The sequence below is a fragment of the Phytopseudomonas flavescens genome, from assembly GCF_900100535.1.
In the GTDB taxonomy this organism is placed as follows: domain Bacteria; phylum Pseudomonadota; class Gammaproteobacteria; order Pseudomonadales; family Pseudomonadaceae; genus Aquipseudomonas; species Aquipseudomonas flavescens.
On sequence record NZ_FNDG01000008.1, the window covers coordinates 173,015 to 230,685 of the forward strand.

A 57,671-nucleotide genomic window follows, 5' to 3' on the forward strand; every position below is an offset into this window, starting at 1 on the left:
GCGCCAGCGGCGAAAAAGGTTTTCAGCGATGAAGTCTTGCTTGGCAGGTAACGCGAGTAGTCCGCCACGTAAGGGCCGAAAGCGATCTGCCAGGAGGCCGCGAGCGACACCGCCAGCAGGAAGCTGCTCCAGCTGAAGTGGCGGATTTGCAGGAGTGCGCCGACGTCGGTCTGACTGATCAGGCGGCTGAACAGGTAGACAAAGGCAATCACGCCAAGGACGCTGGCAACGCGGCCGATGAAGTGGATCACCCGGTAACCCAGCACCGTGAGCAGCACGATGACACTGGCGAAGATCAGGATCCCGACGCTGTCGCTGACCCCGAACAACTGGCCCAGCGCCTGCCCGGACAGCACGGTGCCGGTTGCGGTGAAACCGAGGTACATCAAACAGACCAGTACGATAGGAATCGCCGCGCCATACACGCCGAACTGCACCCGGCTGGAGATCATCTGCGGCAGGCCCAGCTTGGGCCCTTGCGCCGCGTGCAACGCCATGACGCCGCCGCCGATGAGTTGACCGATAAACAGCCCGATCAACGACCAGAACACATCACCGCCCAGCACCACGGCCAAGGCCCCGGTGACAATCGCGGTGATCTGCAGGTTGGCGCCCATCCACAGGGTGAACTGGCTAAACAGACGACCGTGTCTTTCCGCTTCCGGGATGTAGTCGATCGAACGCCTTTCGATCAACGGGATGGTGTCGTTTGCAGCCATGTGTATTCAACCTCTGGTGGATTGTTTTCTGAGTAGTGCTGGCTTACTTGATCATCGGGAGATTGAGGCCCTGCTCTTTGGCGCAGTCGATCGCGATCTGGTAACCGGCATCGGCGTGACGCATCACACCGGTGGCCGGGTCGTTGTGCAGCACGCGGGCAATGCGCTCGGCTGCTTCGTCGGTGCCGTCGCAGACGATCACCATGCCGGAGTGCTGGGAGAAGCCCATGCCCACGCCGCCACCGTGGTGCAGCGACACCCAGGTCGCGCCGCTCGCGGTATTCAGCAAGGCGTTGAGCAGTGGCCAGTCGGACACGGCGTCGGAACCGTCCTGCATGGCTTCGGTTTCGCGGTTGGGGCTGGCCACCGAGCCGGAGTCCAGGTGGTCACGGCCGATCACCACCGGCGCCGACAGCTCGCCGCTGCGCACCATTTCGTTGAACGCCAGGCCGAGCTTGGCGCGCTGGCCCAGCCCGACCCAGCAGATGCGTGCTGGCAGGCCCTGGAAGCTGATGCGCTCGCGGGCCATGTCCAGCCAGTTGTGCAGGTGCGCGTCGTCCGGGATCAGCTCTTTGACTTTGGCGTCGGTCTTGTAGATGTCTTGCGGCTCGCCGGACAGCGCCGCCCAGCGGAACGGGCCGATGCCACGGCAGAACAGCGGACGGATGTAGGCCGGGACGAAACCTGGGAAGGCGAAGGCGTTTTCCACGCCTTCTTCCTGGGCCATCTGGCGGATGTTGTTGCCGTAGTCGAAGGTTGGAATGCCTTCTTTCTGGAACTCGAGCATGGCTTTGACATGCACGGCCATCGACTGCTTGGCGGCCTTGATCACGGCAGCCGGTTCGGTCTTGGCGCGGGCGCGGTATTCGTCCCAGGTCCAGCCGGCCGGCAGGTAACCGTTGAGGGGGTCGTGGGCGCTGGTCTGGTCGGTGACCATGTCCGGGCGCACGCCGCGTTTGACCAGTTCCGGCAGGATTTCCGCCGCGTTGCCCAGCAGGGCGATGGAGATGGCCTTGCCTTCCTGGGTGTATTTGGCGATGCGCGCCAGGGCGTCGTCGAGGTCGGTGGCTTGCTCGTCGACGTAACGGCTGTTCAGGCGGAAGTCGATGCTGACCTGCTGGCACTCGATGTTCAGCGAGCAGGCACCGGCCAGGGTTGCGGCCAGTGGCTGTGCGCCGCCCATGCCACCGAGGCCGGCGGTGAGGACCCAGCGGCCTTTGAGGTCGCTGTTGTAATGCTGGCGCCCGGCCTCGACGAAGGTTTCGTAGGTGCCCTGGACGATGCCCTGGCTGCCGATATAGATCCAGCTGCCGGCGGTCATCTGGCCGTACATGGCCAGGCCCTTGGCATCCAGTTCGTTGAAGTGTTCCCAGCTGGCCCAGTGCGGTACCAGGTTGGAGTTGGCGATCAGCACGCGCGGGGCGTTGCTGTGGGTCTTGAACACGCCGACCGGCTTGCCGGACTGCACCAGCAGGGTTTCGTCGTCATTCAGGTGGGTGAGGCTCTCGACGATCTGGTCGTAGCACTCCCAGTTGCGCGCCGCACGGCCGATGCCGCCGTACACCACCAGCTCTTTCGGGTTTTCGGCCACTTGCGGGTCGAGGTTGTTCATCAGCATGCGCAGGGGCGCTTCGGTCAGCCAGCTCTTTGCGGTCAGCTGGTTACCGCGCGAGGCGCGGATTTCGGTGTCACGGGCTTTTGTAAAACAGGCCGTAACAGGTTTCTGGGTATTGTCAGTCACGCAAAATACTCCTCAGCGATCAATTCAAGCCAACCCCTGGCAGCGGGCACGCCGGCCTGTGCGCATGGTTACGCGACAAGCGAATCAGTGAACGTTGCAGAGAGATCGGAGCGATCTCACACGCACACATATGTACTTGTACATACAAGCATATGCAATCAAAAGACCAACTTGCTGGAAAGCGCTATCAGAAAAATCAAGAAGAGAGCTTCAGCCTCCAGTATCAGAAGGCTTAGCAGGGCGGCAGGGTTGCAGAGGCGTTTCGAGAGAACGCAGGAATCGGCTAGACCAGTGTGATTTCGCCCCACACTGGGGCACTTGGTAACAAGTTGGTGCACACTAAAGAGCAGACGGGAAGTAACAGGCGTCGCGAGCGATGCCGAAGTGACGGCGTTTCGTATCAGCGCGCCGTCAGTTCGATCACGCAGCAGGCAGCACTGACGACAACTTCCACCAGGGCGGAACTACCGTCCAATCGCAGGCAATCGTGCAGGCCGAGTTGGGCGTTACTACCGTCGATGCTCACGCCCAGCGATTCGCTGACGCTGAACACCAGCACCGTTGCGGCGCAAGTGAAAAAACGCTGTTCGACGGCCAGCCACTGCAACCGGGCACCATAACGTTCAGGCGCATAGATCAGATTGAAGTCGCGGATCGCCCCGCCCAGCAAGGTGCAGGACACCTGGCTATCACCGCCGAAAGTGAATGGGTCAAGGGGTAACAGGCATCGGGTGCTGTCACCGTCGACGCACAAGGTCATGCCATCACCCTGCAACACGGTAATCACACGCTGGTAGCCGGCAAATATCGAGAAACCGCCCGACTCGCCAATCTCGGCAATCGACAGGCGCCAACCAAAACCATCGAGTCCAACCCCTGCATCGCGGGTGATTTCTGCGGTGCTGCCGCTGCCGTTCTTCCATGGCATGCGTGAGTAATCGCGCGCGCGAAAAACCTTCAATTGACTCATCGCCAGCCTACTTTTGAAAGCGCCCTTCGAGACGGTGACGCGAGCCTGGGTGGATCAGACGCGCTGCCGTCACCGGCAGGCGACCTGACCAGGTACGCCGGCGGATCAGCAGACAGGGCTCGCCTTTTTCGATCTGCAACAACTTGCATTCGGCCGGCTCGGCCAGAATCGCTTCGACCACGTGCTCGCCTTCGGTCAGCGGTGCGATCTGGTTCAGGTAGGCGTATGGCGTCTGCAGCGTGAAATCCTGCTTTAGGTAGTCCGGCGCCACCAGCGCGTTGACGAAGCGGTCTTCAATCTGCACTGGAATACCGTTTTCGTAATGCACGATCAGTGAGTGAAAAACCTTCTGCCCCTCGCGCATGTCCAGCGCCAGTGCGCGCTCTGAACCCGCCGCCTGTTCGTCGAGCGTGATGACCTGGCAAGAGTGGCGATGGCCCCGCGCAGCAATCTCGTCAGCGATATTGTGCACTTCGAACAGCGCGGACTGGCTCTTCGGCTCGGCAACGAATGTACCCACACCCTGCATCCGCACCAGCAAGCCATCGGCCGTCATTTCGCGCAGCGCACGGTTGATGGTCATGCGGCTGAAACCGAGCTGACTGACCAGTTCGCTCTCGGACGGCACGCGGTAATGTGGCGGCCAATTACCGCTATCGATCTGCTGTGTGATCATCTGTTTGACGCGGGCGTACAAAGGCGCCGGACTGTCGTCCATCTTCGCGGCCAACGGGGAGACGGGAGGCGGAGTCGGCACGGCTGATCCCTGTTCATCTGATTAAGGTGGCTAGCTTGCCGGAGTTTACCGAGCCCGCAAACACCTGTATATGTATATACAACTAAAAACGCAGCAGGGTATTCGAATCATGCCTGCCTTCTTTGCCGAACGCGCGCTACTGCCTAGCGGATGGGCCAACGATGTACGCCTTGAGGTCGCTGCCGATGGCCAGCTGACCCACGTCCAGGCCGACTCCAGCGCAGATGGCGCCGAGCGCCTGGCTGGCCCGTTGCTACCAGGCATGCCGAATCTGCACTCGCATGCATTCCAGCGTGCCATGGCCGGGCTGGCGGAAGTGGCCGGCAATCCGAATGACAGTTTCTGGACCTGGCGGGAGCTGATGTATCGGCTTGTCGGCAAAATCAATCCCGACCAGCTTGGTGTCATCGCTCGTCAGCTGTATATCGAGATGCTCAAGGCTGGCTACACCTCGGTGACCGAATTCCATTACGTGCACCACGACGTCAGCGGCCAGCCGTACAACGACCCGACGGAACTGTCTCGACAAATCAGCCAGGCTGCCGTCAGCAGCGGCATTGGCCTGACTCTGGCACCCGTGCTCTACAGCCACTCCGGTTTCGGTGGCCAGGCACCCAATGATGGCCAGCGACGGTTTATCAATGGCACCGAAAACTACCTGAACCTGCAAACGCGCCTGCAACCGATCCTTGCAGCACAACCGGCGCAGCACCTGGCCCTGTGCTTTCACTCCCTGCGCGCGGTCACACCACCACAGATCACGGAAGTACTGGCCGCCAGCGACAAGACCTCCCCCGTGCACATCCACATTGCCGAGCAGCAGAAAGAAGTCGACGACTGCCTGGCATGGAGCGGCAAGCGTCCGTTGCAATGGCTGTACGACAACATCGAAGTCGATGAACGCTGGTGCCTGGTGCACGCCACTCACGCCAATCAGCAAGAGGTGACCCTCATGGCAAGGAGCCGAGCGGTTGCCGGCTTATGCCTGACCACCGAAGCCAACCTGGGAGACGGGATTTTCCCCGCGGTGGACTTCCTCGCCCAGGGCGGGCGCATGGGCATTGGCTCCGACAGCCATGTGTCTCTGAGCGTGGTCGAGGAGTTACGCTGGCTGGAGTACGGGCAGCGACTCAGGGATCAGCGGCGTAATCGCTTGTACCACAGCGATCAACCGATGATCGGGCGCACGCTGTTCGACGCGGCACTTCAGGGCGGAGCACAGGCGCTGGGGCAACCGATCGGTGAGCTGGCGGTTGGCAAACGTGCAGACTGGCTGGTACTCGATGGCGCCGATCCCTACCTGGCAACGGCCCATGCTGATGCCATTCTCAACCGCTGGCTGTTTGCTGGCGGCAGTCGCCAAGTGCGCGACGTGATGGTCAACGGCAACTGGGTCGTGCGCCAGGGGCGGCATGCCGATGAGGAAGAGAGCGCCAGCAGTTTCACTAAGACCCTGCGAAGCCTGCTGGGCTGAGCAGCACACCAGCCCTGCTGGCAGCATTTTTTCATACCCGACGCACGGCCACATCGAGACGCCCCAATCGCCTCTACGCCACGCATTTTCAGGGCTTGTCTTGCCCGGAACGCCAGATCAGTTCGTCGGTATCGTATCCTTGGGCGCGGGCCACCGAGAGGAGTTCATCGCGAACTTCATTGGAGATCTTCGGGGTGCGCGCGAGCAGCCACAGGTACTTGTGATTCGGGTGGCCGACCAACGCGCTCTGGTAGTCATCATCCAGGTCGAGCACCCAGTACTCGCCCTTGCTCACACCCGGCAGCAGGCGGCTGAACCAGTTGTCGAAGGTCACCCAGAGCTTGTCGGTCTTGCCCTCGACCTGGGGTACGGCGCGGCCTTCGACCTGCTGCCACTCGCCGCTGGCCGTGCGACAACGGTTGGTCACCGACACACTGCCATCGTCCTGCAGGCCGTATCGCGCTTCGGACTCCACGCAGTTGCGCTGGAAGAACATCGGCAGGCGCGCCACCTCGTACCAGGTGCCTTGATAACGCTGGAGATCGACCGACTCGACGGTCTTCGGTGGCGCCACGCCGGTGCCAGAATTGGCACAACCGGCCAATAACACCGCACCCAGCGCCAGGCACCCCATCGCACGCTTGTTCATCACTTCAACCCTTTGGCAGAGAACATCATCACCTTGTCACCGGCGTACTGGACGCTGATGAAGCTCACCTGGTCACCCCAGGTACAGCTGGACATGCCCAGCGCGCCGGAACACTCCGTGGCGCTACCGAGCAGGTCTTCGACCTCGGCCTTGGTCATGCCCGAATAGAGTTTGGCGTAGTTGTCCTGATTGACCTTGCCGCAGGCGGCCAGAACGACGCAGGTCGCCAGCAGCACGAGAGAACGCAAGCGCATGAGGGGTAACTCCAGTAGTCCAGTTGTCACATGCCGGTTCGACGTCAGAAGCCCGAGCCCGGTTCCAGCAGAAAGCGCAACTCCTCGTCGGTACTGCTGCGCCCGAGGATTTCGTTGCGATGAGGGAAGCGCCCGAAGCGCTCGATGATGCGCAGATGCCGGTCGGCGTAGTCGAGAAAGCCGGCGAACAACTCACGCTCGGCGTCTGCCGCAGACTCGCTCAGTTCGCCGAACAGTTGCATGGCGCGCAGCTGTTGCGGGACGCTCTCGGCGTGTTCGAACACCAGGTAGATGAATACCCGATGGATCGCTGGCAACTGCCGGTCCCAGCCGAGGGTGACGCCCTCTTCGACCAGCGGCTGCGCCAGCGAGTCGCCGGCAAAGGCCAGAGGCGTGTCGCGATAGATCATGCGTGGCAACTGGTCGAGCAGCAGCACCTTGGCCAGCCAGCCGTGCGGATGCTCTGACCAATCCTGCAAACCGCCAGCGAGCGCCTGTTCGACCAGCGAGCCAAAGCGCTCACGCGCCTCGGCATCCTGCTCGTCACGCTTGCCGAACCACAGCCCGTTGCGTGCGGCAGCAGCTTCCACAGCCGAGGTGGAAGAGCCGAACCACCAGTCCAGCAAAGACGCCCAGGGCTGCATCTGCATCGATCAGCCCTGGTGGTAGCCGGTAACGCGCTCGACTTCTTCCTTGGAACCCAGGAACACCGGCACACGCTGGTGCAGGGAGGTCGGCTGGATGTCGAGGATGCGCTGCACGCCGTCGGTGGAAGCACCACCGGCCTGCTCGATGATGAAGGACATCGGGTTGGCTTCGTACATCAGACGCAGCTTGCCGGCCTTGCCAGGCTCGCGGTCGTCGCGTGGGTACATGAACAGGCCGCCACGGGTCAGGATGCGGTGCACGTCGGCAACCATCGAGGCGATCCAGCGCATGTTGTAGTTCTTGTTCAGCGGGCCTTCCTTGCCGGCCAGCAGCTCGTCCACATAACGCTGTACCGGGGCTTCCCAGTGACGCTGGTTGGACATGTTGATGGCGAATTCGGCGGTGCTTTCCGGGACGCTGATGTTGTCGTGGGTCAGCACGAAGCTGCCCAGCTCGCGATCCAGGGTGAAGCCCATGACACCGTTGCCCAGGGTCAGGATCAGCATGGTCTGCGGGCCGTAGATGGCGTAACCGGCAGCGACCTGCTGGGTGCCCGGCTGGTGGAAGGCCTTCTCGTCGAGGCTCTCGTTCTGGCTCAGGTATTCGTTCGGGCAGCGCAGCACCGAGAAGATGGTGCCGACCGACACGTTGACGTCGATGTTCGACGAGCCATCGAGCGGATCGAACACCAACAGGTAGGCACCTTTGGGGTACTTGCCGGGGATCTGGTAGGCGTTGTCCATTTCCTCGGAGGCCATGCCGGCCAGGTGGCCGCCCCACTCGTTGGCTTCGAGCAGGATGTCGTTGGAGATCACGTCGAGCTTCTTCTGCACTTCGCCCTGCACGTTCTCGGTGCCCATGCTGCCGAGCACGCCGCCGAGGGCGCCCTTGGACACCGCATGGCTGATTTCCTTGCATGCGCGGGCCACTACTTCGATCAGGAAGCGCAGATCGGCCGGGGTATTTTGACTACGGGTCTGCTCGATGAGGTAGCGACTCAGGGTAACGCGGGACATGAAGGACTCCGGAAGGAAGGTAATCGGAAGGAGTTTAACCCTTTCCAGGAACGGGCGCCTCAGCAGCAGGCGGCGCGACGCGAGGCAACAGGCTGCATACACGGTTGCGCCCACCACGTTTGGCTTGGTACAGGGCGGTATCGGCGACCCGCAGCAACTCGTCGAGCACCAGGCCCTGCTCCGGCCACAACGCGAGGCCTGCCGACAGGGTCACATGACGCACACCACTACGGGTTTCGATCGGTTTTCGCGCCAGCCCCCGGCAGATGGCTTCGAGGCGTTTGCTCGCCTCCAGCGAATCGGCACCGGGCAAAATCAGCAGGAACTCTTCGCCGCCGATACGAAAGACCGTATCGGAACTGCGCAAGTTCACCAGCAGATGCTGCGCCACGCTCTTGAGCACATCGTCGCCGTCGAGATGACCGTGCTCATCGTTGAGCTGCTTGAAGTGGTCCAGGTCGATCAGCGCCAGTGACACCGGGGAATTTTCACGCCTGGCCCGGGCCAGTTCGCGTGCGAACAGGTCATCCAGATGACGCCGGTTGTACAAGCCGGTCAGCGGGTCGCAGAGCGCCTGCTCGCGCAGTTGCTCGTGCAGGGTGGTGATGGTGCGCAGGCGTTCCTCGCTGAGCGCCAGCGCCTCGGCCAGCTTCAGCTTGGTGAGCTGACGCTGGGTGACGTCACGCAAGTAGAGCATCTGCCCGAGAATCAGGGTGCCCTGGCGGGTGACCCGTTCGATGGCGCGCACGCGCACCTCGAAGTAGCGCTCGGAGCTGGTCAGCATCAGCAGTTGATCCTGCTGGCCGTCCTGCTCCAGCAGCAGCGCCTGCAGATCATTGCCGAAGCCCGGCCACTCCTGGAGCGTGCGCCCCTGCCAGCCAGGATCCAGCCCGCACAGCCGAAGGGCTGCCTGGTTGGCCTCGATCACCCGCCACTGGGTGTCGACCACCAGCACTGGGTCGGGCAACGCCTCCAGCAACAGATGCCGAGCCACGGGGAGCAGGTCGAACAGCCGTACGCCAAGAATCAGCCAGGAGAAGGCAACCAGGGTGAAGACGAAGCTGAAGGGGGTCGGGTCGACACCGAACACCACCCGGCCGAACACCACGTAGGCGATATTGGCCGACCAGGGCACCGCGGTGATCAGCACGAACGCCAGGTAGTGGCGCCTGTGCACGCCGTGGCTGGTGAGCGCGGCGCGCAGCACCACCCCGAGGCTGAAGCTCATGAACAGGTAGACGTACACCGCCGTGGCGTAGAACAGCGGGCCATGTTGATAACGGATCGGCGCGCCCGGCTCAGCGGATAGCGGCCCGGTCCCGGCCCCATAGAACAGGCCGTGCCACGGATTGCTCAGCACCACCAGCCAGATCAGCACCGGCGCGACGATCAGGCCGAGCACCGAATGCCGGGCCAGGGGTTTGCGCACGCTGTTGACGTACTGCCAGAGAAACACCGCCCAGAAGGTCGGCACGGAAACGATACCCGGCCAGGACAACGTGGCCCAGAACAGCTTGCAGCCGGGCGATACCGATGCGACTTCGAGGCCGGCCATGGCCATCCACCACATGCTCGCCAGTTGCATCAGAATGAAGGTGTCACGACCAGGGAAATCACGTTGATGGATGACCCAGCGTGCCAGCAGCACCCCGCCGATGCAGACCAGGGCCGTCAGCAGCACGGCAGCGTCGAATTGCCAGGCAGAGCCGATGCAGGCGTTCATGCCTCCCCCTCGCCAGCCACACGGCAGCGAACGGCGATTCGATACGCAAGGCCTGGCCCTGTGCGGCACGACAGGGCAAGCAAGGAAGAAGTATCCATTCCAACACAGCTCGGGGTAGAAGCCAGGGCACGCGGCCTGTCGCCGTATGCTCAGCCGGGCTGACGACCTGTCGGGGCGGCAGCTGGGTACGGCGCAACGTGGGGCGATAAGATACTGCAAATCACCTGCTTTTCAGGAGGTTTTTATCGCCTCGCCAGCCTGGATGTGCAACCAACCGGCGGATGCCTGTTCACAAATTCGCCAACATCGTTATGATCGCGCGCCGCCAACCACGCGAAGCCCCCCTGAGATGAAAAGCAATCTTATCGCCGCCGCGGAAATAGACCGTCTCGATACCTGGGCGAGGTACCACAGCGACATGTGCCACAGCTGCATTTCCAGCTGCTGCCAGTTGCCGGTCGAGGTGCGCCTCGCCGACCTGATCCGCATTGGCGTGGTCGACGAGTTCGAGCGAGGTGATCCGCCGAAGAACATCGCCAGGCGCCTGCAGAAAGACGGCCTGGTCGAGCGTTTCAACCAGAAGTCCGGGATCTTCACCCTGACGCGCATGAGCAACAACGACTGCTATTACCTGGATCGCAAGAGCCGGCTGTGCAGCATCTATGAACGCCGTCCGGACACCTGTCGCAACCACCCGAAGGTCGGCCCGCGCCCGGGCTACTGCGCCTGGCGACCGAAGTGATCGGCCACGGGCGCCTGGTCAGGAACGCCCCCTGGAGGCACGCAACAGGCTGAGCGCCATCAGCGCCAGCACACCGACCCCGGCCAGCAACACGGCCCACAGGCCGATGCGCGTCCAGTCTGTCCCCGGCTTATGGGTAACCACCACCGGCGACACCTCGACCTCAGGGATCCCGCCACTGATGGTGGCCTGGCCCATGCGCTGCAACCGCGACGCGGTAAAACCCGGCACCAGGGTCGTCACTGGCAGGCTGCCGGCAGACGCACCTGCGCGGCCGAGGGCCAGCCGATAGGGCGGGTCGCCGCGGACCAGAAACAGCAGCTCGGTCGCGCGCAGGGCCACGCTCAGGCGCGGCTCCCCCTGCCCCAGGCCGCCACCGCGGCTATCGACCTGCAGACGCAACTGAGCGACGGGCGATTGCGCCAGCTCGATCTGATCCTGCACCACCTCTTGCCCATCGACCGGCAGGCGATAAAGCACCGAACTGGCCAGGGGCGTCCAGGGCGCAGTACCGTCCCGGCGCCCCTGCAGCAACACCGGAGCCAGGCTGTTGGCCTGCTCGACCTCGATGCGCAGCCGCTCGAGGGGCAAGGCCAGCGGCAATGTCCAGGTAATGCCCTGCTCGCTCGCCTGGCCTTTCAGCGCCGCCGACCAGATCAGCGCCGCAGGCTCGGCGCTGCTGCGCGTGCCGCTGACGCTGGCAGCACTCAGGCTGACCGCCTGCTCGGGCGCCAGCCACAGCAGGCGCAGGTAACGCGCCCGGGTGGACGGCAATTCCACGTCGCTCTTGTCGATGCGCTGGCCATTGAAACTCAACCGAGCGATCTGCCCCTCGCCCAGTGGCCGCCAATGGTCCAGGTCATCGCTGGCCTCGATGCTGAAGCGCTGGAAGCCTTCGCTCTCGGCACGCCACTGCAGATGCAGGCGCTGCAGGGGGAAATCAGTGGCACTGACGTCCAGCAGCCAGCCTCGCAGTACATCGGCAGCGGCGGTGGGCTCGGCGGCGGCACTCAGCTCGATGATCGAGCCGTCGTTACCGCGCTGTATCCGCACGCTCGGCGAGGCGTCGCGGCGGCCCGTCGGGCCACGCAGCGGAAACAGACGCAGATCGGCCCGTTGCTGGCTCTCGGCGAAGCGCTCTGCACCGGGAATCAGGCTGTAGGCCAGGCGTTCGCCTGCGCCGTTGAATACACGCAGATCGCGAAAGTCGGCATACCTGGCGGCGAGATGAGCCGCCATCGGCAATTGCACTCGGTACCAGGGCCCCTCGCCACGCAGCGTCAGTGGCACGCTCAGCGCATAGTCGCCCGGGCTTTCACCGACCTCGGCTGCCGCTGCAGAAACGGCCACACCCAACATGAGCAGCGCCGCCGCCACACGCAGGCTCATGCCGGCACCTGCGTTTCACGCCCTTGTCGGGGGGGCAGCGGGGCGAAATAGCCCACCACCAGCAACAGCACGCCGACACCGATGAAGGAAATGATCCGTTCCAGGCTGCCGCTGTTGCCCAGGTCGACGAAGAACAGCTTCACGACCACCACCGCGATCAGCGCCGCGCCCGTCATCCACAGATCACGACGAGCGCGCAGGTGCCCGACGATGGTCAGGCTCAGGGCGATCAGTGTCCAGACGATGGACAGGCCGGCCTGCACCAGGCGCGAATCGATCAAGGCATCCAGCTGGAACGGCACCTGCCCCCAATGGAATGCGCTACGACAGACCATCATGGTCAACAGGGCGAACAACGAGGCGCCGATCACCGCCTGGGCTGCCAGTTGCCTCTGCCTCGGCTCGACAGGCAACGCGGACAACCCGTCCCGGGCCCAACGCTGCACGGCGAAGAGCACGAACAGCATGCCCAGTTCCAGGGGGTTGACCAGCGGCACGTAGGGCAGCGGTTCCGCAGAACCGTCACTGAGCAGATTGACCAGCCAGAACCAGCCCAGCAGAAGGACTGCCACCGGTATGGCCGCATAGCTGCGGTACTCCTGTGGATAAGACGCTACGGGCCAGGGCAGTGGGCGGCGCAGGCTCATCAGCATCAGGAAGGCACACGGCACCAGTACCCAGCCCAGCCAGCGCCAGGCGTTGTAGTGTTCGGCCAGGGCGAGGAACAGGAAGCGCAGCTGCAGCGCCGGTACGCCCAGCAGCAGCCAGCAACCGAGCACGTGGCCGATGCGGATCAACGCCTCCGGCACCAGCCCCTGAAGGCGGCGCAGCATCAGGACATGCAGGGCGAACAACGCTGGCCAGGCGAGCCAGCCGAGCGCTGCCAATGGCTGATAGCTCAGGTGCCAGGTGAGCAGCACGACGCCGAACCCCAACGGCACCAGCGCGAGGCTGAACACCGCCAGTGCCGGCCAGCGCTGACGCAGGGCGAACAAGGTGGTAGCGGCCAGGCTGAGTACGGCAACCAGCAGGAATGCATGCCCCTCCAGGTGGTCCGGCACGAAGCGGGAAATTTCGCTCAGCGCCGCCATTAACCACCAGGCCGCGCACCAGAACAGCGCCACGTGCGACAGCTCCTGCACATCCAGCGGCAGCAGGTCGGAGCGGGTCACGCGCCCCGCGAGGTACAGGCGCCAGGCGCAGAACAGGCCCGCCATGGCCAGCAGCGCCGGCGCCCAGAACGTCATATGGGCCAGCGGCCGCAGGGCCTCGGCGACCACGCTCTGATCGAGGCCGTCGCTGAAGGTCAGGTAGATCATCCCACCAAGCACCTGCACGACGAAGGCGCTGATCAGCATACTGCGCGCGCCTAGATGCAAGCCGGCCAGCAGCGTCACCACGCCCGCCACGGCCCAGGCGGCGGCAGTGCCATAGGGGCCGAAGCACAGAGGAGCCATCAGGTAGAGAAATGCCAGACCAACACAGGCCAGCACGGGTTGCAGCTGGCGCTCGCGATCCGCCACCCGGTTTCCCGCAGCACGCACCTGCAGGAAACTGAACAGCAGTGCCGCACCGAGCATCAACGCGCCGAGCGCTGACCCCTCGAGGACGGTCTCATCGCCGGGGCGCACGCTCCACAGGTAGGCCAGGGCCGCGCCCGCCTGCAGCAGCAGGGCGAACAGACGCGCGAACAGCCGTTGCTGACGCAGCGCCAGCCAGTACAGGCCTGCGCCCTCCACCGCCCAGGCCGCGGAAGTCCAGCGCGCATCCAGGCCCAATGGGATGGCCAGGGTGGCGAAAATCACCCCCAGCGCCAGGCAGGTCTCCATCAGCAGTACCGCACGCCCTGGCGCACGCGCAACCAGTAGGCGGGCCAGCAGCATGTACAACAGGCCCATGGCCAGAGCACTGAACGCCGGCCCGAAAGGCAGGTGCTGAACCACCGCGTATTGCAGGCCGAAGCCCACCAGTGGCGTGCCGAACAGCACACTGCCATCGACGTAACCGGCCTGGCGCGCCGACCACTTGAGCAGGGCCTCGCGGGAGTCGTTTTCCGGCGCGGTCGGTGCCTCGAGCAGGCGCCTCCGGGCGAACAGCAGACCGATGGCGACGTACATCAGGAAGAACAGCAGCAGGAACGCCTGGGTGCTGAGCCACAGGTCCGCGGTGTAGGAGCGCAGGCCCCAGGCCAGGCCGATGCCGAAGGTGCCGACGAAACCGATCAGATTGAGCTCGCGCCAGGCCTTGAACCAGGCGATGGCGAAGATCCCCGCGTTGAGCAAGGCGAAATAGCTGAACAGGGCGACGTGACTACCACCACCACTGGAGGCCAGGATCGGTGCGGCGAAACCACCCAGCGCCGCCGCCGCGGCCAGGCCACGGGCGTCCTGCAGGATGGCCAGCACGGCCGAGCAGAGGGTCACCACCACCAGCAGCAGCATCGCCACCTGCGGGGAAAGCAGAGGATGCAGACGCATGGCCGCGAACACCGTCAGGTACAACACGGCGATGCCGCCACCCTGCATCAGCAAGGCATAGGCCGGGCGCCGCTGGCGCAACCACCAGCCCAGCGCCAGCAGGGCGATCGCCGCCAGCGCCACGCCGGCGTAGCGCAACTCGATGGCCACCACCACCCGCTCGGAGGCGTAGCGCAGCAGGAAGGCCAGGCCCAGGAACAGCAGCACAAGGCCCACGCGCAAGACGGTGTTGCCGCCGAGCAGCCAGTCCCGCGCCGCAGCGATGCCACGCTCGAGCCAGGTCGGCGCTGGCAGCTCGGTAACCCGCGCCGCGGCTGGCGGGGGCGTCGTAGCAGCTGGCTCCACGGCTGGCCCGGGGCTCGGCTGTGCAGTTGGCGTGACAGCAGGCAGTACCAGTTCGAGTTCCCACTTACGCGCGCCGGTTGGTTCGACCGGGGCCGTCGCGGCCGATTGCACAGGGGCCTGAACCGGCCGCACGTCGTCCTGCTCGGGCAGCACTTCGCTGCGCGGCTGCGCAGCGTCCTGCTCGAGGCGCAGCAGACGCTCGTGCAGGTCGCCGGTACCCTGGTTGAAGCGGGCAATCAGTTGCGCCAGGGACTTGCGCAGCGCCTCATGCTGCGCCTGCAGGGCATGCAGCGCGAGCGCCTGCCCTGCCGCCAGCCCGAGCAGGGCACCCAGCGCCGCCCCGGCCATCGCCTCGCCATTGGTCGCGCCCAGCAACAGCGCCCCGAGCACCAGCCCGACCAGCATGAAAATCCACTGCATGCACTCGCATCCTTGAAGAGAAAACCATCCATGCCGGGCGCGGGCCTGGCGGAACCGGCAGTATATGGGCTTCACACGTTCAGATGATGGCGTCGCTCACAATTGTGGACGACGGCAATGGAACGGCAAAACCCGGCAATTCTTTCGCACCGATACTGACAACGAGAAAGGTGACTTGTCATGGCAGCGGGCAAGATTTCCGGGTGCGCTTGCCGTTGTCAGAGCGATTACCGCCCACAAAAAAGCCCCCGCAGGCTCTCGCCGGCGGGGGCTCTTCAATCAGCTAGAAGCGGATCAGTTCTTGGCTTTCTTGGCAGCGCGGGTACGCTCGCCTTCGTCGAGGATCTTCTTGCGCAGACGGATCGACTTCGGCGTCACTTCGCACAATTCATCGTCCTGGATGAATTCCAGAGCCTGTTCCAGGGTGAAGCGGACCGGCGGAACCAGCGCGATGGTTTCGTCTTTACCCGAAGCACGCATGTTGTCGAGCTTCTTGCCCTTGGTCGGGTTGACGCCCAGGTCGTTGTCGCGGCTGTTCAGACCGATGATCTGACCGTTGTAGATTTCCTGGCCGTGCTCGACGAACAGCTTGCCGCGCGCCTGCAGGGTTTCCAGGGAGTAGGTCAGCGCCTTGCCGGTATCGATCGACACCAGTACGCCATTCTGACGGCCGGACATGTGGCCTGACTTCATCACGTCGTAACGATCGAAGATCGAGGTCAGGATGCCTGCACCGTTGGTCAGGGTCAGGAAAGCGTTACGGAAGCCGATCAGACCACGGGCCGGGATGTTGTATTCCAGGCGTACGCGACCTTTGCCGTCCGGCACCATGTTGCTCAGGTCGCCTTTACGCAGACCCATTTCTTCCATGACCTTGCCCTGGGATTCTTCCGGGATGTCGATGGTGACGTTTTCGTACGGCTCGTGCTTGGCACCGTCGACTTCACGGATGATCACTTCCGGACGACCAACGCCCATTTCGAAGCCTTCGCGGCGCATGTTCTCGATCAGTACCGACAGGTGCAGCTCACCACGGCCGGAGACCTTGAACTTGTCGGCCGAGTCGCCTTCCTCGACGCGCAGGGCCACGTTGTACAGCAGCTCCTTGTCCAGACGCTCCTTGATGTTACGGCTGGTGACGAACTTGCCTTCCTTGCCGCAGAACGGCGAATCGTTGACCTGGAAGGTCATGGATACGGTCGGCTCGTCAACGGTCAGCGGGGTCATCGCTTCGACGTTGTTCTGGTCGCACAGGGTGTCGGAGATGAACAGCTCGTCCATGCCGCTGACGCAGACGATATCGCCGGCAGTGGCTTCTTCGACGTCCACACGGTGCAGACCGTGGTGGCCCATCAGCTTGAGGATACGGCCGTTACGCTTCTTGCCGTTGACGTCGATGGCGGTCACCGGGGTGTTCGGCTTGACGCGACCACGGGCGATACGGCCGACACCGATGATGCCCAGGAAGCTGTTGTAGTCCAGTGCAGAGATCTGCATCTGGAACGGGCCGTCGACGTCGACCTTCGGCGCTGGAACGTGGTCGACGATGGCCTGGTACAGCGGGGTCAGGTCTTCAGCCATGTCGGTGTGATCCAGACCGGCGATGCCGTTCAGGGCCGAGGCGTAGACGACTTGGAAGTCCAGCTGTTCTTCGGTGGCACCGAGGTTGTCGAACAGGTCGAAGATCTGGTCCATGACCCAATCCGGACGCGCGCCCGGACGGTCGATCTTGTTGATCACCACGATCGGACGCAGGCCGGCTTCGAAGGCCTTCTTGGTCACGAAGCGGGTTTGCGGCATCGGGCCGTCCTGGGCGTCAACGACCAGCAGTACGGAGTCGACCATCGACATCACGCGCTCTACTTCACCGCCGAAGTCGGCGTGGCCGGGGGTGTCGACGATATTGATGCGGTAGTTGTTCCACTTGATGGCGGTGTTCTTGGCCAGAATGGTAATGCCGCGCTCTTTTTCCTGGTCGTTGCTGTCCATCACGCGCTCGTCGTTGAGCTCGCTGCGCTCCAGGGTGCCGGACTGACGCAGCAGGGCGTCAACCAGGGTGGTCTTGCCATGGTCAACGTGGGCGATGATGGCGATGTTGCGTAGATTCTCGATCACAGTAGTGGTCTCGTAGGTTGGGTCGGGCTACCCAGCAGTTGCATTCAGCGGCCCAACGCGAAAAATCGGGATAAGGATAAAGGCAGTTCGTTAACGCGGTGTGGCGACATGGCCGCCGCGGATCGGGTCGGGAGGTCGGTGGCGGATACTGCCGCCATTCAGACCAGGCGTTTTATGCCGGACGATAAACGCGCACATTGGCATGCCCCTCGTTCAGCAGGTGATGAGCATGCAAGCGGCTCATCACGCCCTTGTCGCAGTAAAGGAGGTACTGGCGGCTAGCATCCAGCTCCTTGAAACGGTTGTTCAATGCGTAGAACGGCATGGCCTGCACGTCGACGCCGGCCAATTGCAGCGGCTGATCCTCGACCCGATCGGGATGACGGATGTCGATGACCACATGGCTGGGCAGCGCCTCGGCCAGCTCCTCGACCCGAATGTCCTGGCCCAGTTCTTCGATCACCCGGTCTATCGGCAGCAGGCGTGCCCGCTCCAGCGCGCGCTCGAGCACCGCCATGTCGAACTGCTGCTCTTCGTGGACGACGCGATGCGGCTTGGCCTTGGTGGTCGGGTTCACCGAGATGACCCCGCAATACTCCGGCATGTGGCGGGCGAACTCGGCGGTGCCGATGGCTTCGGCGGTGTCGATGATGTCCTGCTTGTGGCTGGCGATCAGCGGACGCAGCACCAGCTTTTCGGTGACCGAATCGATTACCGAGAGGTTCGGCAGGGTCTGGCTGGAGACCTGGCTGATCGCCTCGCCGGTGACCAGCGCGTCGATCTGCAGGCGCTCGGCCAGACGACTGGCGACGCGCAGCATCATACGCTTGAGGGTCACGCCCATGTAGCTGTTGTCGACCTTGCCGAGAATCTCGGCGAGCACGTCCTCGAATGGCACGCTGATGAACAGCACGCGCTGCGAGCGGCCATATTTCTGCCACAGGTAGTGGGCGACTTCCATCACCCCCAGCTCGTGGGCACGGCCGCCGAGGTTGAAGAAGCAGAAGTGGGTCATCAGGCCGCGACGCATGATCTGGTAGGCGGCGACGGTGGAGTCGAAGCCACCGGACATCAGCACCAGCGTCTGCTCCAGCGAGCCCAGCGGATAGCCGCCCATGCCCGGATGCTGATGGTGGATGACGAACAGGCGCTGGTCGCGAATCTCGATGCGCACTTCGATCTCGGGGTTCTTCAGGTCGATACCGGCGGCGCCGCATTGCTGGCGCAACTGGCTGCCGACATGGCGCTCGACATCGACGGAGGAATACGGATGCCGGCCTCCACGCTTGCAGCGCACCGAGAAGATTCTGCCGGGCAGCAGATCCGCATAATGACGCTTGCACTTCTCGACGATGTCGTCGAAATCACCCAGCGGGTATTCGTCGATCTGCAGGAAATGAACGATGCCCGGCACACAGCTGAGGCGCTCGATGATCTCCTGCTGGCACCTGGCGTCGGTGACCTCGGTCTTCACCTCCAGATTGTCCCAGACACCGGTCACCTGCAGCTGCGCATCGAGATCACGCGTGACTGCACGGATGTTCTTGGCCAACTGCCGGATGAAGTTCTTGCGAACCGGCGGGCTCTTGATGGTGATTTCCGGGAAGACTTTGACGATCAGTTTCATGGGAGCAAATGTCGGGCGCCAGGGCCTGAAAAACTGGGGCGCGGATTATAGCGGAAATTGCTCAAGCTTTGATCAAAAATACTCAGATAATCCTATTTCGCACCAATAAAGAGCATGCCGACAAATATTCGCACCAATAAAGCGCCAAGACAGCACCTCTCACCCTACTCATATCCGCGCCAGCACTGGTTTTCAGGGCATGACACCATCACGGGGCACTGGCATGCAAATTGCTCCCTTGTGAGGCAGGGTGTCCTGGCAGACCATCTTGCCCGGCGTCACGAACTCAAAAGAAGGGTCATCGAAGACCCTATCCACCTGGAGGACAACATGTCTAAGGCTGTTCAACTGATCAAAGAACACGACGTGAAGTGGGTCGACCTGCGCTTCACCGACACCAAGGGCAAGCAGCACCACGTGACCATGCCGGCCCGTGATGCCCTGGACGACGAATTCTTCGAAGTCGGCAAGATGTTCGATGGCTCCTCCATCCACGGCTGGAAAGGCATCGAAGCCTCCGACATGATCCTCCTGCCGGACGACAGCACTGCCGTTCTCGACCCGTTCACCGAAGAGCCGACCCTGATCCTGGTCTGCGACATCATCGAACCGAGCACCATGCAGGGCTACGACCGCGACCCGCGCTCCATCGCCCGCCGTGCCGAGGAATACCTGAAGAGCACCGGGATCGGCGACACCGTATTCGTCGGCCCTGAGCCCGAGTTCTTCATCTTCGACGAAGTGAAGTTCAAATCCGATATCTCCGGTTCGATGTTCAAGATCTACTCCGAACAAGGCTCCTGGATGACCGACCAGGACGTCGAAGGCGGCAACAAGGGCCATCGCCCAGCCGTCAAAGGCGGTTACTTCCCGGTTCCGCCGTGCGACCACGACCACGAAATCCGCACCGCCATGTGTAATGCCCTGGAAGAAATGGGCCTTACCGTCGAAGTTCACCACCATGAAGTGGCGACTGCCGGCCAGAACGAAATCGGCGTCAAGTTCAACACCCTGGTGGCCAAGGCCGACGAAACCCAGACCCTGAAGTACTGCGTGCACAACGTGGCCGACGCCTACGGCAAGACCGCCACCTTCATGCCGAAGCCGCTGTACGGCGATAACGGCTCGGGCATGCACGTGCACATCTCGGTTTCCAAGGACGGCAAGAACACCTTCGCCGGCGAAGGCTATGCCGGCCTGTCCGAGACCGCGCTGTACTTCATCGGCGGCATCATCAAGCACGGCAAGGCGCTGAACGGCTTCACCAACCCGTCGACCAACTCCTACAAGCGTCTGGTTCCGGGCTTCGAAGCACCGGTCATGCTGGCCTACTCGGCTCGCAACCGCTCCGCCTCGATCCGTATCCCGTACGTTTCCAGCCCGAAAGCCCGCCGCATCGAAGCGCGCTTCCCGGATCCGGCCGCCAACCCGTACCTGGCCTTCGCCGCGCTGCTGATGGCCGGCCTCGACGGTATCCAGAACAAGATCCACCCTGGCGACGCTGCGGACAAGAACCTGTACGACCTGCCGCCGGAAGAAGGCAAGCTGATCCCGCAGGTGTGCGGCAGCCTGAAAGAAGCCCTCGAAGAGCTGGACAAGGGCCGCGCATTCCTGACCAAGGGCGGGGTATTCTCCGACGACTTCATCGATGCCTACATCGAGCTGAAATCGGAAGAAGAAATCAAGGTACGCACCTTCGTGCACCCGCTGGAATACGATCTGTACTACAGCGTCTAAGCCAGCCTCGCTGCACCTGACAGCGTGACGAAACCTCCCCGGTGCTGCCGGGGAGGTTTTTTTATGGCTGTCGTTTCACGAACGAACGCAAATCCCTGGTGCAGCGCGCTTGCCAGTATGCCGCCGCGGTGCAAGGCTATCGACATCATCCTGACCGGAGACCGGCCCCATGCGCCGCACGCTCGCTTGCCTGTTGCTGATACTGGCCCTGCCGGTCAGCGCGCAGATCTACAAGTACACCGATGCCAACGGCAACACGGTGTTCACCAACCAGCCCCCCGAGGGCAGCAAGGCCGAGAGTGTCGAGCTGAAGCCGATCAATACCACGGAGTCGGCGGCCGCGCCTGCGCAGCCTGCCACGCCCCGACTGAGCGAGATGCCTCAGCATCCTTATCAGATACTGGAGCTGCGCGACCTGCCCAGTGACGAAGCGCTACGGGCCAACAACGGCACCTTCTCGGTGGGCGTCAGCATCGAGCCCCGCCTGGGCCCGGGCCATAGCCTGCGCCTGATCCTGGACGGCAAGCCCTACGGCTCGCCCAGCAACGCGCCGCGCCTGCAACTGAACCAGGTCGACCGCGGCGAGCACAGCCTGGCGGTGGCCGTCATGCAGGGCGAGCAGGTCATCCAGCAAAGCGAGACACGCACCTTCACGGTGCAACGTGTCAGCACCAACAGCCCGGCCCGAGGCAAGTGAACAGGATGCGTGCGCTGCTTTTCGGTCTTCTGCTGGTCGCCGTGCCAGGCGTTGCCCAGGTCTATACCTACGTGGACGCCGAAGGTAATCGGGTGTTCACCGACCGACCGCGGGACGCCAATGCCAAGCAGATACAGATGGCGCCCTCCAACCGCATCGAGCCGCCCCAGGCACGCACCGTCGAACCCGCAACGCCTGCGCCGAGCATGCCGATACTCGGCTACGAGCTGCTGAGAATCACCATCCCGCAACCGGATGCGACCATCAACGATAACGCCGGTAACCTGATCGTCACGGTCGACAGCGACCCGGCCCTGCATCCAGGCCACAGCTACCGCCTGCTGCTCGACGGCCAGCCGGTCGGCAGCGCCGGTCGCAGCCCGGTGTTCCGGCTGGAAAACGTCGACCGCGGCACGCACCAGATCGCCGTGGAAATCATCACCGAGGGCGGTATCATCGTCGAGCGCACGCCCGCCCAGCCCTTCCACATGAAGCGTGTTTCCCTGGCCCAGAAGCGCAAGGTTCGCCCCTGCAAGAAAACCGATTACGGGGTGCGTCCCGAGTGCCCGCTCGAGGACAAGCCGAAAGAGGACGACAACGGCATCATCAGCATCCTGCCCTTCCTGTAAGCCTCCGGCCCGATAGCGCCGCGGCACACGCGGCCGACATCGCTCGTAACCGCCGCCACCAATTCGCACCAATAAAGTGCACTCTCGCGCACCGATTTCTATACTCGTCCCAAATTGGGACGCGGCGATTTTCATCGTTGCGCCGAAAAGTTGCCAAATCCGGCCCATCGCGCCTTTGCGCGCGTCTTTACAGGGCTTTGGTTTGCTTCTTGCATTTTCTCCCGCACTGCCGGATGGCCCGAGGTGCACCTCGCCCGCCATGCTCGCCGGCGCTTCCGCTGCAAACCGCACGAGGAACGACTTTTGGCTGGCCCACACACGCAACGCGATACGCCACGCCGCGCCACGCTGCCAGAGGACGAGCATCGCCGTGTCCCGACATGCCTCGCCCAGGGATCGCTGACGGCCTGCCTGGCGGACCCTGCGCCATGATGATCAACGACTCCCTGCATCGTCTGCTGCTCGACAACCTGACCACGGCCACGCTGCTGCTCAATGCCGACCTGCGCCTGGAGTACATGAACCCCGCCGCCGAAATGCTTCTGGCGGTCAGCGGCCAACGCAGCCACGGCCAGTTCATCAGCGAGCTGTTCACGGAAACCCGCGAAGCCCTGGGCGCGCTGCGCCAGGCGGTGGCCGAAGCGCACCCGTTCAACAAGCGCGAGGCCGTGCTGACCACCCAGACCGGGCAGAGCCTGACCGTCGATTACGCCGTGACGCCGGTGCTCAGCCGTGGCGAAACCATGCTGCTGCTCGAGGTACACCCCCGTGATCGCCTCCTGCGCATCACCAAGGAAGAGGCTCAGCTCTCCAAACAGGAGACCACCAAACTACTGGTGCGCGGCCTGGCCCACGAGATCAAGAACCCACTCGGCGGGATTCGCGGCGCCGCCCAGTTGCTGGCCCGCGAGCTGCCCGAGGAAAGCCTCAAGGATTACACCAACGTCATCATCGAGGAATCGGATCGCCTGCGTAACCTGGTCGATCGCATGCTCGGCTCCAACAAGCTGCCGTCCCTGGCGATCACCAATGTGCATGAAGTGCTGGAGCGCGTCGCCAGCCTGGTCGAGGCCGAGAGTCAGGGCAGCATCGTACTGGTGCGCGACTACGACCCGAGCATCCCGGACCTGGTCATCGACCGCGAGCAGATGATCCAGGCCGTGCTCAACATCGTGCGCAACGCCATGCAGGCGATCGGCGCCAAGCCCGAACCACGCCCCGGGCGCATCACCCTGCGCACGCGCACCCTGCGGCAGTTCACCATCGGCTACGTGCGCCATCGCCTGGTGACCAAGATCGAGATCATCGACAACGGTCCGGGTATCGCTGCGGAACTGCAGGAAACCATCTTCTATCCCATGGTCAGCGGGCGTGCCGACGGTACCGGCCTGGGCCTGGCGATCACCCAGAACATCATCAGTCAGCATCAAGGCCTGATCGAATGCGTGAGCCATCCTGGCCACACCGTGTTCTCGATCTTTCTGCCGCTGGAACAAGGAGCAACTCCGACATGAGCCGCAGTGAAACCGTATGGATCGTTGACGACGACCGCTCCATCCGCTGGGTCCTGGAAAAGGCCTTGCAACAGGAAGGCATGAGCACCCAGAGCTTCGACAGCGCCGACGGCGTGCTCGGCCGCCTGACCCGGCAGCAGCCGGACGTGATCATCTCCGACATCCGCATGCCCGGCTCCAGCGGCCTGGAGTTGCTGGCCAGGATCCGCGAGATGCATCCGCGCCTGCCGGTGATCATCATGACTGCCCATTCTGACCTGGACAGTGCCGTGGCGTCTTACCAGGGCGGTGCCTTCGAGTACCTGCCCAAGCCGTTCGATGTCGACGAGGCGGTGTCGCTGGTCAAGCGTGCCAACCAGCACGCCCAGGAGCAGCAGGGCCTGCACGTTCCGGCGGTGCAATCGCGCACGCCGGAAATCATCGGCGAAGCGCCGGCGATGCAGGAAGTGTTTCGCGCCATCGGTCGGCTCTCGCACTCCAACATCACGGTGCTGATCAACGGCGAGTCGGGCACCGGCAAGGAGCTGGTTGCCCATGCCCTGCACCGCCATAGCCCGCGGGCAGCGTCGCCGTTCATCGCCCTGAACATGGCAGCGATCCCCAAGGACCTGATGGAGTCCGAACTGTTCGGCCATGAGAAAGGTGCCTTCACCGGCGCTGCCAACCAGCGCCGCGGACGTTTCGAGCAAGCCGATGGCGGCACCCTGTTTCTCGACGAGATCGGCGATATGCCGGCCGACACCCAGACCCGCCTGCTGCGTGTGCTGGCCGATGGCGAGTTCTACCGGGTCGGCGGGCACACACCGGTGAAAGTGGACGTGCGTATCATCGCCGCCACCCACCAGAACCTGGAAAGCCTGGTGACGGCCGGCAAGTTTCGCGAAGACCTGTTCCACCGCCTCAACGTCATCCGCATTCATATCCCGCGTCTGTCGGATCGCCGGGAGGACATCCCGACCCTGGCCCGGCACTTCCTCAGCCGTGCCGCCACCGAGCTGGCGGTCGAGCCCAAGCTGTTGAAGAGCGAAACCGAGGATTACCTGCAGCAGTTGGCCTGGCCGGGCAACGTGCGCCAGTTGGAGAACACCTGCCGCTGGATCACCGTGATGGCTTCGGGCCGTGAGGTGCACGTCGGCGACCTGCCGCCCGAACTGCTCGTCCAGCCCCAGGACAATGCACCGGTCAGCAACTGGGAACAGGCGCTGCGCCAGTGGGCCGATCAGGCCCTGGGCCGCGGCCAGTCGAACCTGCTCGACAGCGCCGTGCCGGCGTTCGAGCGGATCATGATCGAGACCGCCCTCAAGCACACCGCCGGGCGCCGCCGCGATGCGGCCATCCTGCTGGGCTGGGGTCGCAATACCCTGACCCGCAAGATCAAGGAACTGGGCATGAACGTCGACGGTTCCGAAGAAGACGACAGCGACGACAACTGAGCCATCGCCTGCACCACGACGAGGGGATCAACGGCCCCTGGAGCGCACAAGCCCCGTCCGACCGGATGGGGCCCTCACGGCACTCAGGAGCCGCTTTGCTCGGCCAGGGCGACGGCCTTGAACATGGCGCGGCGCTTGTTGAGGGTTTCTTCCCACTCCAGCGCCGGCACCGAGTCGGCGACGATGCCGGCGCCGGCCTGGACGTGCAGCTCACCGTCCTTGATCACCGCCGTGCGAATGGCGATGGCGGTGTCCATGTTGCCGTTCCAGGCGTAGTAACCGACCGCCCCACCGTAGACACCGCGCTTGACCGGCTCGAGCTCGTCGATGATTTCCATGGCACGGATCTTCGGCGCGCCGGACAGAGTGCCGGCAGGCAGAATGGCGCGCAGGGCATCCATGGCGGTGAGGCCCTTTTTCAGCTCGCCAGTGACATTGGAGACGATGTGCATGACGTTGGAATAACGCTCGATGACCATCTTCTCGGTAAGCTTCACCGAGCCGATTTCCGAGACGCGTCCGGTGTCGTTGCGGCCCAGGTCGATCAGCATCAGGTGCTCGGCGACTTCCTTGGCGTCGGCCAGCAGGTCTTCTTCCAGCGCCAGGTCGGCCTCCTCGGTGGCCCCGCGCGGGCGGGTACCGGCGATGGGGCGCACGGTGACCAGGTTGTCTTCGACGCGCACCAGCACTTCGGGCGACGAGCCGACGACGTGGAAGTCACCGAAGTTGAAGAAGTACATGTAGGGCGTCGGGTTGATGCAGCGCAGTGCCCGGTAGAGGTCGATGGGCGCGGCCTGGAAAGGGATCGACATGCGCTGGGAGATCACCACCTGCATGCAGTCGCCGGCCAGGATGTAATCCTTGATGGCGTTGACCGAGCGTTCGTAGTCGTCGCGGCTGAAGCTGGAGCGGAACGACGGCTCTTCACCCGCCGCCTTGTTCAGGTCCACGCCGAGACGCGGCGTGAAGGGCTGACGCAGTTTGTGCAGGATGGCCTGCAGCTGCTCCTGGCCACGCTCGAAGGCGTCGGGCTCGGCCGGGTCGACCAGCACGATGGCGTGCATCTTGCCGGCCAGGTTGTCGAACACCACCACGGCGTCGGAGACCATCAGCAGGATGTCCGGGGTGCCCAGGGTGTCAGGATTGACGCTTCCGGCCAGCTTCGGCTCCACGTAACGTACGCTGTCGTAGGCGAAGTAGCCGACCAGGCCGCCGTTGAAACGCGGCAGGCCGGCAATGGTCGGTACGCGGTAGCGAGCCTTGAAGGTCTCGACGAACTCCAGCGGGTCGGCGCATTCGTGGTGCTCGACGTCGACGCCGTCGGTGCTCACCACGAGGCTGTGGTCGTGCACACGCAGTACGGTGCGCGCCGGCAGGCCGATGATCGAATAGCGGCCCCATTTCTCACCGCCCTGCACCGATTCGAGCAGGTAGGAATTGGGCGCATCGGCCAGTTTCAGGTAGATCGACAGCGGCGTATCGAAGTCGGCGATGGTTTCGCAGGCGAGCGGAATGCGGTTGTAGCCTTCGGCGGCCAAACGCAGGAATTCTTCATGGATCATGATCAGCCTCGTGGCTTGGGAAATCGGTCGGGGCAAACAGGCCGCGCACGGCGGCAGGACGAAATCAGGCGCGCCAGCGCCAGCGGGCCAGGGCCTTGATGACCTTCATCCAGAGTTTGCAGGTGACCACCACGGGCGTATCTCGAAGAGGGGGAAACGACGAGCGGCCAAGGTAGCGCAGCCGCTCGGTTCAGGCAACCCAATGTCGTTGGCGCCGTCGGTCGTAGGGTGGACATGGGCGCGTAGCCGACGCTTCAGCCGTCCACCGGCAAGATCGCCTCGGTGGATCGATAAAGCGCGATCCACCCTACAACAGCTCGGCGAGGTTATCGACCAGCAGGCTCGGCTCTTCCTCGGCCACCGGGCGACCGTGGTTGTAGCCGTAGCTGACCGCCACGCAGGGCACGTTGGCAGCGCGGGCAGCGAGCACGTCGTTGCGCGAGTCGCCAACGAACAGCGACTGCGCCGCGCTCACCCCGGCCAGGCGCATGACCTGCACCAGCGCGGCCGGATCGGGCTTCTGCTGCGGCAGGGTATCGCCGCCGACGATCCAGCGGAAATAACCGCCGAGGCCGACCTGTTCCAGCAGTGGCGCGACGAAACGCTCCGGCTTGTTGGTCACCACGGCCAGCTCGACGGCAGCGGTGCTCAGCGCTTCGAGCAGTTCGTGTACGCCTGGGTACAGGGTGATCAGGTCGTGGCAGTCCGCGTATATATCGAGAAAGCGCGCCAGCGCCGCCTCGGTTTCGGCCTCGCCTACCGACGAGTGCTCCAGGCCACCGGCCAGGGCACGGCGCACCAGCACGCGCACGCCGTTACCGACCCACTTGCGCACCTGTTCGACGCCAGCCTGCTGACGACCCAACTCAGTCAGCATACGGTCGACGGCGGTGGCCAGATCCGGTACCGAATCGACCAGGGTGCCGTCCAGGTCGAACATCACCAGGCGCGGCAACTCGCCGCCGCACAACCGGCGCAGGGCGATCATCCACGCACCTGCGCCAGTTCGGCACGCATGGCATCGATCACGGCCTTGTAGTCCGGCTGGTTGAAAATCGCCGAGCCGGCGACGAAGGTGTCGGCGCCGGCCTCGGCGATCTCGCGGATGTTCCTGGCGCTGACGCCACCATCGATCTCCAGGCGGATATCACGGCCGCTGGCGTCGATCAGGGCGCGGGCCTCGCGCAGCTTGTCGAGGGTGCCGGGGATGAACGCCTGGCCTCCAAAACCGGGGTTGACGCTCATCAGCAGGATCATGTCGACCTTGTCCATCACGTACTTGAGCACCTCCAGAGAGGTCGCCGGGTTGAACACCAGGCCAGCCTTGGCGCCGCCGCTCTTGATCAGTTGCAGGCTGCGATCGACGTGCTGGGACGCCTCGGGATGGAAGGTGACGTAGCTGGCACCGGCGTCGAGGAAGTCGCCAATGATGCGGTCCACCGGACTAACCATCAGGTGCACGTCAATCGGCGCGGTGATCCCATACTTGCGCAGCGCCGAGCAGACCATCGGGCCGATGGTCAGGTTGGGCACGTAGTGGTTGTCCATGACATCGAAGTGCACGATGTCCGCGCCAGCGGCGAGCACGTTGTCCACTTCCTCGCCCAGGCGGGCGAAGTCGGCGGAAAGGATCGACGGGGCAATGGCGAAGGGTTGCATGGCGCACCTCTGAGTGCTTGGTCACGGTGGCGCGCATTGTAACGACTGACAGGCCTTTGATCGACAGGCGCACGGCTTGGAGTCTGCACCGCTCGTAGCTTGGGTTGAGCGCAGCCCCCGGGTGGCGCTACGCTCGGACCGGGCTACATGCCAGAGCAGATGCCCACGCACAAACGCGCTCACTGAAGATGGCGGCGGTAGTCGTAGGGTGGACGACGCTTCACCCGTCCACCGTGCAACGACCACCATGGTGGATGAAAAGAGCGTCATCCACCCTACATGCTGGCGGAGGCGAGATGGGAGCTATTCGATGGGAGCGCGCCCTGCAACGGTGGCCGAACGCCCACCCCACACGAGCCTGCGCCCATAGCCGGTGGCGAGCGACGCGATACCCAGGAGCTTCCCCGGATTGTCACCCTGCCAGATCCAGGCTTCCTGCACGCTGATCGGCTTTTCTACCACGCCTCATGCCTCGCAAGAGCCGCTCAAATACCCAGGCAGAGATACTTGATCTCCAGATACTCGTCGAGGCCGTACCTGGAGCCCTCGCGGCCCAGGCCAGAGGCTTTCATGCCGCCGAACGGCGCCACCTCGTTGGAGATCAGCCCGGTATTGATACCGACCATACCGTACTCCAGCGCCTCGGCCACCCGGAAGGTACGGCCCAGATCGCGGGTGTAGAAGTAGCAGGCCAGACCGAACTCGGTGTCGTTGGCCTGGCGTACCACGTCGGCTTCGTCGCTGAAGCGAAACAGCGGCGCCAGCGGGCCGAAGGTTTCCTCGCGGGCGACACGCATCTCGGTGGTTACGTCTGCCAGCACGGTCGGCTCGAAAAAGTTGCCACCCAGCGCCTTGCCGCCCTGCAAGACCCTGGCACCTTTCTCCAGCGCATCGGCCAGGTGCGCCTGCACCTTGGCCACGGCGTTGCCGTCGATCAGCGGGCCGGTGGTCACACCCGCCTCGCTACCCTGACCGACCTTGAGTTGGCCAACCGCTGCCGCGAGCTTCTCGGCAAAGGCGTCGTACACCGCGTCGTGGACATAGATGCGATTGGCGCAGACGCAGGTCTGCCCGGCATTGCGGTACTTGGCGACCATGGCGCCCTCCACCGCGGCATCCAGGTCGGCATCGGCGAAGACGATGAAGGGCGCGTTGCCACCCAGCTCCAGGGACAGTTTCTTGAGCGTCGCCGCGCACTGCTCCATGAGCTTGATGCCGACACCGGTGGAGCCGGTGAACGACAGCTTGCGCACGATGGGATTGGCGCACAGCTCAAAGCCCACTTCACGGGAGCGCTCGGCGTCGGCCGGCAATACGCTGAACAGCCCGGCTGGAATACCGGCACGCTCGGCCAGTACGGCCAGAGCCAGCGCGCTGAAAGGCGTTTGCGGCGCAGGTTTGAGTACCATGGCGCAGCCAGCCGCCAGGGCCGGGCCAGCCTTGCGGGTGATCATCGCCGCGGGGAAATTCCAGGGCGTGATCGCAGCGGTCACGCCGACCGGCTCCTTGGTCACCAGCAGGCGCTTGTCGGCCTGATGACCGGGGATGGTATCGCCATAGACGCGCTTGGCTTCCTCGGCGAACCACTCGATGAACGAGGCGGCATACAGCACTTCGCCGCGTGCCTCGCTCAGTGGCTTGCCCTGCTCGGCCGTCATGATCTGCGCCAGGTCTTCCTGGTTGGCGAGCATCAGCTCGTACCAGTTGCGCAGGCGCGCAGCACGCTCCTTGGCGGTCAGCGCGCGCCAGGCCGGCTGGGCATCACGGGCAGCATCGATGGCCGCTCGGGTCTGGGCAGCGCTCAGGTTCGGCACACGGCCGAGGGACTGACCATTGGCCGGATTGAAGATTTCCGTGCTGGCGCCATCGCTGGCGTCGCGCCACTGGCCATTGATATAGGCCTGATGACGCAGCAGATCGGGATCGTTGAGTTTCATGATCACTCCAGTGGCCGGGAGCCGTCGGCTCCCGGATCGATAGTTAGTCTTTGCCGACCGGTTCGGCAGGCGGCAGGTCCTTGCTGAACGTCTGGTCGTTCTCGCCGCGGAAGAAGCGGGTGCCATAGATCAGCAGGCACAGGCCGAGACCGATGGCGAACGCCCAGCCGGCGCCCTTGATCGCCAGCACCGCGCCGATCACCCCGGCAATGCCCAGATCGCGCTGGCTGCGCGCTTCCATGATGCCCAGGCGTACGCTCACGTAGCCCTGAATGAGCAGGGTCAGCGCCAGGGCCACACCAAGAATCGGCTGCACCAGGGTCACCACTGGCAACAGCAGCAAGCCGGTGTTGGTGCCCCAGCGGAACGAACCGACGCCACCATAGATGGACTTCATCGCCTTGGCGCCGCCCTTGAAACGCTCGGTGATCACCACCTGCATGGCGGCCCACTGCGGGCCGCACATGGCCACATCGGGACCGAGGATGCTCATCAGCGCGTTACGCCCGCCGAACAGCAGGTGCGAGCGGTTGGGATCGAAGTCGATCTTCTCGTCGCGGCGCACCTTGCCGCCCTCGTCGAGAATCGCCTGGTTGCTCAGTACGTCGCCGAACACCACCAGATAGGCGGCCAGCACGGTGGGGATGGCGGTGACGAACATCATCAGCGGTGGTAGCCCCAAGCCGAACACGGTGTATTCGTTCCACAGGGTGATGAAGTCGGGCTTGCTGATGCCCCACTCGATGCTCGGCCAGGGTGCTTCGCCGAAGATCGGCGCAACGATCACCGCCAGCAGGATGATCGGGAAGATGCCCAGCTTGGCGAAGTTCCACCAGAAGCGGTTGCGCTTCTTCAGCTCCTGGAAGTGCATGGAGAACACCAGGTAGAAGGCCACGCCGATGGCGATGGAGATCGTCCACGGAAAGGCGTCGAAGCGGCCGCCCTCCTTGAACACGGTGACCACCGCACTGAGCCCGGCGCCCATGATGATTCCGGCCTTGAGCGCCGAGGGCACCAGCGACACCACCCTGCGCGCCATGCCGGTCATGCCCAGACTGATGGAGAATATCCCCAGCATCAACTGGAAGGCGATCAGCGCATGCACCCGCTCCGGGCCCTCCGGGAACTGGCTGCAATAGGCCATGAGCATGGGGATGGCCGGGGTGATCCAGCCCGGCACCACCGGGTCACCGAGCAGGTGGTGGATCAGGTACAGCAGGCCGTTGAGCATGACCACCGCCAGCGCCACCTCGAAGGGCATGCCGAGGAATTCGGTCATCAGCGGGATCGCCGCCAGATCCACCGCGCACATCAGCAGGCCCTGCAGGTAGTCGGAGATTTCGAAGCGGTAATGGATGAAAGGCAGACGCAGCTTGAATGGCCCAAGGGGCGTGTAGGGCGCTTCCGGGCCTTGTTGGTGCAGTTCGGACATTTGGATTACCAATGTTATTAGTATGGACGTAAACCAGTACGCCCCGGCAGAACCGGGGCGCGTCATCAGCTGTTGCAGGTGCTCAATAGGCGGCGCGGTAGATCTGCTCGATATCGCCGGCCGTCAGGCGACGCGGGTTGTTGCGCATCAGGCGGTCGATCTTGCTGGCCTCCTCGGCCATGGCCGGGATGGCATCCTCCGGCACGCCGAAGCTGCGCATGCCCTTGGGGATATCGACACTGGCGCACAGCTCGGCCATGGCCTCGACGGCCAGGTCGGCAGCGGCCTTGTCGCTCAGACCAAAGGTCTGCACGCCCATGGCGGTGGCTATCTCGGCCATGCGCTCGACGCAGGCCAGCTTGTTCCAGGCCATCACGTAGGGCAGCAGCAGTGCGTTGCTGACCCCGTGGGCGATATTGAAACGCCCGCCCAACGGGTAGGCCAGGGCGTGCACGGCGCCGACACCGGCGTTGCCGAATGCCATGCCGGCCATCAGGCTGGCGGTGGCCATGTCTTCACGGGCGACGAGGTCGGCCGGGTTGGCGTAGGCCTTGGGCAGCGCCTTGCTGATCAGCTTGATGGCGCCAATGGCCAGCGCATCGGTGATCGGCGAGGCATTCACCGACAGGTACGACTCCACGGCATGCACCAGGGCATCGACGCCACTGGCTGCCGTCACGCTGCGCGGGCAGGTGAGGGTCATCAGCGGGCTGACGAGGGCGACGTCGGGCAACAGGTAATCGCTGACGATGCCTTTTTTCAGTTGCGCCTGCTTGTCGGAAAGAATGGACACGTTGGTCACTTCCGAACCGGTACCGGCCGTGGTCGGAATGGCGATCAGCGGAGGGCCTTTACGCTTGACCTGATCGACACCGAACAGCTCCTCCAACGCGCCGTCATGGCCGACGTAACCGGCCACCGCCTTGGCGATATCGATGGCGCTGCCGCCACCGACGCCGATCAGAGCATCATGACCGCCCGCTCGGTACACCTTGGCGCAGGCCTCGACGATGGCGATCTCCGGCTCCGGCTCGACGCCATCGAAGATGCCATAGGCGCGCTCGCCCAGTTGCTTGAGAACGTGCTCGACGGTGCCCGACTTGATCAGCATGGCATCGGTGACGATCAGCGGGTTCTCTATGTTCAGACGGGGCAGTTCGTTCGCCAGCTGCTCGACGGCGCCTTGGCCGGTCAGCAGCTTATTGGCGATCTTGAATGCGGCAATACTCATCATCAGGCCCTTTTATGTGGTGTTCAGCTGTGCGGGTTCGGGCCTGTCATAGCGATTCCTGTGCCAGCCTGACGAAACCCTTGCCGTAGACGGGTTGCGTCGATTTGCCACAGGCTATCGGGATGCTGCAGCGATCAGCAAATGGATCAGAAAGACCTCGCCCGATCCATTTTCCGATCAGCCTTGCTCCCAGCGTTTCATCTTCTGCACCAGGGTGGCCTGGCTCAAGCCGAGCACGCGGGCGGCTTCGCGGGTGGTCTTGTGCCGCACCAGGGCGTTGCGGATCAGCCGGCGCTCGAGCTGTTCGACCTGCTTGCGCAACGGCAGCAGGCTGTCGTCACTGGCGTCCCGTTCACTGCTGCGCATCTCTTCGGGCAGGTCGAAGAGTTCGACGGCAGCACCGCTGCAGGTGACCACCAGGCGCTCGACCAGATTGATCAGTTCGCGGATGTTGCCCGACCAGGAATAGTCGGTCAGCGCGTCCAGGGCCTCCAGCCCCCACTCGAGCTCGCGCCCGTAGCGCTGATTGAATTCGGCCAGGTAGAAGTCGAGCAGCGGCTGGATTTCCTCGCGCCGCTCACGCAGTGCCGGAATGTGGATGGGTACCACGTTGAGCCGGTAATAGAGATCGGCGCGAAAACGCCCTTCGCCGACCATGGCGCGCAGGTCATGGTGGGTGGCGGTGACGATACGTACGTCCACCTCCTTCAGTTCCAGGCCGCCGACCGGAATGAAACGACTTTCCTCGATGACCTTGAGCAACTTCACCTGCAAGGCCAGCGGCAGGTCGCCGATCTCGTCGAGAAATACCGTGCCGTGGTGCGCCAGCTCCAGCAGGCCGCGCTTGCCCTTGCTGCCGGCGCCGGTAAAAGCCCCGGGCACGTAGCCGAACAGCTCCGCCTCGATCAGGTTTTCCGGCAAGGCACCGCAGTTCAGCGCCAGGAACGGCTGCGCGGCCCGTGGGCTGCTCTTGTGGATGTACTGGGCGATCAGCGTCTTGCCCACACCGGTCTCGCCCTGCAGCAGCACCTTCACATCACTGGCGGCGACCTGGCGGGCCTGAGCGAATACCCGCCCGGATGCCGGGTGATCGGCCACCGGTGAAGCGTCGAGCAGATCGTCGCGCTGGCCGGCATGCAGGCGCGCGGTGCTGTTGCGCAGTTGCTTGAGCTGCTGCAACTCGTCGCGCTCGTGCTTCATGCGCAGCAATTCGGTCATGTCGCGCACGGTGCTGACCACGTAGCGAACCTGGCCTTCGGCGGTGAAGATCGGCGTGCCACTGACCAGCAGGCGCTTGCCCTGGCTGACGCTCTGCATCAGCGACAGCGCCCTGCCCTCCTTGAGCACCCGCAGCGACACCGACTGGGAAATCACCCCCTGCTCGACCAGCGCCTGCATGTGCTGGCCGACCACATCCTCGCTGCGCAGCCCGGTGAGCCGCTCGTAGGCACCGTTGACCTTGAGGGTGATGCCATCGGCATCGGTGATGTACACGCCATCGTGCAGCGCATCGAGCAGCTCGCGAAAACTGGGATCGTCGAAATCCATGGGGCTTTCCGGGGGAACGCGGGAGAGCGCAGCAGTCTACCCGCATGCACTCACCAGGCATAAAAAATGGCCGGGAGCCATTTTTAACGTCGCTCGCGACGGCCCGCAGGGTGGCCGCCAAGGATGGCGGGCCATAAAAAAACCGCCGCAACCGAGGGTGTGCGGCGGTTACGAAGCGTAGAAACTTATTCGGCCTGAGTGCGCAGCTTCTCGCTACGCCCGCGCAGCCATTCCAGGGTCAGCAGCAGCAGGATGGAGAAGCCGATCAGCAGGGTCGCGGCAGCGGCGATGGTCGGGCTGAGGTTCTCGCGGATACCGCTGAACATCTGTCGTGGCAGGGTCACCTGCTCGGGGCCGGCGAGGAACAGGGTGACCACCACCTCATCGAAGGAGGTGGCGAAGGCGAACAGCGCGCCACTGATCACGCCTGGCGCGATCAACGGCAGGGTTACCCGGCGGAACGCGGTGATCGGTGAGGCGCCAAGGCTGGCCGCAGCCCGTACCAGGTTGTAGTTGAACCCCTGCAGGGTGGCCGACACGGTGATGATCACGAACGGCACGCCCAATACCGCGTGCACCACGATCAGCGACAGGTAGCCGTTGGCAAGGCCGAGCGGCGCGAAGAACAGGTAGCTGGCGACCCCGACGATCACCACCGGCACTACCATCGGCGAAATCAGCAGGCTCATCACCAGCGCCTTGCCACGGAACTCCGAGCGGGTCAGGCCGATGGCCGCCAGGGTACCCAGGACCATGGCCAGGATAGTCGCCGCCGGGGCGATGACCAGGCTGTTCTTCAATGCCCGCATCCAGCCGGCCGAGCCGAAGAAGTCCTCGTACCAGCGCATCGAGAAGCCCTGCATCGGGTAGATCAGGAAGGTGCCGGAGTTGAACGACAGCGGCACGATCACCAGGATCGGCAGCACCAGGAACAGCAACACCAGGCCGCAGAGCAGGCGCAGGCCGTAGTACCAGGCGCGCTCCACGGGAGACATGTAAGGGCTCAGCATTTCTCAATCTCCATTCCATAAGCAGGTCGTTGAAAAACGACCTGCGTTGCCGCTACTTCGCTAACGTTTTTCAATCGCCTGCTAACCCAGACGCAGACGACCAGCGCCCACCAGCCAGCTGTACACCACGTAGAGCAGCAGCGTGGCGACCAGCAGCAAACCGCCCAGTGCGGTGGCCATGCCCCAGTTGATGGTGGTGTTGGTGTAGAAGGCGACGAAGTAGCTGACCATCTGGTCGCTCGGGCTGCCGAGCAGCGCCGGGGTGATGTAGTAGCCGATGGACAGGATGAACACCAGCAGGCAACCCGCGCCGACGCCGGCCAGGGTCTGCGGGAAATACACCCGCCAGAAACTGGCGAACGGATGACAGCCGAGGGAGATCGCCGCCCGCATGTAGCTCGGCGAGATGCCCTTCATCACGCTGTAGATCGGCAGGATCATGAACGGCAGCATGATGTGCACCATGGAGATGTACACGCCGGTACGGTTGAAGACCAGCTCCAGCGGCTGATCGATGAAACCGAGCTTGATCAGCGCCGAATTGATCAGCCCGCCCGACTGCAGCAGCACGATCCAGGCGGCGACGCGCACCAGGATCGAGGTCCAGAATGGCAACAGCACCATGATCATCAGCAGGTTGCCCTGGCGGGTCGGCAGGTTGGCCAGCAGGTAGGCCAGCGGATAGGCCAGCGCCAGGCAGATGGCGGTGATCACCGCGCCCATCCAGAAGGTGCGGGCGAAGATGTCCAGGTAGATGGCCTGATCCGGCGTGGTCTTGACCACGGCGCCGCTGTCGTCGATGCGGTGATCCAGCGCAGCGAGCAGGTAATACGGCGTCCAGGCGCTGGTGTTGCGGCGGATCACCTGCCAATAGGCAGGGTCGCCCCAGCGCTCGTCGAAAGACTCCAGCGCATCCTTGTAGGAGGCCGGCTCGGCCTCGAACGGCAGTGCACGCCCGGTCTTGGCCAGCAGGCTGCGGTAACCGGCCAGCTCCATGTTCAGGCGCTTGGACAGATCACCCAGCTTCTGCTGCTCACGGGCCTCGGCCAGATCCAGTGCCAGCGCCTGGTAGACAGCCTCGGCGGGCAGGCCACGGCCGTCCCAGGTGTCGATGGCGGCAACGGTTCTCGGCATCGAGCCGATCACGTCCGGGTTGTCCACGCTGCGGTTGAGCAGCGCCACGATCGGCACCAGAAAGGTGAGGACGAGAAACAGCACCAGGGGCAGGATCAATGCCTGGGACTTGAGGCGATTCATCCGCTCGGCACGCGCCAGACGCTGCTTGAGCGAGGGGCCGGCGACCTCTGCATGGGGCACTGCTAGGGCCATGGGGCTAACTCCGGTGAAACAGATGAGAAATTCGGGGGAAGAGCCAGAGCGCCTGCATGCAGGCGCTCCTTAACCACAAGGGGTAGTACAGCGAGGGACTCGGGCCTTACTTCGCGGCCCAGGCGTTGAAGCGCTGCTCCAGCACCTCGCCGAAGTCGGCCCAGAAAGTCACGTCCATGGCCACCTGGTTGGCGATGTTCTGCGGGGCGGTCGGCAGGTCGGCGGCGACCTTGGCGTCCAGCAGGTCGACCGCTTTCGGGTTGACCGGCCCATAGGCGATGTTTTCCGAATAGGTCTTCTGGTTCTCCGGCTGCAGGGTGTAGGCGATGAATTTCAGGGCCTCGTCCTTGTTCTTCGCGCCTTTCGGGATGGCCCAGGCATCGAAGTCGTAGATGCCACCGTCCCACACCACTTTCAGGCTGCTGCCCTCTTTCTGGGTGGCGGCGATACGGCCGTTGTAGGCCGAGCTCATGACCACGTCACCGGAAGCGAGATACTGCGGCGGCTGGGCACCGGCTTCCCACCACTGGATGTAGGGCTTGAGCTCGTCGAGTTTCTTGAACGCGCGCTCCTGGCCGTCCTTGCTCGCCAGCACCTTGTAGACGTCTTTCGGCGCGACGCCGTCGGCCATCAGGGCGAACTCGAGGGTGTACTTGGCGCCCTTGCGCAGGCCACGCTTGCCGGGGAATTTCTTCACGTCCCAGAAATCGGCCCAACTGGTTGGCGCGGTGCTCAGCTTGTCGGCGTTGTAGGCCATGACGGTCGACCAGACGAAGAAGCCGACGCCACACAGGGAGGCGGCCCCCGGTACCAGGGCTTTCTTGTCGCCGACCACCGCGTAGTCGATCTCTTCGAACAGGTCTTCGTCGCAACCACGTGCCAGCTCGGGCGATTCCACTTCGACCAGGTCCCACGACACGCTGTTGGTGTCGACCATGGCCTTGACCTTGGCCATTTCACCGTTGTACTCGCCGGCGATGATCTTGCCGTTGCCTGCCGCTTCCCACGGCTGGTAGTAGGCCTTGACCTGGGCATCCTTGTTGGCGCCACCAAAGTTGATGACGGTGAGGTTCGCGGCGTGAACCTGTGCAGCGCAGACCAGCCCCAGTGTCAGCGCGGAAAGGGAGAATAGCTTCGACATTTTTATGTTGGCTCCAAGTGCTGTGGTAAAGCGCAAAACGCCGATCATTCCGCGGACAGCGGATCAAGGGCGCGGACGTGCTCGACCTGCCAGCCGAGCGGAATCACGTCGCCGACGGCGAGCGCGGGATCGAGCTCGGCAATCGGCTGTTTGACGAAGAAATCGGCCTTGCCACATACCTCCAGGCGAACCCGTACATGGTCACCCAGGTAGATGAACTCCGACACACGACCAGAAAAGCGGTTATCGCAGCCCTCTGCAGCGGTATTCAGGCGAATGCGCTCGGGGCGAATCGACAGGCTCACCGCATCGCCAGGCTGGCCGACATTGACGGCCAGGGCCCGGACCTTCTCGCCGCGACTCAACTGCACGGTGCAGTTGTCACCATTGCGTTCCACCAACTGGCCGGCAAATCGGTTGTTCTCGCCGATGAACTGGGCGACGAAGGTATTGCGCGGCGCCTCGTAGAGTTCTCGCGGCGGAGCGATCTGCTGGATCTCGCCCTGATGGAACACGGCGACGCGGTCGGACATGGTCAGCGCTTCGCTCTGGTCGTGGGTCACGTACACCACGGTCACGCCCAGGCGTTGGTGGATGTGCTTGATTTCCATCTGCATGTGTTCGCGCAGTTGCTTGTCCAGCGCGCCGAGGGGTTCGTCCATCAGCACCAATTGCGGCTCGAACACCAGCGCACGGGCCAGGGCCACGCGCTGCTGCTGGCCACCGGAGAGCTGCGCCGGGTAACGACCGGAGAAAGCGTCGAGCTGAACCATGGACAGCGCACGCTTGACCCGCTCACCGACGTCGGCCTTGCTCATGCCACGCACGCTGAGGGGGAATGCCAGGTTCTCGGCGACGGTCATGTGCGGGAACAGTGCGTAGTTCTGGAACACCATGCCGATGTCGCGTTTGTGCGGCGGCACGTTGTTCAGGCGCTTGCCGGCCAGGGTGATCTCCCCGGCCGTGGGCGTCTCGAAACCGGCCAGCATCATCAGGCTGGTGGTCTTGCCGGAGCCGGACGGCCCGAGCAGGGTCAGGAACTCGCCCTTGCGGATGTCCAGGTTGAGGTCCTTGACGATCAGGTTCTCGCCGTCGTAGCTCTTTTGCACGCCACGAAAGCTGACCAGGATGTCGCTCGAAGAAGTGTCGCCCATTACCGCACCTGCCTGTTGTTCTACCGTGCCCCAAGACTAGAACCGGCGATAGGAGCTGCAAATCGGGCGTAATGACACTTTGCTATAAGGCAGTCGGAAAGGTGTCTGTAGGGCGATTCCTACAACGATGTCGCAAATGGACAAGCCTGCGGACAGCGAGCCCGATTCCGTCAGGCAGCATGCCCCGCCAGGGTGTCGTGAACAGACAAGAGGCGCATCAGACCAGCTTGTGCTCGACCGCGTAGCGCACCAGGTCGGCGACCGAATTGAGGTTGAGCTTCTGCATCAGGCGCGCTTTATGGGTGCTGATGGTCTTGCTGCTGAGCGCCAGGTGGGCGGCGATCTCGTTGACGCCCTCACCCTGCACCAGGCGCTCGAATACCGAGAACTCACGTTCGGAAAGCCGCGCGTGTGGGGGGCGCGAGTCGGTCAGGCCGACCTCGAAGACCATGCGGTCGGCCAGGTCCGGGTCGATGTAACGCCCACCGGCGGCCACCTTGCGGATCGCGGTGAGCAGCAGGGCCGGGTCGCTGTCCTTGGTGGCATAGCCGGCCGCACCGATCTTCAACGCGCGGGCGGCCATCTGCGCCTCGTCATGCATCGACAGCACCAGAATCGCCGGCGGCTGGGCCAGGGCGCGAATGCGCGGAATCGCTTCCAGGCCGTTGACGCCGGGCATCGAGATGTCCAGCAAGACCACTTCACAGGGCGTGTTGCGCAAGGTCTCCAGCAACTGCTCGCCGTTGCTCGCCTCCCCGGCCACTTGCAGGTCACGGGCCATGCCGATCAGTTGCTTGATGCCTTCACGGACGATGGTGTGGTCTTCGGCTACCAGTACTCGGATCACGTGTTCCCCCTGTTCACTTTTCGGACACACACTCGCTCAGCGGCACCCTCACCCGTAACAGGGTACCCTCGCCGGGGCGACTGTCGAGGGTCAATTGCCCGCCGAGCATCAGCACCCGCTCGCGCATGCCCACCAGGCCGAAGGAGTCGGCCCGCACCGCAGCGGGATGGAAACCGCGGCCGTCATCGCCGATCGACAGGCGCAGGCTGTCGCCCAACAGCTCCAGGCGTACGGTCACCGTGTGCGCTTCGGCATGACGCAGGACGTTGGTCAGCGACTCCTGAAGGATGCGGAACAGCCCGGTCGCCTTGGCGTCGCTCAGCGGCGGTACGCTCTCGGGCACCTCGACCAGGCAGGGAATCTGCGTACGTGCCTCGAAGCGCCGCGCCTGCCATTCGATGGCCGAGGCGATACCGGCATCCAGGATCGGCGGGCGCAGTGCCGTGGCCACATCGCGCACCAGTTGGAACAACTGGGCGATCAGCTTCTTCATGTTGTCCAGGCGCTCGCGCAGGCCGGGGTCGAGATCGGCGAAGCCCAGCTCGCACATCGAGGTTTCCAGCTTGAGCACAGTGAGCACCTGGCCCAGCTCGTCGTGCACCTCCCGGGCGATACGGGCCTTTTCCTCCTCGCGCACGCTCTCCAGGTGAGCCGACAGATCGCGCAGACGCACCTGCGATTCGGCCAGCGCCAGCTCGTTGCGCTTGTTCTCGCTGATGTCCCAGACCACGCCGTCCCAGATCAGCCGACCGTCGGCCATGCGCCTGGCCATGGCCTTGATGTCGACCCAGCGCGACTCACCGGCGTGGGTGAGCATGCGCCCCTGCCAGTGCCAATCGCTGTCGCTGGCGAAGGCGCGCTCCTGGACGCGGTGGTAGTCGGCCTTGTCGTCCGGGTGCACCAGGCTGCGCAGGCCGTGATCGGGCGCCAGCAGCGTCGAGGCCCGATAACCGACCAGGCTTTCGCTGCCCTCGCCGATGAAGGCGAACAACGCCGGATCGCCAGGCCGCGCACGCTCCAGGCGAAACACCACGCCAGGCACGTTGGCGGCGATGCCCTGCAGCCGCGCCTCGCTCTCCTGCAGCGCGGCCAGGGCACGCCGACGCTCGGTGACATCGGTGATGAACACCACCAGGTATTCGGTATCGCGGTACTGCAGGAAACTCAGCGAGACGTCCACCGGCAAGCGGCTGCCATCGGCCCGCAGGCATTCGGTCTCGAAGCTCGGCGGCCGCTCGTCACCACTGCGCGCCAGCCGCCACAGGTTGAGCCAGCGGTCCATGTTCAGGTCCGGCTCGAAATCACTCAGCGGCCGGTCGACCACGCCGCCCGCGCGACAACCGAGCATCGTCTCCGCCGCGCGGTTGGCGTAACGCACATGACTGTCCCAGTTGACCCAGAGGATGCCCACCGTGCTGTTATCGATGGAGAACTGCGACAACCGCAGGGCATCACGCGCGACCTCGCGCAGCTCGATCTCGTGGCGCGCAGCGAGCAGGCGAAACTCCAGGGTATCGCGCTGGCGCCGCACCCAGAGCGCCAACAGCAACGCGAACACCAGTAGCAGGCCGAGCAGCAGACTGATCCCCCGCCAGAAGCTCGCCGACGCATCCTGCTGTTGATAACTCGGTGGCAGCCAGCGGCTGTGCAGGTCATCCAGCTCCCGGGCCGGCACACTGCGCAACGCGACATCGACGATGGCCGACAGCTCTGGCCAGTCACGCCTGCTGGCGACGCGCAGCAACTGCGGAAACCCGATATCGCCGACGATCGCCAGCCCCAGGAACTCCGCCTCACGGGACAGGCGCCCCAGTTGCGCCTCATCGAGCACCGCGTAGCTGGCCTGCTGGTTGAGCACCCGCTGCAGGGCCTGGCGCGGCGAGCTGGCGGTCTCCAGCTTGAGCTTCGGGTAGCTGCTGTGCAGATAGTCGAGTACCGCCTGCGATACTTTCATGGCGATCGGCGAGCGCCCGTCGAGCTGCTCGAGATCGACCGCCCCGCCACTGCCGCGCTCGCCGATCAGCAGATGCGATACACGCAGGAAGGGATCGGAAAACACCCAGCGACGCAGCCCCGCGGGGGTCTGGCCAAGGCCACTGGCGAGGTCGATCTGATCGTTGTGCAGCGCCAGCTCCAACTCCTCCTGGGTCTGGAAGGTTCGCCAGCGCAATTGCACGCCCATCAACGTGGCCAGCATGTGCATCACCTCGACATTGGCACCGGTAAGACGGTGCAGACGTCGGTCGAGCTGGGCATAGGGCGCCTGCAGGACGACACCGGCACGCAATACCGGGTGCTCGGCCAGCCAGCGCTGCTGCGCAGCATCGAAGATTGCAGCGGGCCCGGGCGGCGGCTCATCCGCCCACAGCAGTCTCGGCACGCTCAGCATCAGGAGAAACAGCCAGCGGTGGATCATGCTCGGATACCGAAAAACGCGAGGAGACAGCGAGGGCGAACGCGCGCTGCGAAAGCAGCATTAAGCTACATCAGGGCCTGACAAATCCACGACAAGTTAGGGTCTGTTACCGTGCCCGCACGATCGGGCCGTGCCCATGGCTTGCGTTGAAACGCCAACAGAACCTAGTCTCTAGGCGCTATCCACCTCGAGCCCTACGATGACGCGCTTCCGACACCTGCCCCCCTACGCGCTGTGCCTGGCGCTGCTGGCGCCCAGCCTGCTCGCCCTGGGCGATCAGAGCCCGCCGTCCGAAGCCGGCGCCAAGACCGATACCAAGCCCGAGCAGCGCGCGCCTCTGGCCGAACGCAGTGACCTCGAGGCCCTGGCACTCGAACGCCAGCTGGCGGCCAACGAGCAGCAACGCCTCGACGCCGCCGGCACGCCGTTTCTCGCCCTCTGGCTGCCAGCCAACGATCCGGCCCCCAAGGGGGCGGTGATTCTGCTACCGGGGGATGACGAAAGCGCCGACGCGCCGCGGGTCATCGGTCCGCTGCGGCAGAAATTGCCGGATGCCGGCTGGCACAGCCTGAGTGTAAGCCTGCCGGATCCCCAGGGCGCCAACCTGCCACTGCGCAGCGCCGAGCCGGCCCCGACCGGCGGCGACTCGACGGCCGGAAAGCCTGCGGAAAAACCTGCCGAGCCAGCCGCTGCAGAGCCGCCCTCCCCCAGCGAAGCGGCGCAAACCGCAGAAGCCGCGCGTGCCGCTCATCTCGAGCGGGTGTTCGCGCGTATCGACGCAGGCATCGCCTTTGCCGGGCAGCAACAGGCCAAGCGCGTGGTGCTGCTGGGCCACGGCAGCGGGGCTTACTGGGCCGCCCGCTATATCGCCGAACGCAAGCCGGCCAATGTCAGCCACCTGCTGCTGGTGGATATCAGCCAGCCGGAAGGCTTCGACTCGCCGCTCAATGACCTGCTGGCGCAGCTCAAGGCCAGCGTCGGTGACTTCTATTACCGCGACAGTCCCACCGCGCGACAGGCCGCGCTGTTGCGCAAGCAACTGAGCCAGCGGCAGAAGCAGCCCGCTTTCGTGCAGGTCGGCCTGGACGCCCTGCCGGGCAACCCGGACGTGGCCGAAGAGCAGTTGTACCGGCGCTTGCGCGGCTGGCTCGACAAACAGGCGGGCGGCGGTAAATAGGCTTTCGGCAAGGCGGCCCCGGACCGGCCTGAGTCAGCCAGGCATCCTTTCCGCTCCAGGCGCCGCCTACGTTGCGGTCAGCGGAAGCCCCGGCGCTGGCGAATCAACGCATAGGCGTTGTGCAGTTCGCGGGTCGCTTCGGTGGCTTCGCGAACCTTTTCCGGGGCCGCGCCGCTGCCGGCCATCTTGTCGGGGTGATGACGGCTGAGCAGGCGCCGATAGGCTTTCTTGACCTGCTGGGCATCACTGTCGGCATTCACCCCGAGCAGACGCAACGCCTGCTGATAGGTGTCAGGGGCTGCGGTCGGTGGCCCACGCCGCGGCGCGCACGCTGCACTCAGCGCGTCCTGGGCGGCGGCCGACACCCCCAGCCATTTGCCCCACAGCAGAATCAGCTCGCGCTCGGCCTGCCCCACGCGACCATCGGCCCAGGCCATGCGCCAGCAGGCGCGCAACAGGGCGTCCGCATCACCACGGCGGCGCTGCAGGGGGCCATGCAGGTTGTCCTGCCCGGTCTTGCCACGGGAAAAGGCCTCGATGGCGCCGGCCTTCGCCGCCTCGCCAACGGCCAGGCGCTGCATCTCGGCACGGGCCTGGCGGATGTGCGCCTGCTGCACCACGCCATCGCTCTTGGCTAGGCGACCGAGCATGACGAACAACAATTGCTCGTCGCCGACCGCCGGCGTGCTGCGCAGTCGCTCGAACAGCCTCTTCCAGCCACGCAGGCCGAGGCGCCGGTCGAGCACCTGGCCAAGCAGGCCGCCGAGCAGCAGCCCGGGAATGCTCGCCAGGGCATAGCCCGCCACGGCACCGACCAGCGTCAGGGGCCAGTACATCTCAGCGCCCGCCCATCAGCAGGCGTTCGACCTCAGCCAGGCGCTCATGGGTGCCGACATCCACCCAGCAACCGGAGAACCGCTCGCCACTCACCGCCCCTGCCGCCATGGCATTGCGCAGCAGCGGGGCGAGCTTGAAGGCGCCCGGCCGGCAGCCCTCGAACAACGCCGCGTGCAGCACGGCGATACCGCTGTAGGTCAGGCTGTCGCGGCCTGCTACGGCATCTGCGACCTGGCCGTCCTGCAGCAGGAAGTCGCCTTGCGGGTGGTGTGGCGGATTGTCCACCAACACCAGATGCGCCTGCCCGCGCAGTGGACGGCGCAGGGTGGCGAAATCGTAATCCGTGAAGATATCGCCATTGACCACCACGAATGGCTCGTCACCCAGCAATGGCAGGGCCTTGAAGATCCCCCCTCCGGTTTCCAGCGGCTCCCCCTCTGCCGAATAGCGAATGCGCACGCCATAACGCTCGCCCTCGCCGAGATAATCCTCGATCTGCTGACCGAGCCAGGCGTGATTGACCACCAGTTCGTTAAAACCGGCGCGGGCCAGGGCCCGCACGTGGTAGTCGATCAGCGGCACACCGGCGGCCTTGACCAGGGGTTTGGGCGTGTGCAGCGTCAGCGGCCGCAGCCGCTCACCCTTGCCAGCGGCGAGAATCATGGCCTTCATCGAGCGGCCTCCACCTGTTTGAGCTGAGCAAGCAATTCAGCAAGCTCCGCCAGCTCCGGTCGCCTGCCGAGTACCGCTTCTATATAAGCGAAGAAACGCGGCACGTCGGCCAGGTAGCGCGGCTTGCCGTCCCGGTGGCAGATGCGCGCGAAGATGCCGATCACCTTGAGGTGACGCTGCACCCCCATCAGGTCGCTGGCCCGCAGGAAGTCCTGCACATCCTCCTGTACCGGTATGCCCACGGCACGGGCCTGCTGCCAGTAACCCTCGAGCCAGGCCTGCACGCGCGCCTCCGGCCAACTGAGGAAAGCATCCTTGAACAGGCTGGTGACGTCGTAGGTAACGGGGCCATAGACGGCGTCCTGAAAGTCCAGCACACCGGGATTGGGCTCGCTGATCATCAGGTTGCGCGGCATGTAGTCGCGGTGTACCAGCACCTTGGGCTGGGCCAGGGCACTGTCGGTCAGCAGCCTGCAGATACGCTCCCAGGCCGCCTGCTGCGCGGCATCGAAGGTGATGCCCAACTCCCGGGCGACGTACCAGTCGGGGAACAATTGCAGCTCCCGGCGCAGCAGGGCATCGTCGTAGTGCGGCAATGACGCATCCATCGGCAACCGCTGATAGGCCAGCAAGGCATCGATGGCAGGCGCGAACAGGCTGTCGGCATTGTCGCCGTCGATCACATCCAGGTAGGTCTGGCGTCCCAGGTCACTGAGCAGCAGGAAACCCTGCTCGAGATCCGCCGCATGGATATGCGGCACATTGAGCCCGGCATGCGCCAGCAAGGCAGCCACGTCGACGAACGGTCGGCAATTTTCCTGCGGCGGCGGCGCATCCATGACGATCAGGCTGCGGCCAGCGGCCTGCCAACGGAAATACCGGCGAAAGCTGGCGTCGCTGCTGGCCGCTTGCAGCGGGGCCTCTGGCACTTCCCCCCACTGCCTGGAGGCGAATAGCTCCTGCAACTGAGGGGCGAGCCACTGTTGCAGGCGTTGCAGACGTACATCGTGATCAGGCATTACAAGGGTCTCCGACGGCGCTAGCCGTTGCGCGGGTCATGCTTTATTATCCAGCATCTTTTTCAGCCCATCGAGAGGCGTGCGGCCCCTGGGCCAAAAGCGCACAGGAAGCCCGGAAAACAAGATGGCAGTAAAATACCCCGCTTTTCGTAAGAAATTCCCGCTTCTGGTAACGGGTGGCCTGCTGGCCATGCAGCCCTTCGCCAGTCCGTTCGCCACCGCTGCCGAACAGTTCGATTGCCAGGCATCGCCTGCTGGCGGTTGGGCCTGTGCACCGAAGACCAGTACGGCCAATCTACCGGTCCGTCCGACGCACAGCGCCAATTCGGTGAGCACAGGCACAGGCACAGGAGCAACGGTAGCGGCCAAGCCTGATACCAAGGCCGCACCGACGCAAGTCACCGAAAGTGGTGGCCGCGCGCTGGCCTCGCGCAGTGCAGACTACAGCCACCTCGACTGGGTTCCGCGCGAACAGTTGACCAGCGCACAGTTGGCCGAGATTGGCCCTTCCTGCTCCGGCGCCTACATCGAGCCAAGCCGACCCGGCATGAACGACACGACGCCGATGAGCGAGGCACCGATGTTCGTTTCCGCCCGCGCCTCGCGCTATCAGCAGGAAGAGCAGGTCGCCACCCTCGCCGGTGATGTGGTCGTGCGACAGGCCGGCATGCAGGTCGAGGCGGACGAAGCCAACCTGCACCAGGCTGAAAACCGTGGCGAGCTGGTCGGCAACGTGCGCCTGCGCGACAAGGGCGCCCTGGTCGTCGGCGACCGGGCAGAGCTGCAGCTCGACAACGGCGAGGCGAAGATCGACAACGCCGAGTACGTGATGCACGCCGCTCACGTGCGCGGCAGCGCGGCCTACGCCAAACGCGAAGAAACCGCGATCATCCGCCTCAAGGATGGTACCTACACCAGTTGCGAACCTGGCAGCAACACCTGGCACCTGACGGGTAACAACATCACCCTGAACCCGGCGACCGGCTTCGGCACCGCCACCAACGTCACCCTGCGGGTCAAGGATTTCCCGGCGTTCTATACACCGTATATCTACTTCCCGATCGATGACCGTCGCCAGTCCGGCTTCCTGCCGCCGAGTTTCGGCAGCTCGAGCGACAACGGCCTGACCCTGCAGACCCCTTACTATTTCAACCTGGCGCCGAACTTCGACGCCACCCTGTACCCGACCTACATGGCCGATCGTGGCCTGCTGCTCGAAGGCGAGTTCCGCTACCTGACCCGCAACAGCGAAGGTCAGGTCGGTGCCGCCTACCTCGACGACAGCAATGACGATCGCGAGCTGCAGTCCAGTTACAAGGACCAGCGCTGGATGTACAGCTGGCAGCACAAGCAGGGCCTGAATGAGCGCCTGCTGGCCGAGGTCGACTACACCGATATCAGCGACCCGTACTACTTCCAGGATCTGGATACCGACCTGGGCCTCGACATCAATACCTACGTCGACCAGCGCGGCACCCTGACCTGGCGCGGTGACAGCTACACGGCCAGCCTCAATGCCCACGCCTACGAGTTGGCCACCATCACCGACGTGACGCCCTACGACCGCCTGCCGCAGATCACCCTGGACGGCACATTGCCGTTCCAGCCCGGTGGCCTGAACTTCACCTACGGTACTGAGCTGGTGCGTTTTGATCGCGACCTGCGTGATGGTTTCTACATCGACAAGAATGGCAACCCCGAAGCACGCTGGAACGATGCAAACATCAGTGGCCTGGCCCGTGCCAATGGCACGCGACTGCATGTGGAGCCAGGTGTCAGTCTGCCGCTGGACTGGAGCTGGGGCTTCGTCAAACCCCAGGTCAAGTACCTGCAAACTAACTATGATCTGGATCTCGATCAGCAAGGCAAGGATACGTTGCTCGCTGGCGAGCAGTACAACAGCAGTCAGAGCCGCGGCGTCGGCCTGTTCAGCGTCGACAGTGGCCTGTACTTCGACCGCGACACTTCGCTGTTCGGCCGCGAAGCCCGTCAGACCCTCGAACCACGCCTGTTCTATCTCTACGTCCCCGAGGAAGACCAGACCGATATCCCGGTATTCGACAGCGGCGAAAGCAGCTTCAGCTATGCCTCGCTGTGGCGAGAAAATCGTTTCAGCGGCAAGGATCGTATTGGCGACGAGAACAAACTGTCTTTCGGCGTGACCAGCCGCTGGATCGAGCCCAACGGTTTCGAGCGCCAACGCTTCAGCATCGGCCAGGCCTTCTACTTCGAAGACCGCAAGGTACAGATGCCCGGTATCGACTATCGTGACCGCGACGAGGCGCAGTCTTCGGTATCGCCTTATGCCCTGGAATACATGTATCGCTACAACCAGGACTGGCGCTTCACCTCGGACTTCAACTGGGATCCGGACAGCCACCGCACCCGCTCGGGCAGCGCGATGTTCCACTACCAGCCAGCCGACAACCCGCGCAAGATCGTCAATGCCGGTTATCGCTACCGCAATGACACCCTGAACTACAACCAGCAATCCGGCCTGTGGTCCTACGGGGGCGATTATGGGACACCCAGCGACCCTTACTACATCAAGGACTACTACAAGATCGACCAGCATGACTTCTCCGTCATCTGGCCCATCGGCCCGCAGTGGAGCGTCATTTCCCGCTGGCAGTACGACTACGGCCGCAACCGTACCCTGGAAGCCTTCGGTGGTTTCGAGTACGACAGCTGCTGCTGGAAGCTGCGCGTCATCAACCGCTACTGGATCGACTACGACGAGGTCAGCCTCAACCCCTCGCGCAACGACGAGCCGGATAACGGCATCTTCCTGCAAATCGTCCTCAAGGGCCTGGGCGGCGTGACTGGCAACAACGTCGAGACTTTCCTCGACAAAGGCATTCAAGGTTATCGTGAACGTGAAGATCAAGCTTTCTGAGTGTGTGCGCCCGTTGCTGATGGGCGCACTGTTTCTGGGTACCGCGGCGCACGCCGATGTACAGCCCCTCAACCGCGTGGTGGCGATCGTCGATAACGACGTGATCATGCAGACTCAGCTCGACGCCCGCGTCCGCGAGGTGCAACAGACCATCGCCAAGCGCGGCGCCGAGGTGCCGCCGGCCGATGTCCTGACCCAGCAGGTGCTGGATCGCCTGATCATCGAGAACATCCAGTTGCAGATGGGCGAGCGCTCCGGCATCCGCATCAGCGACGAAGAACTGAACCAGGCCATCACCACCATCGCCCAGCGCAACGGCATGAGTATCGAGCAGTTCCGTGCCGCGCTGGCCCAGGACGGCCTGTCGTTCAACGAGGCCCGCGACCAGGTTTCCCGCGAGATGGTCATCAGCCGCGTACGCCAGCGCCGGGTGGCCGAGCGCATCCAGGTGACGGAGCAGGAAGTGAAGAACTTCCTGGCGTCCGATCTGGGCAAGATGCAACTGTCGGAAGAGTTCCACCTGGCCAATATCGTCGTCCCGGTCCAGGAAAACGCCTCCTCCAAAGCGCTGCAGACCGCCGAGCGCCGCGCTCAGGACATCTACCAGCAGGCCCGCCAGGGCGCCGACTTCGGTCAGTTGGCGATCGCCAACTCGGCCAGTGAAACTGCGCTGGACGGCGGCGACATGGGTTGGCGCAAGGCCGCTCAACTGCCGCCGCCCTTCGACAGCATGCTAGGCGCCATGAGCGTCGGCGACGTGACCGAGCCGGTCCGCACACCGGGCGGTTTCATTCTGCTCAAGGTGCTGGAAAAGCGTGGTGGCGAGGCCGCCGCCGTACGTGACGAAGTGAACGTGCGCCACATCCTGATCAAGCCCAGCGAGATCCGCAGCGAAGCCGAAGCCCAGGTTCTGGCGGAGCGTCTCTACCAGCGCATCCAATCCGGGGAAGACTTCGCCGAACTGGCGAAAAGCTTTTCCGAAGATCCCGGCTCGGCCCTCAATGGCGGCAGCCTGAACTGGATAGACCCCAACGCGTTGGTTCCCGAGTTCCGCGAAGTGATGAACAACACCGCCAGCGGTGAGGTCTCCAAGCCATTCAAGAGCCAGTTCGGCTGGCACGTCCTGCAGGTCATGGGCCGTCGTGCCACCGACAGCAGCGAGCAGGTGCGTGAGCAACAGGCACTCAACCTGTTGCGCAACCGCAAGTACGAGGAAGAACTGCAGACCTGGCTACGCCAGATCCGCGACGAGGCCTACGTGGAAATCAAGCTGTAGATACAGTGTGATGCTGCACTGAAGAGCCCGGCCCAGCGCCGGGCTTTTTCATTTGCGCCTGCGCTAGAATCCCCAACGCCCTGCCCTCGAGAGCCGATCATGACCCACTGCCTGCGTTTCGCCCTCACCCCCGGAGAACCCGCCGGCATCGGCCCGGACCTGTGCCTGCTGCTCGCCCGCGAACGCCAGGCCCATGCACTGGTCTGCATCGCCAGCACGGCACTGATGCGGGAGCGCGCCGGGCAACTGGGGCTGGATATCAGACTGATCGAAACCGGCCCCGGTGACTGGCCGCAGCAGCCGGCCCCTGCCGGTAGCCTGCATGTGTGGGATACACCACTGGGGCGCCCGGTGAGAACCGGCCAACTGGACCAGGCCAACGCGGCCTACGTACTGCACACCCTGACCCGGGCGGGCCAGGGCTGCCTGAACGGCGACTTCGCCGGGCTGATCACCGCCCCGGTGCACAAAGGCATCATCAACGAGGCCGGCATCGCGTTTTCCGGCCACACGGAGTTTCTCGCCGACCTGACACATACCGAGCAGGTGGTGATGATGCTGGCAACCCGCGGCCTGCGGGTTGCCCTGGTGACCACCCACCTACCGATCAAGGAAGTGGCCGGCGCAATCAGCGCAGAGCGCCTGCAGCGCGTGACACGCATCCTGCATGCCGACCTGCGCACCAAGTTCGGTATCGCCGAACCACGCATCCTGGTCTGCGGGCTCAATCCTCACGCCGGTGAAGGCGGTCACCTCGGCCGCGAGGAAATCGACATCATCGAGCCCGCACTGCAACGCCTGCGTAGCGAGGGCATGAACCTGATCGGCCCATTGCCGGCCGACACGCTGTTCACGCCAAAGCATCTGGAGCACTGCGACGCGGTGCTGGCCATGTACCACGACCAGGGGCTGCCGGTACTCAAGTACCAAGGCTTCGGCGCCGCCGTGAACGTGACCCTGGGCCTGCCGATCATTCGCACCTCGGTCGACCACGGCACTGCCCTGGATCTGGCCGGCAGCGGCCGGATCGATTGCGGCAGCCTGCAGGTCGCGCTGGAGACCGCCTATGAAATGGCCCAGGCTGGCCGCATGCTGAACGCGACAAGCCACAAGTCGAAGCGCTGAAGCGGCACAGACACGTTCCCTGCTAAACTGCGCGTTTTCGCCTGATCGCTTTACGCGCTTGCTTGACGCTTGCGGTTTGAAGCCTGGAGCTGCTTTCCCGATGTCCGAGCCTTACCAACACCGTGCGCGCAAACGTTTCGGTCAGAACTTTCTCCACGATGCCGGCGTGATCCATCGCATCCTGCGCGCCATCCATGCACGCGACAGCGATCACCTGCTGGAGATCGGCCCGGGCCAGGGCGCGCTGACCGAAGGGCTGCTCAGCAGTGGCGCCACCCTGGACGTGATCGAGCTGGATCTCGACCTGATCCCCATTCTGGAAGCCAGGTTCGCCAGCGAGCCACGCTTTCGCCTGAATCAGGGCGATGCCCTGAAGTTCGACTTCGCCCGCCTGCAGGCGGAGCCTGGCAGCCTGCGGGTGGTCGGCAACCTGCCCTACAACATCTCTACGCCACTGATTTTCCACCTGCTGTCCAATGCCCACCTGATCCGCGACATGCACTTCATGCTGCAGAAGGAGGTGGTCGAACGCCTGGCGGCCGGCCCTGGCGGCGGCGACTGGGGTCGACTGTCGATCATGGTGCAGTACCACTGCCAGGTGGAGCACCTGTTCAATGTCGGCCCCGGCGCCTTCAATCCGCCCCCCAAGGTGGACTCGGCCATCGTCCGCCTGACGCCGCACAAACAACTGCCACACCCGGCCAAGGACCACCACCTCCTCGAGCGCGTGGTGCGTGAAGCGTTCAATCAGCGCCGCAAGACCCTGCGCAATACCCTCAAGGCCCTACTTCCCGCCAGCGCGATCGAAGCCGCTGGCGTGGACGGCAGCCTGCGCCCGGAACAGCTGGATCTGGCCGCCTTCGTGCGCCTGGCCGATCAGTTGGCGGAACAATCCGCTCCCTCGCTCACCTGACTTGCCGAGTGCCCATGTCCGACCCTCGCTACCAGATAGACGTCAGCATCATCACCCGCTACCTGCCGGAACAATCGCAACCGCAGCAGAACCGCTTCGCGTTCGCCTACGACGTGACCATCGCCAACACCGGCAGCCTGGCAGCGCAATTGATGTCGCGCCACTGGCTGATCACCGATGGCAACGGCCAGGTTCAGGAGGTGCGGGGGGCAGGTGTGATTGGCGAGCAACCGCTGATCCAGCCCGGCACCAGCCACCGCTACAGCAGCGGTACGCTGATGGCGACCCAGGTCGGCACCATGCAGGGCAGCTACCAGATGATCGCCGACGACGGCCGGCGTTTCGAAGCGCCCATCGCACCCTTCCGCCTCGCCGTCCCCGGCGCCCTGCACTGATGGCGACCTACGCCGTCGGTGATCTGCAGGGGTGCCTGAAACCGCTGCAGTGCCTGCTGCAGCGCGTTGCCTTCGACCCCGGGCGCGACCACCTGTGGCTGGTCGGCGATCTGGTCAACCGTGGCCCTGATTCACTGGAAACCCTGCGTTTCCTGTACCGCATGCGTCATGCGCTGGTCTGCGTACTGGGCAACCACGACCTGCACCTGCTGGCCGCCTCGCGCAACATCGAGCGCCTCAAGCGCGGCGACACCCTGCGCGAAATCCTCGACGCAGAGGACCGCGACGACTTGCTCGACTGGCTGCGCAGGCAGAAGCTGCTGCATTACGACGAGCAGCGCGACATGGCCCTGGTACACGCGGGTATCCCCCCGCAATGGAACATGGCCAAGGCGCTCCGGCGCGCGGCCGAAGTCGAGAATGCACTGGCCGATGACGCGCTTTACCCGATGTTTCTCGACGGCATGTATGGCAACGAGCCAGCCCGCTGGGACAAGCAACTGCATGGCGTGACGCGGCTGCGGGTGATCACCAACTACTTCACCCGCATGCGTTTCTGCAAGGCCGATGGCACCCTGGATCTGAAGAGCAAGGAGGGCATCGCCACGGCACCGGCCGGCTATCAACCCTGGTTCAGCCACAAACAGCGCAAGACCCGCGCACAGAAGATCGTCTTCGGTCACTGGGCCTCTTTGGAGGGGCGTTGCGATGAGCCCGGCGTGTTCGCCCTGGACTCGGGCTGTGTGTGGGGTGGCAGCATGACCCTGATGAACATCGACAGCGGCGAATACCATCGCTGCGACTGTAGTGAGGAAACAGCATGAGCGAGTTCAAACGCATTGCCCCGGAGCAGGCCCGAACCTTGCGCGAGAGTGGCGCGGTGGTTGTCGATATCCGCGATCCACAGAGCTTCGCTGCCGGGCACATCCGCGGCTCGCAGCACCTGGATAACCACTCCCTGGCGGACTTCATCGCCAAGGCCGATCTGGATGGCCCGGTGATCGTCGCCTGCTATCACGGCAACTCCAGCCAGAGCGCAGCAGCCTATCTCGCGGGGCAGGGCTTCTCCGATGTCTACAGCCTCGACGGCGGCTTCGAGCTCTGGCGGACCACCTACCCCGAGGAAACCGCTTCCAGCCAACCTGAATAGACATGGCCGGGAACCTGATATCCGTCGGTTGACCGGCAGGCCCGCAACATGGCGTTCCTGTATGGATCGCGGCGTACCGCCCGTGCAAAGCCCCCCCATTCCGACAAAAGGTTTATCTGACCGGCAACAAGCCGCGAGTCCTTGTCGGCGTCGCTCGCGGTGGCCCATGGGGGTAGACCGGGAGCAAGGCGCATAATTTTTTTTTGCCGCCAGGCCCGCGCCAGCACTGGGCTCGGCTCCCTCCGTAGCGACGCAGGAGCGCGGCTGTCGGCGATCGCGCCTTGATCTTGGCGATTCCGAACTATCCTTACCCCAGGCCATCCCAATTCAGGTAGCCGGCCAATCGGCCGAACGGGCCATCGGTAACCACCTTCAGCAGACAGTCAGGCCATGCAACCACTGGTCATGGCGGGAGAAGGCAGCCGATACGCCGCGCGGGTCACGCACCCGGCGGTGGCTGTCCTCGAACCTGCCACGCCACGGACGGGCCGACCACGGGGTTCTGACGGATGCAGGGGGTGCTCGGGGAATTCATTCCGGTCGCACAAGCGCCCGGGCAGTACACCCGCTCGACCGATCCCGGCCGCTTCCAAGCATCGAGCGAGGTGAAGTCATGAGCATTTTCAGTCACTTCCAGCAACGATTCGAGGCGACTCGCCAGGAGGAGTACTCGCTGCAGGAATACCTCGAACTGTGCAAACAGGACCGCAGCGCCTATGCCAGTGCCTCGGAGCGGCTACTGATGGCGATCGGTGAACCGGAGCTGATCGATACCTCGCACACCCCGCGCTTGTCGCGGATTTTCTCCAACAAGGTGATTCGCCGCTATCCCGCCTTTGCCGACTTCCATGGCATGGAAGAATGCATCGAGCAGATCGTGTCCTACTTCCGTCATGCGGCACAGGGCCTGGAGGAGAAGAAACAGATCCTCTACCTGCTGGGGCCGGTCGGTGGCGGCAAATCGTCCCTGGCCGAAAAGCTCAAGCAACTGATGGAGAAGGTACCCTTCTACGCCATCAAGGGCTCGCCGGTCTTCGAGTCGCCGCTGGGCCTGTTCAATGCGGCCGAGGATGCGGCGATCCTCGAAGAGGATTACGGGATCCAGCGGCGCTACCTGGGCAGCATCATGTCGCCCTGGGCCAGCAAGCGCCTGGCCGAGTTCGGCGGTGACATCAGCCAGTTCCGGGTGGTCAAGCTCTACCCCTCGATCCTCAACCAGATCGCCATCGCCAAGACCGAGCCCGGTGACGAGAACAACCAGGACATCTCGGCGCTGGTCGGCAAGGTGGACATTCGCAAGCTCGAGGAATACCCCCAGAACGATGCCGACGCCTACAGCTACTCGGGCGCGTTGTGCCGGGCCAACCAGGGCCTGATGGAATTCGTCGAGATGTTCAAGGCGCCGATCAAGGTGCTGCACCCGCTGCTCACTGCGACCCAGGAGGGCAACTACAACAGCACCGAGGGCCTGGGCGCGATTCCCTACAACGGCATCCTGCTGGCCCACTCCAACGAATCGGAATGGCACACTTTCCGCAACAACAAGAACAACGAGGCGTTCATCGACCGCATCTACATCGTCAAGGTGCCCTACTGCCTGCGCGTCAACGACGAGATCAAGATCTACGACAAGCTGTTGATCAGTAGCTCACTGGCCAACGCCCACTGCGCGCCGGACACCCTGAAGATGCTGGCCCAGTTCTCCACCCTGTCGCGGCTCAAGGAGCCGGACAACTCCAACATCTACTCGAAGATGCGCGTCTACGACGGCGAGAACCTCAAGGACACCGATCCCAAGGCCAAGTCGATTCAGGAATACCGTGATGCCGCCGGCGTCGACGAAGGCATGAACGGTCTGTCCACCCGATTCGCCTTCAAGATTCTCTCCAAGGTGTTCAACTTCGACCCCCATGAAATCGCCGCCAACCCGGTGCATCTGCTGTACGTGCTGGAACAGCAGATCGAACAGGAACAGTTTCCCGGCGAAGTGCGCGAGCGCTATCTGCGCTTCATCAAGGAATACCTGGCGCCGCGCTACATCGAATTCATCGGCAAGGAGATCCAGACCGCCTACCTGGAATCCTACAGCGAGTACGGCCAGAACATCTTCGACCGTTACGTGCTGTACGCCGATTTCTGGATTCAGGATCAAGAGTACCGCGACCCGGAGACCGGCGAAATTCTCAATCGCGTGGCCCTCAACGAGGAACTGGAGAAAATCGAGAAGCCGGCTGGCATCAGCAACCCGAAAGACTTCCGCAACGAAATCGTCAACTTCGTGCTGCGCGCTCGCGCCAACAATAACGGCAAGAACCCGACCTGGCTGAGCTACGAGAAGCTGCGCGTGGTGATCGAGAAGAAAATGTTCTCCAACACCGAGGATCTGCTGCCCGTCATCAGCTTCAACGCCAAGGCCAGCAAGGAGGATCAGCAGAAGCACAACGACTTCGTCAAACGCATGGTCGAGCGCGGCTACACAGAGAAGCAGGTGCGCCTGCTGTCCGAGTGGTATTTGCGCGTACGTAAATCGCAGTAAGCGGCCTCAGGATTCAGGTCCCGGCACCGAGCAAGCCGTGGCCTGGAGCCTGCAGTGCCCGGAGGGCTTGTATGAGCTACGTGATCGACCGTCGCCTGAATGGCAAGAACAAGAGTACGGTGAACCGCCAACGGTTCATCCGTCGTTACCGTGATCACATCAAGAAGGCCGTGGAGGAGGCGGTCGGCCGCCGCTCCATCACCGACATGGAACACGGCGAGCAGATCAGTATTCCAGGCAGGGACATCGACGAACCGGTGCTGCACCACGGCCGGGGCGGCAAGCAGACCGTGGTGCATCCCGGCAACAAGGAGTTCATCGCCGGCGAGCGCATCGCACGCCCCCAGGGCGGCGGGGGCGGCCAGGGGGCTGGCAAGGCCAGCAACTCCGGCGAGGGCATGGACGAGTTCGTCTTCCAGATCACCCAGGAAGAATTCCTCGACTTCATGTTCGAGGACCTCGAGCTGCCCAACCTGGTCAAGCGCCACCTGACCGGCGCCGAGACCTTCAAGACCGTCCGCGCGGGTATCAGCAGCGAGGGCAATCCATCACGGATCAACATCATCCGCACCTTGCGCTCGGCCCATGCCCGACGCATCGCGCTGTCCGGCAGCAGCCGGGCGAAGCTGCGTGAAGCCAAGGCGGAACTGGAACGTCTGCGCCGTGAAGAGCCGGACAACTTCGGCGACATCCAGCTTCTCGAAGCCGACATCGAGCGGCTCAGTGCGCGTATTCACCGTGTTCCGTTTCTCGACACCTTCGACCTCAAGTACAACCTGCTGGTCAAGCACCCTACCCCCAGCTCCAAGGCCGTGATGTTCTGCCTGATGGACGTTTCCGGCTCCATGACCCAGGCCACCAAGGATGTCGCCAAGCGCTTCTTCATCCTGCTGTACCTGTTTCTCAAGCGCAATTACGACAAGATCGACGTGGTCTTCATCCGCCACCACACCAGTGCCAAGGAAGTGGATGAAGAAGAATTCTTCTACTCGCGGGAGACCGGCGGCACCATCGTATCCAGCGCCCTGAAAATGATGCAGGAGATCATGGCCGAGCGTTACCCGGTCAACGAGTGGAACATCTATGGCGCCCAGGCTTCGGACGGCGATAACTGGAACGACGACTCGCCGGTGTGCCGCGATATCCTGATCAAGCAGATCATGCCCTTCGTGCAGTACTTCACCTACGTGGAAATCACCCCGCGCGAGCACCAGGCCCTGTGGTTCGAATATCAGCGGGTCGCCGAGGCCTTCGACGAGACCTTCGCCCAGCAGCAACTGGTATCGGCAGGCGACATCTACCCGGTATTCCGCGAATTGTTCCAGCGGAGGCT

At 63.8% G+C, this 57,671-nt stretch carries 46 protein-coding genes (2 of these 46 running past the window's edge); 17 read left to right on the top strand and 29 right to left on the bottom strand.

Annotated elements, in window-relative coordinates:
• From BLR94_RS12780 to hutC, 4 genes are all read right to left on the bottom strand, one after another.
• Window positions 1-719, bottom strand: the 5' portion of a protein-coding gene (locus BLR94_RS12780; protein WP_084305233.1) for a purine-cytosine permease family protein. It extends 727 nt beyond the left edge of the window; the window shows 719 of its 1,446 coding nt (coding positions 1-719); it begins with the start codon at window positions 717-719; its stop codon lies off the left edge, out of view.
• A gap of 43 nt (window positions 720-762) precedes the next feature.
• Window positions 763-2,460, bottom strand: coding sequence for a urocanate hydratase (hutU, locus tag BLR94_RS12785; RefSeq protein ID WP_084305235.1), 1,698 nt, complete (start codon window positions 2,458-2,460; stop codon window positions 763-765).
• Between the two features lie 400 nt (window positions 2,461-2,860).
• Complete coding sequence (locus tag BLR94_RS12790) at window positions 2,861-3,430, bottom strand: HutD/Ves family protein (protein WP_084305237.1); 570 nt, start codon at window positions 3,428-3,430, stop codon at window positions 2,861-2,863.
• A gap of 7 nt (window positions 3,431-3,437) precedes the next feature.
• Window positions 3,438-4,187: a histidine utilization repressor gene (gene hutC / locus BLR94_RS12795; RefSeq protein WP_084305239.1), complete on the bottom strand. Its 750-nt coding sequence runs from the start codon at window positions 4,185-4,187 to the stop codon at window positions 3,438-3,440.
• 109 nt (window positions 4,188-4,296) lie between these two features.
• On the opposite strand from hutC, the gene BLR94_RS12800 reads away from it, so the two are divergent.
• The gene (locus tag BLR94_RS12800; protein ID WP_084305241.1) at window positions 4,297-5,661 is read left to right on the top strand and encodes a formimidoylglutamate deiminase; all 1,365 of its coding nucleotides are present in this window, start codon (window positions 4,297-4,299) and stop codon (window positions 5,659-5,661) included.
• Window positions 5,662-5,749: 88 nt separating this feature from the next.
• Here BLR94_RS12800 and BLR94_RS12805 read toward each other — a convergent pair whose 3' ends face one another.
• Genes BLR94_RS12805 through BLR94_RS12825 form a run of 5 tightly spaced genes read right to left on the bottom strand, consistent with a single transcriptional unit; the run spans window position 5,750 to window position 9,951 of the window.
• Window positions 5,750-6,310 carry a lipocalin family protein gene (locus BLR94_RS12805; RefSeq protein ID WP_084305243.1) on the bottom strand — a complete coding sequence of 187 codons (561 nt, stop codon included), beginning with the start codon at window positions 6,308-6,310 and terminating at the stop codon, window positions 5,750-5,752.
• Window positions 6,310-6,564, bottom strand: a complete 255-nt coding sequence (locus BLR94_RS12810; protein ID WP_084305245.1) for a hypothetical protein — start codon at window positions 6,562-6,564, stop codon at window positions 6,310-6,312. Before BLR94_RS12810 ends, BLR94_RS12805 begins: the two co-directional genes overlap by 1 nt.
• Window positions 6,565-6,608: 44 nt before the next feature.
• The gene (locus BLR94_RS12815; protein WP_084305378.1) at window positions 6,609-7,208 is read right to left on the bottom strand and encodes a DUF924 family protein; all 600 of its coding nucleotides are present in this window, start codon (window positions 7,206-7,208) and stop codon (window positions 6,609-6,611) included.
• Between the two features lie 9 nt (window positions 7,209-7,217).
• The gene (locus BLR94_RS12820) at window positions 7,218-8,228 is read right to left on the bottom strand and encodes a class 1 fructose-bisphosphatase (RefSeq protein WP_084305247.1); all 1,011 of its coding nucleotides are present in this window, start codon (window positions 8,226-8,228) and stop codon (window positions 7,218-7,220) included.
• 34 nt (window positions 8,229-8,262) lie between these two features.
• Window positions 8,263-9,951, bottom strand: coding sequence for a histidine kinase N-terminal 7TM domain-containing diguanylate cyclase (locus BLR94_RS12825; RefSeq protein ID WP_084305249.1), 1,689 nt, complete (start codon window positions 9,949-9,951; stop codon window positions 8,263-8,265).
• A 349-nt stretch (window positions 9,952-10,300) separates the two neighbouring features.
• Between BLR94_RS12825 and BLR94_RS12830 the strand changes: the two genes are divergently transcribed.
• Window positions 10,301-10,693 carry a YkgJ family cysteine cluster protein gene (locus tag BLR94_RS12830; RefSeq protein ID WP_084305251.1) on the top strand — a complete coding sequence of 131 codons (393 nt, stop codon included), beginning with the start codon at window positions 10,301-10,303 and terminating at the stop codon, window positions 10,691-10,693.
• 18 nt (window positions 10,694-10,711) lie between these two features.
• Here the strand turns inward: BLR94_RS12830 and BLR94_RS12835 are convergent, their stop codons facing one another.
• The 4 genes from BLR94_RS12835 to thiI all read right to left on the bottom strand — a co-directional run bounded on the left by BLR94_RS12835 (window position 10,712) and on the right by thiI (window position 19,066).
• Window positions 10,712-12,082, bottom strand: a complete 1,371-nt coding sequence (locus BLR94_RS12835; RefSeq protein ID WP_084305253.1) for a DUF3999 domain-containing protein — start codon at window positions 12,080-12,082, stop codon at window positions 10,712-10,714.
• On the bottom strand, window positions 12,079-15,324 hold the full coding sequence (locus BLR94_RS12840; RefSeq protein ID WP_084305255.1) for a DUF2339 domain-containing protein: 3,246 nt from the start codon (window positions 15,322-15,324) through the stop codon (window positions 12,079-12,081). The genes BLR94_RS12835 and BLR94_RS12840 overlap by 4 nt, the downstream gene beginning before the upstream one ends.
• 294 nt (window positions 15,325-15,618) lie before the next feature.
• Window positions 15,619-17,439, bottom strand: a complete 1,821-nt coding sequence (gene typA, locus BLR94_RS12845; RefSeq protein WP_084305257.1) for a translational GTPase TypA — start codon at window positions 17,437-17,439, stop codon at window positions 15,619-15,621.
• A gap of 172 nt (window positions 17,440-17,611) precedes the next feature.
• On the bottom strand, window positions 17,612-19,066 hold the full coding sequence (gene thiI, locus BLR94_RS12850; protein WP_084305258.1) for a tRNA uracil 4-sulfurtransferase ThiI: 1,455 nt from the start codon (window positions 19,064-19,066) through the stop codon (window positions 17,612-17,614).
• Window positions 19,067-19,396: 330 nt separating this feature from the next.
• On the opposite strand from thiI, the gene glnA reads away from it, so the two are divergent.
• From glnA to ntrC, 5 genes are all read left to right on the top strand, one after another.
• Complete coding sequence (gene glnA / locus BLR94_RS12855) at window positions 19,397-20,803, top strand: glutamate--ammonia ligase (protein ID WP_084305259.1); 1,407 nt, start codon at window positions 19,397-19,399, stop codon at window positions 20,801-20,803.
• A gap of 169 nt (window positions 20,804-20,972) precedes the next feature.
• Entirely contained in the window at window positions 20,973-21,500 is a 528-nt protein-coding gene (locus BLR94_RS12860; RefSeq protein WP_084305261.1) for a DUF4124 domain-containing protein, read from the top strand.
• Window positions 21,501-21,505: 5 nt separating this feature from the next.
• Complete coding sequence (locus BLR94_RS12865) at window positions 21,506-22,129, top strand: DUF4124 domain-containing protein (RefSeq protein ID WP_084305263.1); 624 nt, start codon at window positions 21,506-21,508, stop codon at window positions 22,127-22,129.
• A 428-nt stretch (window positions 22,130-22,557) separates the two neighbouring features.
• Window positions 22,558-23,643, top strand: a complete 1,086-nt coding sequence (glnL, locus tag BLR94_RS12870) for a nitrogen regulation protein NR(II) (protein WP_084305265.1) — start codon at window positions 22,558-22,560, stop codon at window positions 23,641-23,643.
• Complete coding sequence (gene ntrC / locus BLR94_RS12875) at window positions 23,640-25,076, top strand: nitrogen regulation protein NR(I) (protein WP_084305267.1); 1,437 nt, start codon at window positions 23,640-23,642, stop codon at window positions 25,074-25,076. The genes glnL and ntrC overlap by 4 nt, the downstream gene beginning before the upstream one ends.
• An 83-nt stretch (window positions 25,077-25,159) precedes the next feature.
• Here the strand turns inward: ntrC and trpE are convergent, their stop codons facing one another.
• From trpE to BLR94_RS12940, 13 genes are all read right to left on the bottom strand, one after another.
• On the bottom strand, window positions 25,160-26,638 hold the full coding sequence (gene trpE, locus BLR94_RS12880) for an anthranilate synthase component I (protein ID WP_084305269.1): 1,479 nt from the start codon (window positions 26,636-26,638) through the stop codon (window positions 25,160-25,162).
• Window positions 26,639-26,945: 307 nt separating this feature from the next.
• The gene (locus tag BLR94_RS12885; protein WP_084305271.1) at window positions 26,946-27,626 is read right to left on the bottom strand and encodes a phosphoglycolate phosphatase; all 681 of its coding nucleotides are present in this window, start codon (window positions 27,624-27,626) and stop codon (window positions 26,946-26,948) included.
• Window positions 27,623-28,297, bottom strand: coding sequence for a ribulose-phosphate 3-epimerase (gene rpe, locus BLR94_RS12890; protein WP_084305273.1), 675 nt, complete (start codon window positions 28,295-28,297; stop codon window positions 27,623-27,625). Before rpe ends, BLR94_RS12885 begins: the two co-directional genes overlap by 4 nt.
• Window positions 28,298-28,782: 485 nt before the next feature.
• Window positions 28,783-30,234 carry an NADP-dependent succinate-semialdehyde dehydrogenase gene (gene gabD / locus BLR94_RS12895; protein WP_084305275.1) on the bottom strand — a complete coding sequence of 484 codons (1,452 nt, stop codon included), beginning with the start codon at window positions 30,232-30,234 and terminating at the stop codon, window positions 28,783-28,785.
• Window positions 30,235-30,277: 43 nt separating this feature from the next.
• The gene (locus BLR94_RS12900; RefSeq protein WP_084305277.1) at window positions 30,278-31,666 is read right to left on the bottom strand and encodes a hypothetical protein; all 1,389 of its coding nucleotides are present in this window, start codon (window positions 31,664-31,666) and stop codon (window positions 30,278-30,280) included.
• Between the two features lie 82 nt (window positions 31,667-31,748).
• Window positions 31,749-32,897, bottom strand: coding sequence for an iron-containing alcohol dehydrogenase (locus tag BLR94_RS12905; protein ID WP_084305380.1), 1,149 nt, complete (start codon window positions 32,895-32,897; stop codon window positions 31,749-31,751).
• Window positions 32,898-33,074: 177 nt separating this feature from the next.
• Window positions 33,075-34,445: a sigma-54 interaction domain-containing protein gene (locus BLR94_RS12910; protein WP_084305279.1), complete on the bottom strand. Its 1,371-nt coding sequence runs from the start codon at window positions 34,443-34,445 to the stop codon at window positions 33,075-33,077.
• 185 nt (window positions 34,446-34,630) lie between these two features.
• Window positions 34,631-35,455: an ABC transporter permease gene (locus BLR94_RS12915; protein WP_084305281.1), complete on the bottom strand. Its 825-nt coding sequence runs from the start codon at window positions 35,453-35,455 to the stop codon at window positions 34,631-34,633.
• A gap of 81 nt (window positions 35,456-35,536) precedes the next feature.
• Window positions 35,537-36,784 carry an ABC transporter permease gene (locus BLR94_RS12920; RefSeq protein WP_084305283.1) on the bottom strand — a complete coding sequence of 416 codons (1,248 nt, stop codon included), beginning with the start codon at window positions 36,782-36,784 and terminating at the stop codon, window positions 35,537-35,539.
• A 106-nt stretch (window positions 36,785-36,890) separates the two neighbouring features.
• Complete coding sequence (locus BLR94_RS12925; RefSeq protein WP_084305285.1) at window positions 36,891-37,925, bottom strand: ABC transporter substrate-binding protein; 1,035 nt, start codon at window positions 37,923-37,925, stop codon at window positions 36,891-36,893.
• Window positions 37,926-37,969: 44 nt separating this feature from the next.
• A complete protein-coding gene (locus BLR94_RS12930; RefSeq protein WP_084305287.1) occupies window positions 37,970-39,079 on the bottom strand; it encodes an ABC transporter ATP-binding protein in 1,110 nt (369 codons plus the stop codon).
• 217 nt (window positions 39,080-39,296) lie between these two features.
• Window positions 39,297-39,926, bottom strand: a complete 630-nt coding sequence (locus tag BLR94_RS12935) for a response regulator (protein WP_084305289.1) — start codon at window positions 39,924-39,926, stop codon at window positions 39,297-39,299.
• Window positions 39,927-39,939: 13 nt separating this feature from the next.
• Window positions 39,940-42,342 (bottom strand): PAS domain-containing sensor histidine kinase, encoded by a 2,403-nt coding sequence (locus BLR94_RS12940; RefSeq protein ID WP_084305291.1) that lies wholly within the window; start codon window positions 42,340-42,342, stop codon window positions 39,940-39,942.
• Window positions 42,343-42,541: 199 nt separating this feature from the next.
• Between BLR94_RS12940 and BLR94_RS12945 the strand changes: the two genes are divergently transcribed.
• A complete protein-coding gene (locus BLR94_RS12945) occupies window positions 42,542-43,519 on the top strand; it encodes an alpha/beta hydrolase family protein (RefSeq protein WP_084305293.1) in 978 nt (325 codons plus the stop codon).
• 77 nt (window positions 43,520-43,596) lie between these two features.
• Here the strand turns inward: BLR94_RS12945 and BLR94_RS12950 are convergent, their stop codons facing one another.
• The 3 genes from BLR94_RS12950 to BLR94_RS12960 are packed head-to-tail and all read right to left on the bottom strand — an operon-like array spanning window position 43,597 to window position 46,047.
• On the bottom strand, window positions 43,597-44,355 hold the full coding sequence (locus tag BLR94_RS12950; RefSeq protein WP_084305295.1) for a DnaJ domain-containing protein: 759 nt from the start codon (window positions 44,353-44,355) through the stop codon (window positions 43,597-43,599).
• Between the two features lies 1 nt (window position 44,356).
• On the bottom strand, window positions 44,357-45,028 hold the full coding sequence (gene murU, locus BLR94_RS12955) for an N-acetylmuramate alpha-1-phosphate uridylyltransferase MurU (protein ID WP_084305297.1): 672 nt from the start codon (window positions 45,026-45,028) through the stop codon (window positions 44,357-44,359).
• Window positions 45,025-46,047: an aminoglycoside phosphotransferase family protein gene (locus tag BLR94_RS12960; RefSeq protein WP_084305299.1), complete on the bottom strand. Its 1,023-nt coding sequence runs from the start codon at window positions 46,045-46,047 to the stop codon at window positions 45,025-45,027. Before BLR94_RS12960 ends, murU begins: the two co-directional genes overlap by 4 nt.
• Window positions 46,048-46,171: 124 nt before the next feature.
• On the opposite strand from BLR94_RS12960, the gene BLR94_RS12965 reads away from it, so the two are divergent.
• The 9 genes from BLR94_RS12965 to BLR94_RS13005 form a co-directional block, all read left to right on the top strand.
• Complete coding sequence (locus BLR94_RS12965; RefSeq protein WP_084305301.1) at window positions 46,172-48,943, top strand: LPS-assembly protein LptD; 2,772 nt, start codon at window positions 46,172-46,174, stop codon at window positions 48,941-48,943.
• Window positions 48,918-50,219: a peptidylprolyl isomerase gene (locus tag BLR94_RS12970; RefSeq protein ID WP_084305303.1), complete on the top strand. Its 1,302-nt coding sequence runs from the start codon at window positions 48,918-48,920 to the stop codon at window positions 50,217-50,219. Before BLR94_RS12965 ends, BLR94_RS12970 begins: the two co-directional genes overlap by 26 nt.
• Window positions 50,220-50,318: 99 nt before the next feature.
• On the top strand, window positions 50,319-51,344 hold the full coding sequence (gene pdxA / locus BLR94_RS12975; RefSeq protein ID WP_084305304.1) for a 4-hydroxythreonine-4-phosphate dehydrogenase PdxA: 1,026 nt from the start codon (window positions 50,319-50,321) through the stop codon (window positions 51,342-51,344).
• 100 nt (window positions 51,345-51,444) lie between these two features.
• Window positions 51,445-52,257, top strand: coding sequence for a 16S rRNA (adenine(1518)-N(6)/adenine(1519)-N(6))-dimethyltransferase RsmA (gene rsmA, locus BLR94_RS12980; protein WP_084305305.1), 813 nt, complete (start codon window positions 51,445-51,447; stop codon window positions 52,255-52,257).
• A 14-nt stretch (window positions 52,258-52,271) separates the two neighbouring features.
• Window positions 52,272-52,652: a Co2+/Mg2+ efflux protein ApaG gene (gene apaG, locus BLR94_RS12985; protein ID WP_084305307.1), complete on the top strand. Its 381-nt coding sequence runs from the start codon at window positions 52,272-52,274 to the stop codon at window positions 52,650-52,652.
• Window positions 52,652-53,476, top strand: a complete 825-nt coding sequence (locus BLR94_RS12990; protein ID WP_084305309.1) for a symmetrical bis(5'-nucleosyl)-tetraphosphatase — start codon at window positions 52,652-52,654, stop codon at window positions 53,474-53,476. The genes apaG and BLR94_RS12990 overlap by 1 nt, the downstream gene beginning before the upstream one ends.
• Complete coding sequence (gene glpE / locus BLR94_RS12995; RefSeq protein WP_084305311.1) at window positions 53,473-53,802, top strand: thiosulfate sulfurtransferase GlpE; 330 nt, start codon at window positions 53,473-53,475, stop codon at window positions 53,800-53,802. The genes BLR94_RS12990 and glpE overlap by 4 nt, the downstream gene beginning before the upstream one ends.
• Before the next feature lie 613 nt (window positions 53,803-54,415).
• The gene (locus BLR94_RS13000; RefSeq protein WP_084305313.1) at window positions 54,416-56,338 is read left to right on the top strand and encodes a PrkA family serine protein kinase; all 1,923 of its coding nucleotides are present in this window, start codon (window positions 54,416-54,418) and stop codon (window positions 56,336-56,338) included.
• Window positions 56,339-56,409: 71 nt separating this feature from the next.
• Window positions 56,410-57,671 carry the 5' portion of a YeaH/YhbH family protein gene (locus BLR94_RS13005; protein WP_084305315.1) on the top strand. Its footprint extends 10 nt past the window's final position, so 1,262 of the gene's 1,272 nt are visible here — the first part of the coding sequence; the start codon lies at window positions 56,410-56,412; the stop codon falls past the right edge of the window.

Coding starts and splice junctions, on each gene's coding strand:
- BLR94_RS12790 (WP_084305237.1), bottom strand. CDS start 3,430: ATGAGTCAATTGAAGGTTTTTCGCGCGCGCGATTACTCACGCATGCCA.
- BLR94_RS12800 (WP_084305241.1), top strand. CDS start 4,297: ATGCCTGCCTTCTTTGCCGAACGCGCGCTACTGCCTAGCGGATGGGCC.
- BLR94_RS12805 (WP_084305243.1), bottom strand. CDS start 6,310: ATGAACAAGCGTGCGATGGGGTGCCTGGCGCTGGGTGCGGTGTTATTG.
- BLR94_RS12810 (WP_084305245.1), bottom strand. CDS start 6,564: ATGCGCTTGCGTTCTCTCGTGCTGCTGGCGACCTGCGTCGTTCTGGCC.
- BLR94_RS12815 (WP_084305378.1), bottom strand. CDS start 7,208: ATGCAGCCCTGGGCGTCTTTGCTGGACTGGTGGTTCGGCTCTTCCACC.
- BLR94_RS12820 (WP_084305247.1), bottom strand. CDS start 8,228: ATGTCCCGCGTTACCCTGAGTCGCTACCTCATCGAGCAGACCCGTAGT.
- BLR94_RS12825 (WP_084305249.1), bottom strand. CDS start 9,951: ATGAACGCCTGCATCGGCTCTGCCTGGCAATTCGACGCTGCCGTGCTG.
- BLR94_RS12830 (WP_084305251.1), top strand. CDS start 10,301: ATGAAAAGCAATCTTATCGCCGCCGCGGAAATAGACCGTCTCGATACC.
- BLR94_RS12835 (WP_084305253.1), bottom strand. CDS start 12,082: ATGAGCCTGCGTGTGGCGGCGGCGCTGCTCATGTTGGGTGTGGCCGTT.
- BLR94_RS12840 (WP_084305255.1), bottom strand. CDS start 15,324: ATGCAGTGGATTTTCATGCTGGTCGGGCTGGTGCTCGGGGCGCTGTTG.
- thiI (WP_084305258.1), bottom strand. CDS start 19,066: ATGAAACTGATCGTCAAAGTCTTCCCGGAAATCACCATCAAGAGCCCG.
- glnA (WP_084305259.1), top strand. CDS start 19,397: ATGTCTAAGGCTGTTCAACTGATCAAAGAACACGACGTGAAGTGGGTC.
- BLR94_RS12860 (WP_084305261.1), top strand. CDS start 20,973: ATGCGCCGCACGCTCGCTTGCCTGTTGCTGATACTGGCCCTGCCGGTC.
- BLR94_RS12865 (WP_084305263.1), top strand. CDS start 21,506: ATGCGTGCGCTGCTTTTCGGTCTTCTGCTGGTCGCCGTGCCAGGCGTT.
- glnL (WP_084305265.1), top strand. CDS start 22,558: ATGATGATCAACGACTCCCTGCATCGTCTGCTGCTCGACAACCTGACC.
- ntrC (WP_084305267.1), top strand. CDS start 23,640: ATGAGCCGCAGTGAAACCGTATGGATCGTTGACGACGACCGCTCCATC.
- trpE (WP_084305269.1), bottom strand. CDS start 26,638: ATGATCCATGAAGAATTCCTGCGTTTGGCCGCCGAAGGCTACAACCGC.
- BLR94_RS12885 (WP_084305271.1), bottom strand. CDS start 27,626: ATGATCGCCCTGCGCCGGTTGTGCGGCGGCGAGTTGCCGCGCCTGGTG.
- rpe (WP_084305273.1), bottom strand. CDS start 28,297: ATGCAACCCTTCGCCATTGCCCCGTCGATCCTTTCCGCCGACTTCGCC.
- gabD (WP_084305275.1), bottom strand. CDS start 30,234: ATGAAACTCAACGATCCCGATCTGCTGCGTCATCAGGCCTATATCAAT.
- BLR94_RS12900 (WP_084305277.1), bottom strand. CDS start 31,666: ATGTCCGAACTGCACCAACAAGGCCCGGAAGCGCCCTACACGCCCCTT.
- BLR94_RS12905 (WP_084305380.1), bottom strand. CDS start 32,897: ATGAGTATTGCCGCATTCAAGATCGCCAATAAGCTGCTGACCGGCCAA.
- BLR94_RS12910 (WP_084305279.1), bottom strand. CDS start 34,445: ATGGATTTCGACGATCCCAGTTTTCGCGAGCTGCTCGATGCGCTGCAC.
- BLR94_RS12915 (WP_084305281.1), bottom strand. CDS start 35,455: ATGCTGAGCCCTTACATGTCTCCCGTGGAGCGCGCCTGGTACTACGGC.
- BLR94_RS12920 (WP_084305283.1), bottom strand. CDS start 36,784: ATGGCCCTAGCAGTGCCCCATGCAGAGGTCGCCGGCCCCTCGCTCAAG.
- BLR94_RS12925 (WP_084305285.1), bottom strand. CDS start 37,925: ATGTCGAAGCTATTCTCCCTTTCCGCGCTGACACTGGGGCTGGTCTGC.
- BLR94_RS12930 (WP_084305287.1), bottom strand. CDS start 39,079: ATGGGCGACACTTCTTCGAGCGACATCCTGGTCAGCTTTCGTGGCGTG.
- BLR94_RS12940 (WP_084305291.1), bottom strand. CDS start 42,342: ATGATCCACCGCTGGCTGTTTCTCCTGATGCTGAGCGTGCCGAGACTG.
- BLR94_RS12945 (WP_084305293.1), top strand. CDS start 42,542: ATGACGCGCTTCCGACACCTGCCCCCCTACGCGCTGTGCCTGGCGCTG.
- BLR94_RS12950 (WP_084305295.1), bottom strand. CDS start 44,355: ATGTACTGGCCCCTGACGCTGGTCGGTGCCGTGGCGGGCTATGCCCTG.
- murU (WP_084305297.1), bottom strand. CDS start 45,028: ATGAAGGCCATGATTCTCGCCGCTGGCAAGGGTGAGCGGCTGCGGCCG.
- BLR94_RS12960 (WP_084305299.1), bottom strand. CDS start 46,047: ATGCCTGATCACGATGTACGTCTGCAACGCCTGCAACAGTGGCTCGCC.
- BLR94_RS12965 (WP_084305301.1), top strand. CDS start 46,172: ATGGCAGTAAAATACCCCGCTTTTCGTAAGAAATTCCCGCTTCTGGTA.
- pdxA (WP_084305304.1), top strand. CDS start 50,319: ATGACCCACTGCCTGCGTTTCGCCCTCACCCCCGGAGAACCCGCCGGC.
- rsmA (WP_084305305.1), top strand. CDS start 51,445: ATGTCCGAGCCTTACCAACACCGTGCGCGCAAACGTTTCGGTCAGAAC.
- apaG (WP_084305307.1), top strand. CDS start 52,272: ATGTCCGACCCTCGCTACCAGATAGACGTCAGCATCATCACCCGCTAC.
- BLR94_RS12990 (WP_084305309.1), top strand. CDS start 52,652: ATGGCGACCTACGCCGTCGGTGATCTGCAGGGGTGCCTGAAACCGCTG.
- glpE (WP_084305311.1), top strand. CDS start 53,473: ATGAGCGAGTTCAAACGCATTGCCCCGGAGCAGGCCCGAACCTTGCGC.
- BLR94_RS13000 (WP_084305313.1), top strand. CDS start 54,416: ATGAGCATTTTCAGTCACTTCCAGCAACGATTCGAGGCGACTCGCCAG.